Origin of the sequence: Paraburkholderia sp. GAS82, from assembly GCF_050436285.1 — a bacterium.
Classification (GTDB): domain Bacteria; phylum Pseudomonadota; class Gammaproteobacteria; order Burkholderiales; family Burkholderiaceae; genus Paraburkholderia; species Paraburkholderia phenazinium_B.
The window spans coordinates 113,653-170,998 of the sequence record NZ_JBNDLX010000008.1 but is presented as its reverse complement, the minus strand read 5'-3'; the positions used below and the strand labels follow the sequence as shown (position 1 = coordinate 170,998).

General features: G+C 60.8%; 48 protein-coding genes, 1 tRNA gene and 2 pseudogenes (1 of these 51 cut by a window edge). 28 read left to right on the top strand and 23 right to left on the bottom strand.

Annotation, left to right across the window (positions count from 1 at the left end; genetic code table 11):
* Positions 1–107 precede the first annotated feature (107 nt).
* Both P3T17_RS24800 and P3T17_RS24795 read right to left on the bottom strand, forming a co-directional pair.
* A complete protein-coding gene (locus P3T17_RS24800) occupies positions 108–2,150 on the bottom strand; it encodes a phospholipase D-like domain-containing protein (RefSeq protein WP_429409228.1) in 2,043 nt (680 codons plus the stop codon).
* A gap of 33 nt (positions 2,151–2,183) precedes the next feature.
* Positions 2,184–4,925, bottom strand: a complete 2,742-nt coding sequence (locus P3T17_RS24795; protein WP_429409227.1) for a type VI secretion system Vgr family protein — start codon at positions 4,923–4,925, stop codon at positions 2,184–2,186.
* Positions 4,926–5,761: 836 nt separating this feature from the next.
* On the opposite strand from P3T17_RS24795, the gene P3T17_RS24790 reads away from it, so the two are divergent.
* On the top strand, positions 5,762–6,070 hold the full coding sequence (locus P3T17_RS24790; RefSeq protein ID WP_429409226.1) for a hypothetical protein: 309 nt from the start codon (positions 5,762–5,764) through the stop codon (positions 6,068–6,070).
* A gap of 89 nt (positions 6,071–6,159) precedes the next feature.
* On the top strand, positions 6,160–6,285 hold the full coding sequence (locus tag P3T17_RS24785; protein WP_429409225.1) for a hypothetical protein: 126 nt from the start codon (positions 6,160–6,162) through the stop codon (positions 6,283–6,285).
* A 157-nt stretch (positions 6,286–6,442) separates the two neighbouring features.
* Here P3T17_RS24785 and P3T17_RS24780 read toward each other — a convergent pair whose 3' ends face one another.
* The 3 genes from P3T17_RS24780 to hemL form a co-directional block, all read right to left on the bottom strand.
* A complete protein-coding gene (locus tag P3T17_RS24780) occupies positions 6,443–7,069 on the bottom strand; it encodes a riboflavin synthase (protein ID WP_429409224.1) in 627 nt (208 codons plus the stop codon).
* Between the two features lie 16 nt (positions 7,070–7,085).
* The gene (gene ribD, locus P3T17_RS24775) at positions 7,086–8,219 is read right to left on the bottom strand and encodes a bifunctional diaminohydroxyphosphoribosylaminopyrimidine deaminase/5-amino-6-(5-phosphoribosylamino)uracil reductase RibD (protein ID WP_429409223.1); all 1,134 of its coding nucleotides are present in this window, start codon (positions 8,217–8,219) and stop codon (positions 7,086–7,088) included.
* A gap of 69 nt (positions 8,220–8,288) precedes the next feature.
* The gene (hemL, locus tag P3T17_RS24770; protein ID WP_429409222.1) at positions 8,289–9,581 is read right to left on the bottom strand and encodes a glutamate-1-semialdehyde 2,1-aminomutase; all 1,293 of its coding nucleotides are present in this window, start codon (positions 9,579–9,581) and stop codon (positions 8,289–8,291) included.
* A 250-nt stretch (positions 9,582–9,831) separates the two neighbouring features.
* Here hemL and P3T17_RS24765 point away from each other — a divergent pair, with 250 nt between their 5' ends.
* Together P3T17_RS24765 and oxlT are read left to right on the top strand one after the other, a co-directional pair.
* Entirely contained in the window at positions 9,832–10,647 is an 816-nt protein-coding gene (locus P3T17_RS24765; protein WP_429409221.1) for a GntR family transcriptional regulator, read from the top strand.
* Between the two features lie 229 nt (positions 10,648–10,876).
* Entirely contained in the window at positions 10,877–12,163 is a 1,287-nt protein-coding gene (gene oxlT / locus P3T17_RS24760) for an oxalate/formate MFS antiporter (RefSeq protein WP_429409220.1), read from the top strand.
* 74 nt (positions 12,164–12,237) lie between these two features.
* Here oxlT and P3T17_RS24755 read toward each other — a convergent pair whose 3' ends face one another.
* Entirely contained in the window at positions 12,238–12,822 is a 585-nt protein-coding gene (locus P3T17_RS24755) for a hypothetical protein (protein ID WP_429409219.1), read from the bottom strand.
* Between the two features lie 233 nt (positions 12,823–13,055).
* Between P3T17_RS24755 and P3T17_RS24750 the strand changes: the two genes are divergently transcribed.
* The gene (locus tag P3T17_RS24750) at positions 13,056–14,261 is read left to right on the top strand and encodes a Bcr/CflA family multidrug efflux MFS transporter (protein WP_074263615.1); all 1,206 of its coding nucleotides are present in this window, start codon (positions 13,056–13,058) and stop codon (positions 14,259–14,261) included.
* Positions 14,262–14,988: 727 nt separating this feature from the next.
* On the opposite strand, the gene P3T17_RS24745 is transcribed toward P3T17_RS24750, so the two are convergent.
* The 3 genes from P3T17_RS24745 to zwf (P3T17_RS24735) form a co-directional block, all read right to left on the bottom strand.
* On the bottom strand, positions 14,989–16,905 hold the full coding sequence (locus P3T17_RS24745) for a bifunctional transcriptional regulator/glucokinase (protein WP_429409218.1): 1,917 nt from the start codon (positions 16,903–16,905) through the stop codon (positions 14,989–14,991).
* A complete protein-coding gene (gene pgl, locus P3T17_RS24740; RefSeq protein WP_074263617.1) occupies positions 16,883–17,587 on the bottom strand; it encodes a 6-phosphogluconolactonase in 705 nt (234 codons plus the stop codon). The genes P3T17_RS24745 and pgl overlap by 23 nt, the downstream gene beginning before the upstream one ends.
* 185 nt (positions 17,588–17,772) lie before the next feature.
* Complete coding sequence (gene zwf / locus P3T17_RS24735; RefSeq protein WP_074263618.1) at positions 17,773–19,233, bottom strand: glucose-6-phosphate dehydrogenase; 1,461 nt, start codon at positions 19,231–19,233, stop codon at positions 17,773–17,775.
* Positions 19,234–19,740: 507 nt separating this feature from the next.
* Between zwf (P3T17_RS24735) and P3T17_RS24730 the strand changes: the two genes are divergently transcribed.
* From P3T17_RS24730 to P3T17_RS24715, 4 genes are all read left to right on the top strand, one after another.
* Positions 19,741–20,988, top strand: a complete 1,248-nt coding sequence (locus P3T17_RS24730; protein ID WP_074263619.1) for an ABC transporter substrate-binding protein — start codon at positions 19,741–19,743, stop codon at positions 20,986–20,988.
* Positions 20,989–21,147: 159 nt separating this feature from the next.
* Positions 21,148–22,089, top strand: a complete 942-nt coding sequence (locus P3T17_RS24725; protein ID WP_429409217.1) for a carbohydrate ABC transporter permease — start codon at positions 21,148–21,150, stop codon at positions 22,087–22,089.
* A complete protein-coding gene (locus tag P3T17_RS24720; protein WP_143787468.1) occupies positions 22,079–22,936 on the top strand; it encodes a carbohydrate ABC transporter permease in 858 nt (285 codons plus the stop codon). Before P3T17_RS24725 ends, P3T17_RS24720 begins: the two co-directional genes overlap by 11 nt.
* Before the next feature lie 116 nt (positions 22,937–23,052).
* A complete protein-coding gene (locus P3T17_RS24715) occupies positions 23,053–24,171 on the top strand; it encodes an ABC transporter ATP-binding protein (RefSeq protein WP_074263622.1) in 1,119 nt (372 codons plus the stop codon).
* Between the two features lie 208 nt (positions 24,172–24,379).
* Here the strand turns inward: P3T17_RS24715 and P3T17_RS24710 are convergent, their stop codons facing one another.
* From P3T17_RS24710 to P3T17_RS24700, 3 genes and pseudogenes are all read right to left on the bottom strand, one after another.
* Positions 24,380–24,640, bottom strand: a complete 261-nt coding sequence (locus P3T17_RS24710) for a hypothetical protein (protein ID WP_429409216.1) — start codon at positions 24,638–24,640, stop codon at positions 24,380–24,382.
* Between the two features lie 278 nt (positions 24,641–24,918).
* Positions 24,919–26,895 carry a bifunctional transcriptional regulator/glucokinase gene (locus P3T17_RS24705; RefSeq protein ID WP_429409215.1) on the bottom strand — a complete coding sequence of 659 codons (1,977 nt, stop codon included), beginning with the start codon at positions 26,893–26,895 and terminating at the stop codon, positions 24,919–24,921.
* Positions 26,873–27,112: pseudogene (locus P3T17_RS24700) on the bottom strand (6-phosphogluconolactonase); the annotation flags it as partial. The pseudogene P3T17_RS24700 and the gene P3T17_RS24705, both read right to left, overlap by 23 nt.
* Positions 27,113–27,156: 44 nt before the next feature.
* Between P3T17_RS24700 and P3T17_RS24695 the strand changes: the two are divergent.
* The 3 genes and pseudogenes from P3T17_RS24695 to P3T17_RS24685 all read left to right on the top strand — a co-directional run.
* Positions 27,157–27,552, top strand: a pseudogene (locus P3T17_RS24695) (IS3 family transposase); the annotation flags it as partial.
* Between the two features lie 1,032 nt (positions 27,553–28,584).
* On the top strand, positions 28,585–29,700 hold the full coding sequence (locus P3T17_RS24690; protein ID WP_074263626.1) for a porin: 1,116 nt from the start codon (positions 28,585–28,587) through the stop codon (positions 29,698–29,700).
* Positions 29,701–29,764: 64 nt separating this feature from the next.
* Complete coding sequence (locus P3T17_RS24685) at positions 29,765–30,115, top strand: BON domain-containing protein (RefSeq protein WP_074263627.1); 351 nt, start codon at positions 29,765–29,767, stop codon at positions 30,113–30,115.
* Between the two features lie 83 nt (positions 30,116–30,198).
* Here the strand turns inward: P3T17_RS24685 and zwf (P3T17_RS24680) are convergent, their stop codons facing one another.
* On the bottom strand, positions 30,199–31,662 hold the full coding sequence (zwf, locus tag P3T17_RS24680) for a glucose-6-phosphate dehydrogenase (RefSeq protein WP_217272799.1): 1,464 nt from the start codon (positions 31,660–31,662) through the stop codon (positions 30,199–30,201).
* A gap of 399 nt (positions 31,663–32,061) precedes the next feature.
* Here zwf (P3T17_RS24680) and P3T17_RS24675 point away from each other — a divergent pair, with 399 nt between their 5' ends.
* Genes P3T17_RS24675 through P3T17_RS24655 form a run of 5 tightly spaced genes read left to right on the top strand, consistent with a single transcriptional unit; the run spans position 32,062 to position 35,916 of the window.
* Entirely contained in the window at positions 32,062–32,895 is an 834-nt protein-coding gene (locus P3T17_RS24675; RefSeq protein ID WP_074263629.1) for a transporter substrate-binding domain-containing protein, read from the top strand.
* A gap of 51 nt (positions 32,896–32,946) precedes the next feature.
* Positions 32,947–33,663, top strand: coding sequence for an amino acid ABC transporter permease (locus tag P3T17_RS24670; protein ID WP_429409214.1), 717 nt, complete (start codon positions 32,947–32,949; stop codon positions 33,661–33,663).
* Positions 33,664–33,685: 22 nt separating this feature from the next.
* Positions 33,686–34,336 (top strand): amino acid ABC transporter permease, encoded by a 651-nt coding sequence (locus P3T17_RS24665; protein WP_074263631.1) that lies wholly within the window; start codon positions 33,686–33,688, stop codon positions 34,334–34,336.
* Positions 34,333–35,103, top strand: coding sequence for an amino acid ABC transporter ATP-binding protein (locus tag P3T17_RS24660; RefSeq protein WP_429409213.1), 771 nt, complete (start codon positions 34,333–34,335; stop codon positions 35,101–35,103). Before P3T17_RS24665 ends, P3T17_RS24660 begins: the two co-directional genes overlap by 4 nt.
* A 51-nt stretch (positions 35,104–35,154) precedes the next feature.
* Entirely contained in the window at positions 35,155–35,916 is a 762-nt protein-coding gene (locus P3T17_RS24655) for an IclR family transcriptional regulator (protein WP_429286925.1), read from the top strand.
* Between the two features lie 32 nt (positions 35,917–35,948).
* On the opposite strand, the gene P3T17_RS24650 is transcribed toward P3T17_RS24655, so the two are convergent.
* From P3T17_RS24650 to trxB, 3 genes are all read right to left on the bottom strand, one after another.
* Complete coding sequence (locus P3T17_RS24650; RefSeq protein WP_074263633.1) at positions 35,949–36,569, bottom strand: trimeric intracellular cation channel family protein; 621 nt, start codon at positions 36,567–36,569, stop codon at positions 35,949–35,951.
* Between the two features lie 13 nt (positions 36,570–36,582).
* Positions 36,583–37,341 (bottom strand): Smr/MutS family protein, encoded by a 759-nt coding sequence (locus P3T17_RS24645; RefSeq protein ID WP_429409212.1) that lies wholly within the window; start codon positions 37,339–37,341, stop codon positions 36,583–36,585.
* A 254-nt stretch (positions 37,342–37,595) separates the two neighbouring features.
* Entirely contained in the window at positions 37,596–38,597 is a 1,002-nt protein-coding gene (gene trxB / locus P3T17_RS24640; RefSeq protein WP_074263634.1) for a thioredoxin-disulfide reductase, read from the bottom strand.
* A gap of 327 nt (positions 38,598–38,924) precedes the next feature.
* On the opposite strand from trxB, the gene P3T17_RS24635 reads away from it, so the two are divergent.
* Together P3T17_RS24635 and lolA are read left to right on the top strand one after the other, a co-directional pair.
* Positions 38,925–41,240 (top strand): DNA translocase FtsK, encoded by a 2,316-nt coding sequence (locus P3T17_RS24635; protein WP_429409211.1) that lies wholly within the window; start codon positions 38,925–38,927, stop codon positions 41,238–41,240.
* 142 nt (positions 41,241–41,382) lie between these two features.
* Positions 41,383–42,099 carry an outer membrane lipoprotein chaperone LolA gene (gene lolA / locus P3T17_RS24630; RefSeq protein WP_429409210.1) on the top strand — a complete coding sequence of 239 codons (717 nt, stop codon included), beginning with the start codon at positions 41,383–41,385 and terminating at the stop codon, positions 42,097–42,099.
* A gap of 124 nt (positions 42,100–42,223) precedes the next feature.
* Here the strand turns inward: lolA and P3T17_RS24625 are convergent, their stop codons facing one another.
* From P3T17_RS24625 to cytX, 3 genes are all read right to left on the bottom strand, one after another.
* Positions 42,224–42,748 carry a helix-turn-helix transcriptional regulator gene (locus P3T17_RS24625; RefSeq protein WP_429409209.1) on the bottom strand — a complete coding sequence of 175 codons (525 nt, stop codon included), beginning with the start codon at positions 42,746–42,748 and terminating at the stop codon, positions 42,224–42,226.
* Between the two features lie 3 nt (positions 42,749–42,751).
* Positions 42,752–43,045: a hypothetical protein gene (locus P3T17_RS24620; protein WP_074265949.1), complete on the bottom strand. Its 294-nt coding sequence runs from the start codon at positions 43,043–43,045 to the stop codon at positions 42,752–42,754.
* A gap of 317 nt (positions 43,046–43,362) precedes the next feature.
* Positions 43,363–44,679, bottom strand: coding sequence for a putative hydroxymethylpyrimidine transporter CytX (gene cytX / locus P3T17_RS24615; RefSeq protein WP_429409208.1), 1,317 nt, complete (start codon positions 44,677–44,679; stop codon positions 43,363–43,365).
* Positions 44,680–44,887: 208 nt separating this feature from the next.
* Here cytX and P3T17_RS24610 point away from each other — a divergent pair, with 208 nt between their 5' ends.
* The 4 genes from P3T17_RS24610 (at position 44,888) to P3T17_RS24595 (ending at position 48,216) form a co-directional block, all read left to right on the top strand.
* A complete protein-coding gene (locus P3T17_RS24610) occupies positions 44,888–46,201 on the top strand; it encodes a replication-associated recombination protein A (protein WP_074263639.1) in 1,314 nt (437 codons plus the stop codon).
* Positions 46,202–46,276: 75 nt separating this feature from the next.
* Positions 46,277–47,572, top strand: coding sequence for a serine--tRNA ligase (serS, locus tag P3T17_RS24605; protein WP_429409207.1), 1,296 nt, complete (start codon positions 46,277–46,279; stop codon positions 47,570–47,572).
* A 155-nt stretch (positions 47,573–47,727) separates the two neighbouring features.
* Positions 47,728–47,817, top strand: a tRNA-Ser gene (locus tag P3T17_RS24600).
* Between the two features lie 180 nt (positions 47,818–47,997).
* Positions 47,998–48,216 (top strand): hypothetical protein, encoded by a 219-nt coding sequence (locus P3T17_RS24595; protein WP_074263641.1) that lies wholly within the window; start codon positions 47,998–48,000, stop codon positions 48,214–48,216.
* 5 nt (positions 48,217–48,221) lie between these two features.
* On the opposite strand, the gene P3T17_RS24590 is transcribed toward P3T17_RS24595, so the two are convergent.
* A complete protein-coding gene (locus tag P3T17_RS24590; RefSeq protein WP_429409206.1) occupies positions 48,222–49,115 on the bottom strand; it encodes a hypothetical protein in 894 nt (297 codons plus the stop codon).
* 293 nt (positions 49,116–49,408) lie between these two features.
* Here P3T17_RS24590 and P3T17_RS24585 point away from each other — a divergent pair, with 293 nt between their 5' ends.
* Genes P3T17_RS24585 through P3T17_RS24570 form a run of 4 tightly spaced genes read left to right on the top strand, consistent with a single transcriptional unit; the run spans position 49,409 to position 53,289 of the window.
* Positions 49,409–50,707: an NAD(P)/FAD-dependent oxidoreductase gene (locus P3T17_RS24585; RefSeq protein ID WP_429409205.1), complete on the top strand. Its 1,299-nt coding sequence runs from the start codon at positions 49,409–49,411 to the stop codon at positions 50,705–50,707.
* Positions 50,704–51,567, top strand: coding sequence for a DUF1365 domain-containing protein (locus P3T17_RS24580; protein WP_429409204.1), 864 nt, complete (start codon positions 50,704–50,706; stop codon positions 51,565–51,567). Before P3T17_RS24585 ends, P3T17_RS24580 begins: the two co-directional genes overlap by 4 nt.
* Positions 51,564–52,775 carry a class I SAM-dependent methyltransferase gene (locus P3T17_RS24575; RefSeq protein ID WP_429409203.1) on the top strand — a complete coding sequence of 404 codons (1,212 nt, stop codon included), beginning with the start codon at positions 51,564–51,566 and terminating at the stop codon, positions 52,773–52,775. The genes P3T17_RS24580 and P3T17_RS24575 overlap by 4 nt, the downstream gene beginning before the upstream one ends.
* A gap of 1 nt (position 52,776) precedes the next feature.
* A complete protein-coding gene (locus P3T17_RS24570; RefSeq protein ID WP_429409202.1) occupies positions 52,777–53,289 on the top strand; it encodes a chalcone isomerase family protein in 513 nt (170 codons plus the stop codon).
* A 33-nt stretch (positions 53,290–53,322) separates the two neighbouring features.
* Here the strand turns inward: P3T17_RS24570 and P3T17_RS24565 are convergent, their stop codons facing one another.
* The 3 genes from P3T17_RS24565 to P3T17_RS24555 all read right to left on the bottom strand — a co-directional run bounded on the left by P3T17_RS24565 (position 53,323) and on the right by P3T17_RS24555 (position 56,913).
* The gene (locus P3T17_RS24565; protein ID WP_429409201.1) at positions 53,323–54,360 is read right to left on the bottom strand and encodes an alpha/beta hydrolase; all 1,038 of its coding nucleotides are present in this window, start codon (positions 54,358–54,360) and stop codon (positions 53,323–53,325) included.
* Positions 54,361–54,478: 118 nt separating this feature from the next.
* Positions 54,479–55,783, bottom strand: a complete 1,305-nt coding sequence (locus tag P3T17_RS24560) for an Nramp family divalent metal transporter (protein ID WP_429409200.1) — start codon at positions 55,781–55,783, stop codon at positions 54,479–54,481.
* A gap of 137 nt (positions 55,784–55,920) precedes the next feature.
* On the bottom strand, positions 55,921–56,913 hold the full coding sequence (locus tag P3T17_RS24555) for a ferritin-like domain-containing protein (RefSeq protein WP_074263647.1): 993 nt from the start codon (positions 56,911–56,913) through the stop codon (positions 55,921–55,923).
* A 428-nt stretch (positions 56,914–57,341) separates the two neighbouring features.
* On the opposite strand from P3T17_RS24555, the gene map reads away from it, so the two are divergent.
* Positions 57,342–57,346, top strand: the start of a protein-coding gene (gene map / locus P3T17_RS24550) for a type I methionyl aminopeptidase (protein WP_429409199.1). 781 nt of this gene lie beyond the right edge of the window; the window shows 5 of its 786 coding nt (coding positions 1–5); its start codon is at positions 57,342–57,344; its stop codon lies off the right edge, out of view.

Sequence of the window (57,346 nt, the reverse complement as noted above, 5' to 3'; positions counted from 1 at the left end):
GGCAATTGTTATCTTGTTATCTATAGAAGTCAGGGTGCTTGCATGGGCCGAGCTTCCCAGTAATAGCACGGCAACAGCGGCTATACGCAACGCATTGAATAGTACTTTCATGCAAGATCCGGTGAGGCGGCTGTATCGCTGGAAGATGGCACAGAGATCGAGCCGAGCAGTGTCGTAGTGGAGCGGTAATCTTCGAAAGGGAGCAGGAAACCTTTCATTGGAGCACCGTTCTGCCGTTGGTCGTCGTTACTTGCCATCAGGTCGTTCCACCGCCTGAACATGGCCGGCAATTCTTTTGGATCTCCGCTTCCCGGAATGTCCGTCGACATGAGCGTGAACACACGCTGGCGTAGATCGGCGGCGTAGAGTTGCCCGGTTGCTGCGATATTGATTTCACTGTCGATAGACATGCTGCGTTCATTCAGGTTAGCACTACCCACGGTAATGAATGCGTCGTCGATGATCATCAGCTTGGAGTGGATGTAGATCTCACGATAGGCCATCTTGCCGCCCGAATCGGGTCCGCTCGTGCGTAACCGCGCAACGCTGACTTCGAGCCCGAGCGTTCGGTCGAGGTCCTGCGCGCTAGGACGATCGATTACCTGGCCGCCGTTGACCCCTGGGTGAGAGTCTGGATAAGGTTGGCTGAGTTTGCCCTGATCCGCGAGATGTGCCTGGTCGGGCATGGCAGAGCCCTCCCCGAGTTCGGTCAGCGTATCGTACGTCCGTGGCACCATCTCCTTGCGCTCCGGATGCGGAATCACGATGAACAGGTGAAGTTTCGGGATTTCGGTGACTGGCTTACCAGACTTTTTGGTCCAGTCGGCGCAGAACTGCTGACGTGTCTGCTTCAGATGCCTTGCCCACTCCGGGTAAAAGAAGTACTGATTCTCGATGTATATGTAGTTGCGGGCACAGGCTGATGCCTGCAAATACACCTCCTTTATAGACTTTTCCTGCTCGTGGGCCTGCGTACGCACAATCTGAACAAGGTGAGCCGGATTTCCCGCGGCAGTTTGAATCTTCGCTGGCGGTTTCGGTGGGGTCGGATATGCAAGGCCGCCGCCAAGTGCTACAGACCATCCGTTCTCGAAGTTGTAATGCAATTGCGCGAGTGCAGGACCAACCACCCGACATGCGTAGTCCTGATAGGGACGGCCATGCAGATAGTGCTCGTGACCCAATCCCTCTTTCGGCTGCGGCTTCGACAGCTTTTGCTTCATGTCATCATAAAGGCGGCTTGGCAAACTCGCATTGCTTGGTGGTTGCTGCGTATCAGTCTCGCGATCCAGTTCAGCATTGATCTGATCGGGCGATAAGGTTTCACGCATGGGGTCGTCAACCGCATGAGCCGTCCGGTCCCAATAGTCCGTCACGGAATTTAGCCCCATGACATAACCGACCGCTGCGCTGCCATCGTCCCAGTCGTAGTCGATAAGGATTGGCTTCTGGTGATGGGTCGCGTACGCTTCCATCCCGCTGCGCTCATCGACGGCACTGAAGGTACTGGTGACGGGCTTGTCTTCTTCCGCAGGTGCAACCGACAGCAACTGCGTTGCGTCGGCTTCCGATACCTCACGTAATACGACGCGAAGTCGGGGATTTTTTCCGGCATCACTTTTTCCGCCCGGCAGATTTTCGGCCCACCAGTCCACACACCATTGATGGCGCGCGGGGTTGTTGTACGGATCCTTCTGCGTGAAGTGCTCGACAACCGGACTACCCACGCTACTCCAGCCTTTGTCGACGTCCGAGTAGCCGGGCATATTGTTCTGCAAGGCCGAGCCTCTAGGCGTGGACCAGATCAGCAACCGCACCGTGACCGGGTTCTCCTTGCGCGTTGTGATTTCCTTGAGTAGCTCGCCGTAACGGATACCGCGAGGCCAGGTGTCGCCCGAACGCTCAATTTCCATGCCGGGATCGAAGCCCCAGCAGACGATATCCACCGTCGCCTTCGCTCTTCTCAGGTCTTTCGCAATCGACTTGAATCCATCCTCACCGCAGATCATGAAGTTCAGGGTGTTACCCCGCGAAATCGGGATTTTGTCTCTCTTTTCAAGAAGCCACTGTAGCGAACCCGTGGCCATCCGGGTCTGCTCATCGATCGCCACCTTCGCTGCCTTGTGAGTCTTGAGAGGGAAGTCTGCCACGGTTGCATCCTCATTCAATAGCGGTCGGCGCGCTCAAACTTGCCGCTCGCCCCGGTTTGTGATCTGGTCAACGTGATCGGGATCTGTTTCGAGCGCGTCCTTTACGTTCAGGTCGTACTCCGAGCCGTTGCTCAGTTTGGCCGTGTAGGCTGGTGTACCGGGCTGATGATCCTTCACGACAATCCGGCCGAACTCATCCGTCACACCCTCATCAATCTTCGCGCCGCCCTTGTATAGATCGTACGGCTCACTGGCAAGTTGATTCCCCTCACCCGGTAATGCGCCTAACGCGAAATGTAGCTGCTCCTTCTCTGGCGGCAACGCCGAAATGGCTGGCGTGCTGACATTGTCCGGCCCCGTGAACGCACGACTTACCGAATGCACCACGAAGCCACCCGAGGTGCCGCTCTGGATCTGCCCGGAGGTCCAGCGGGTGTAGCTCCCGCCGCCGTTGATTTCCACTTCCTGCTGCGCACTGATGGTGACCTTGGTCGCTGTCACCGTGACGTTGAGCTTCGCGAGAAGATTGATGTTGTCCTTCAGCGCCTTGAGATCAATATCGCCGCTGGCCGCGATGAGCCGCATGCCTGCCTGATAGGCGAACAAGCGCAGCGCGTTGCGCGCACTGGCGAAGAAACCGCCTCCCGTGCTCACCGACACATGCTCGCCTGTCGTGATCGCAGTACTCTTGTCGCTGCTGAGGTGAATCTGCGCGGGCGTGCTGATCGCCACGCCGGCAGGGCTTGCCAGTACGAGTTGCGGTTGCGAAAGCTGCTTGAGCGTGCCGCCTCCCTTGATCGCCGCCGCCTGTGCCTTCAGCGATGTGGCAACACTCTTCTGTTCGCCATCCTGCGCACCTGCGGTTTGCGCACTCTGCGCGATACTGCTGGCCGTATCCTGCGCACCGGCCAGCTGCAGGTTAACCTCATCCACGCTGAATGCGTCACCTGTTGCGCCCGCGCGGGGATGCGTGGTCAGCAGCAGACCCTGCGCACCGCGTACCGCAGCATGCCCATCGGTGCGCAACTCAACGCCTTCGCCACGCTTGTCACCGCGGCCGGCAGGTTCCGTCACGCGTGTGAGGTAACCCATGTGCAGACCACTCTCCAGATGATCGCTGCGTATCTGGGTCTGCACCTGGCCCTGTGTGTCGTCCTTCAGCCAGACGTTGTTCTGCTCGCCACCGATTTCTTTGCTGACGAAACCCGACAGCGCCAGCTGGCCGGGCAGCGTCCATTGCGGAGTGTTGGTGCCGTTTCCCACGCGTCCGGTGATGAGCGGGCGGTCCGGGTCGCCGTCAAGAAACGATACGATTACCTCGTCGCCGGCCCTGGGCAACTGGACGCTGCCAAAGCCGCCGCTCGACCATGCCTGTGCGATGCGCACCCAGCAGGAACTGCTTTGGTCCCGCTGGCCGATCCTATCCCAATGAAACTGGATCTTCACGCGGCCCAGCGGATCCGTATGGACTTCCGCTCCCTGTGGACCAACGACAACTGCGGTCTGCATCTGCATGACCGGCTTGCGATGTTCGAACGGGCTGCGATAGGGAATGTTCTTGCGCTGAGCTTCTATTTCGACAGAGAAGAAACCTTCTGAACCATCTGCGTGTGCTGTGGCTCCGACAGACGCGCTCCCCGTCTGCGCAGTTCTGGCGGCGGCCAGCGTTGCCGAAAGGCTATGGGGAAAATTCGCCTGCGTGGTCGACGTGGGTAGATTGTTCTCGATCAGCCACACCGTCTCGATCACTGCGAATTGCCGTTGATCGGCCGCGTCGCGGCTGTGTTCCGGATGATCGACCAGCTCGAACCAGCGACCCGCATCGATACCGCGTACCGAACCTACGCCAAAGAACCGCTTGGAGATCGATTCCCACTGCTCCATCCGAACCTTCGCAAGGTGGTCGCCGCGCCCCTGTTGCTGGTAGGTGTAGGGTCCGGTGTATTCATACACCTCCAGTTGCTCGGGAAGGTCGCCCTGATTGGGCATCGTTGGCGTCAGTGTGCCTTTGGGATTGTGTACCGATGACGGACTCTTGTAGTCGTAGGTACGCGTGGTCAGCGTCGTGCTTTGCAGAATACGGGTGCCCGCCCACTGCACCAGTGCATCGGCCTCGCTTTGGGTACCGGCCCGATAGAACTGGACCTGTTGAGGCGTCAGGGGATCCAGCGTCTCAAGCCGGTCCGTGATAACGAGCGTGTGTGAATTACCGCCTGCATCCTGTTTCCAGAACCCAAACAGCCCTTCGTTCTCCATCAGCCGGTGGGCAAAATTCCAGTCGTCCTCGTACTGCGTGCAGTAGGAACGTGATGGCAGCGGCTGGGAAAGTGCGAACTGGAAACGGCCTTGTGCCTGCGGATGCGTGTTAAATACGTCGGTCAGTATCTGATCCGCCGACTTGTCCTGCCAGATACGCTGATCGCGACGGAACCTGAGAAAGTACATCCAGGACGCGAAGCTGATCTGGTAACTCGTCAGGCCGCCATTTGCGCCAAGCCGGCGTGCCCCGTGCACATAGCCGTGATGTGGGAGATAGCTCTTGTCGGTTTGTTCGAGCCACAGTGTGACGGGCTGGGCGATCAGCTTCTTGAGCTGGATATCATCCCTGGTCGAGACAAGATCCACCGTAAATTCGAAATCACGCCCGATGCGCGAGCGGCCATACACCCGCTGCGGTAATAGCACGTTGCTGCCGAGGGGCGTGTCAAGTTTGACCAGCCGGTCCTGCTGGATTAAACCGCCCTGGATCGCCCCCGCGATGTCCTGCGCCCCCATTGCTATCCCCTTCCCGCATTATGCGTTTTGGATTATCTCTATTTACACGATATTCTCACGTTCAATTCTACAGGCTATAAAAATGCGCAATGTTAATCAAGTTGAAACAAAAGGTAAGTTCATGTGGCGATTTAGTGGAGATATACACCGTACCGTGATTGCAGATGCATGAGATAAAACTCGCAAAGCAGGATTCACTGATTCCCGAGTAAATTCGGAAATGTCGCTTGCGACACGGCGTATCGCCAGCCTTGCGAACTGTGGCCGGACTAGCCTCTTTAGTCAGTAGTGCCACTTCGCGGTCGCGTATCAGTTTTTAGCCTGTCGTTCTATGGCGATTGCATTAGACTCCGTGCCCCAAAAAGACGGCGATGAGTCGGCTCGTCCAAATTGATGACAATCCCAGTGCGCACCGACAGCGCCCTAAAGATTTACTCCCGGGTGCCGGTATGCAGATCGGCGTGTCCATGTCACCGCGAGTTAGCCGGTACACACTTAAACGCCCGGACGCGATAAGTCGATAAAAGATTGAACAGTATGCAGATCAAGAAGACCAACGCGCTGACCGGCGTGTCATTAGCATCCATCGGGCTGTTGGCCGGGTGCGTCCAGTTCGTGTACGTGAAGGATATAGCTAGCGACAAGCCAGCATATCTCGCGACGCACTTCAGTATCGAATCATTGCCCGCTGGGGTACTCGACAAACTGCCAGCTCCTGGTACGCACACGCTGCCGTTCAAGGTATTGACGATGTCGGGCACATTCTTAGGGCACGTCGGTACGGTCACGATGAAGAGCGATTTCAAAGCCACGCTGATTAACGCGAAGACAGGGATTTGGTCCAGCAGGTCCTCGAAACGTCGGCTAACGATGTACCGAGCGGCGCGACTTTCAGCCTTTCGTACCTCAACATGTACAGCCTGAAACAGGAGACGGCATCGTACTCGCAGACGATGGCCTTCATTCCGTTCATCGTGCATGACAGCGACAATAATCAGTTCGCGTTCGATGCGCCGGAGGAAGATACAACGTACACCACGACATTCAAGATAGGCACGACGGTTCAATTGTCAACTTCCGCAGTACTGTATGGAGTTGTCACTCTGGCCACTATTATCCGGCTTCCGAAGTCAACGCCGCGCTGACCGGCAAGGCGATCGACCTGGAGTGCGAGGACACCAAGGATGGCATCATCCAGAACAAAGCGCGTCGTACGTATCTGACCGAATATGGGATGGGACTCAATCGTTCGCTCGCGACGTCGACCGCGAAATTCGAATGGCCGTATAACGACTTCGAGAAGGACGGCGAGAACGCGAGTACCCGTTTCGGCAAGCCGCCGAGCGATAAACCCATCTGACCGAGACGCCGTTTCTCAAGCGTCAAACAGCTCGCGCTGGGCGCATCGTACTCTTTTGTATGCGCCGCACGCGAGTGTGCGGCAAGGCATGATCGGCACGGCCGACAGCCGGTTCGGGCACCTCGGGGACGCGTTTTTCTGGAGGCGTGACGGATACCTATTTATGGCTGTTCTCTGACGTGCTAAGCATCCGCTCCACATACCTTGCAATCAGATCAATCTCCAGATTAACCTTCGCCCCCTCACGCAGATTCTTAAGCGCAGTCACCTCAACCGTGTGCGGGATCAGGTTAATCGAAAACTCACAACCATCATCGCGATCCTTCACCGCGTTGACCGTCAGGCTCACGCCATTCACAGTAATCGAGCCCTTGTAGGCGAGATAACGCCCAATCTCACGCGGCGCCAGCACACGCAATTCGTGCGACTCGCCAACCGGCGCGAAATGCGTCACCGTCCCAAGTCCATCCACATGACCCGACACGATATGCCCACCCAGCCGGTCATGCGCGCGTAGCGCTTTCTCGAGATTGACCTCACCCGGCTCGCCAAGCCCGGCCGTGCAGTTAAGGCTCTCGCGCGACACATCCACTTCGAACGAATCCGCCGTCTTGGCCACCACGGTCATGCAGGCGCCTTGAATCGTGATGCTGTCGCCAAGCTGGACGTCCTCGAGATCGAGGCCACCTGCGTTGACATTCAGGCGGACGCCTGCGTCCCCGTCACTGCCGAGGGGCTTGACTGATTCGATGCGGCCGACCGCCGCGACGATTCCGGTAAACATCGTGCTTGTTCCTTGTTTAATTCCCAGTAGGGCGGGGCGCGGATGGCGGCGCGAAGCGCGCCAGAATCCGCAGGTCGTCGCCAATCCGGTCGACGGCGTGAAAGTTCAGACGTACACGGTTTTCGAGCGCTAGCGGTGCGATCAGGCTGAACATGCCCATCGAGTCGGTGCCGAGCAGACTCGGCGCCAGATAGACCAGCAACTCGTCGACACAGCCTTCGCGCAACAGCGAGCCGTTCAATTTATAGCCAGCCTCGACGTGCAATTCATTAACCTGGCGTTCGCCGAGCACCTTCAGCATGGCAGGCAGATCCACCTTGCCGGTGGCATTCGCCATTTGAATGATTTCCGCGCCACGATCGCGCAATACGCTAGCGCGCTCGGTGTGACGCTCATCCAGGTTGCCGCAGAAAATCAGCGTCGGTGCGCCGGCCAGAATTTGCGCCGTAGGCGGCACATCGAGCTGGCTGTCGATCAACACACGTTGCGGCTGGCGCGGTGTATCCACGGCTCGCACCGTCATGCGCGGATCGTCTTCCCTCACAGTACCAATGCCCGTGAGGATCGCCGACGCGCGGGCGCGCCACGCATGGCCATCGGCGCGTGCCGCTTCTCCGGTGATCCATTGGCTTTCACCGGATGGCAGTCCGGTGCGGCCGTCGAGCGAGGCGGCGACTTTCAGCCGCACCCATGGCCGGCCGCGCGTCATGCGCGACACGAAGCCGATGTTCAGTTCAGCGGCTTCATTGGCGAGCAGGCCGCAGCGCACCTCGATGCCCGCGTCGCGCAGCATCTTGAGACCGCGCCCCGACACCTGTGGATTCGGATCTTCCATGGCCGCGACCACGCGTTCCACTTGCGCCTCGATCAGCGCGTTGGCGCACGGTGGCGTGCGGCCGAAGTGGCTGCATGGTTCGAGCGTTACGTAGGCCGTAGCGCCGCGCAGATCGTGGCCGCGCGAACGCGCATCCTTCAGCGCCCGCACTTCGGCATGGTCCTGTCCTGCCGGCTGCGTGAAGCCCTCGCCAATCACCTCGCCGTTCTTGACCAGCACGCAGCCGACGCGAGGGTTCGGATCGGTCGTGTACATGCCGCGCTTCGCGAGAGCCAGCGCGCGTTCCATATGGACGAAATCGGTTTGCGAGAACATCGGCGTCCGTTAAGTGCTGTGGCGTGTTCTGTCGTGAGTAGTGGTGACCTGATGCATGCTTCTGGCGCCTCAGACGGTCAGCGCGGCGAAGGCGCCGCGTGCCGCATCGATCGTGGCATCGAGGATCGCGTCGTCATGAGCAATCGATACGAACCCTGCCTCATAAGCCGACGGCGCGAAGTACACGCCCGCGTCGAGCATCTTGTGAAAGAACGCATTGAAGCGCGGTACGTCGCTCTTCGTGACTTCAGCAAAGCTCGCCGGAATCTTGTCCGCGAAGTAGAGGCCGAACATGCCGCCGAGCGAATCCGCCGCGAACGGCACTTTTGCTTCGCGCGCTGCGTTGCTTAGCCCCTGCACGAGACGCGTGGTACGTGCGCTGAGCGTCTCGTAGAAGCCCGGTGCCTGGATCAGTTGCAACGTCTTCAGACCGGCCGCCACGGCGATCGGGTTGCCCGACAGCGTGCCCGCCTGGTAGACACCGCCGAGCGGGGCGAGGTGGGCCATGATGTCGCGGCGACCGCCAAATGCCGCCGCCGGCATGCCGCCGCCGATCACCTTGCCGAGGCACGTGAGGTCCGGCGTAATGCCGTAGATCTGCTGGGCGCCGCCGAGGGCGACGCGGAAGCCGCACATCACTTCGTCGAAGATCAGCACGGAGCCGTAATCGGTGCACAGGCGCCGCAGGGTGTTCAGGAACTCGGGCGTGGCGCGCACGAGGTTCATGTTGCCCGCCACCGGTTCGACGATCACCGAAGCGATCTCGTCGCCGAAAGCCTTGAACGCTTCTTCGAGCGCGGCGACGTTGTTGTATTCGAGGACGGTGGTGTGCTTGGCGATATCCACCGGCACGCCTGCCGAAGTCGGGTTCCCGAACGTCAGCAGGCCCGAGCCGGCTTTGACGAGCAGGCTGTCCGCGTGTCCGTGATAGCAGCCTTCGAACTTGACGATACGGCTGCGGTTCGTGAAGCCGCGGGCGAGACGCAGCGCGCTCATGGTGGCTTCCGTGCCGCTGGACACCATGCGCACCTGTTCGATCGACGGCACCAGCTTGCAGATTTCCTCGGCAATCTCGACTTCGGATTCGGTCGGCGCGCCGAACGAAAAACCGTTGATCAGCACCTTCTGCACGGCATCGAGCACTTCGGGATGGACGTGGCCGAGGATCATCGGGCCCCACGAGCCGATGTAGTCGATATAGCGCTGGCCGTCCGCATCCCAGAAGTAGGCGCCTTGCGCACGCTCGATAAAGCGCGGCGTGCCGCCGACCGAACGGAAAGCGCGTACGGGCGAGTTGACGCCACCCGGGATGGTGAGCTGGGCGCGCTCGAAAAGCGCTTCGTTCCGGGAATTGCTGGACATGGACGTTGGACCTGTCAGAAAGGGATGCACAGAGGCGAGCAGGGTCGACCGGCAGCCAGAGGAGACTCCGGCCCGCATGCTCGTTTCCCTGTTTCGCGGCGGCTGAATGGTTATCTGAAATTGTACCGGAGTCGCGCACAGTCGGCGGGCGGCGGGGCGCAGCGGGTGTTGGGGAGATTGGCCGGGCGTGCGGCGCGGCGAGGCAATGCCGCTTTTGAAGCGCCGATATTTATTGGTATCCTCGTCCATCATGCGCGACACCCTTATTTCCGCAGCGGCCGCGACCGCCGAACCCGAGACCCCGCCCGCTCCTGCATCGGCGGCCACGCCGCCGGGTGCGGGCGCGTCGCGCGCGAACTACGTTTATGCACAACTGCGCGACGACATCTTCGAATTGCGGCTGCTGCCCGGGGACCGTCTGACCGAAGGCGGCATCGCGGAGCGTTTCAACGTCTCGCGTACACCTGCGCGTGAAGCCTTGCAGCGGCTGCAGGGCGACGGTCTGATGCAAGGTTACGTGCGCGGTGGCTGGGAAGTCGTGCCGATCGACTTCAAGCGCTTCGACGATCTGTACGAGATGCGCGAGCTGATCGAAACCTTCGCGATTCGACGCCTTTGTCAGCGCGATGGGCCGCTTTCCGCCGCGTTGAGCGGTCTCCTCGATCAACTTGATGTGATCTGGCAGGCGCCAGCGGGCGAACGTCTCGCTGACGGCCGCGAAGTGGCGGCGCTCGACGAAGCGTTCCATCTGGCGCTGGTGTCGGCAACCGACAACGACGAACTGGCGGCCGCCCTGCAGCGCGTCACGGACCGCATTCGCGTCGTGCGGCGGCTCGATCTCGTGTACGGCAATTGCATCGACGAAACCTACGAGGAGCACGCCGCCATCCTCGCGGCGATCCGTGCGGGCGACACCAACGCGGCGCTCGACTGCATCGCCCGGCACATTCACGGCAGTCAGGCCGAAGTCCGCAAGTTGACCGTGCACCGGCTCCATAGCGTGCGCACCAAGGCGGATCGCGCCGCGGTGACGGGCGCACCGCCGAAGGGCCGCGGCACCATCTAGATTCACCTGGGGCTCACTCGGCGGCAACGCGATGCCCGCAGCCGGCTTTGTTCCTCCGGCTGGAAACCCCCGTCCCATAAGGATCTTCTCTCGATCGGACCGGCTCGGGCATTCAATCGGCATGTTTCTCGCTAATGTCGACGAGCTTGTATACATAGGGCGCCGGCTGTAGTCCAAGCGAATCCGGGGTGATTCGAGCGGCTCGCGCCATTCGAACCGGAGAGCACCAATGAATAGCCGCACGCATGCGTTGAACGGCACGGCCACGCCAATCGCGCCGTCAATCGCACGCACCCGCTGGTTTCAGCTTGCCCTCGGGCTCGTCTGCATGATGACGATCTCGAGCCCGCAGTATGTCTGGACCCTGATGACCAAACCGCTTGCCGCCAAGCTCGGCATCGCGTTGCCGGAGTTGCAGGTCACCTTCTCGATTCTTGTGTTGTTGCAGGCGTTCTTTTCGCCGTTTCAGGGCGCGCTCATCGATCGCTTCGGCCCGCGCCTGCTGATCTCGATCGGCACGCTGCTGGCGGGCGTGAGCTGGGTGCTGGCTTCCTACGCGCACAGCACGCCGATGCTGTATCTCACCTATGGCGGCGTCGGCGGTCTCGGTACCGGCATCGTCTATGTCGGCGTGGTGGGACTGATGGTCCGCTGGTTTCCCGACCGACGCGGTTTCGCGGCCGGCGCGGTGGCGGCCGGCTACGGCATGGGTGCGATTGTGACGACCTTTCCGATCGCGGCATCGCTGGCTTCACGCGGCGTGGAGTCGACGCTGTGGCTGTTCGGGATCGTCTTTGCCGCGGTCGGGTTCATCGCTTCACAGGGATTGCGCGTGCCGCCGGCGGATCTGGGCGCGAGCGTGCCGAGTGCGCTCACGGGGGGCGCTACGCGCGACTTTCGACCGTCTGAGATGCTCAAGCAGCCGCTCTTCTGGTTGATGTTCCTGATGATGACGATGATGGCGACCTCCGGCCTGATGGTCACATCGCAGATGGCGACTTTCGCCGCCGACTTCGGCGTGAGCAAAGTCATGGTGTTCGGGCTGGCGGCGTTGCCTCTGGCGTTGACCATCGACCGTTTCACAAACGGTCTGACGCGGCCGTTGTTCGGATGGGTCTCGGATCGGCTGGGCCGTGAAAACACAATGGGATTCGCCTTCGCGCTGGAGGGCGTGGCCATGACGCTCTGGCTGCTGACGCGCGATAACGCGGTGCTGTTCGTGCTGCTTTCAGGCCTCGTGTTCTTTGGCTGGGGAGAAATCTTCTCGCTGTTCCCGTCAACCTTGACCGATACATTCGGTACCCGTTACGCAACAGCGAACTACGGTTGGCTCTATATCTCGTTCGGCATGGGGTCGATTTTCGGCGGTCCGCTGGCCGCACTGCTGCATCAGCATACGGGTAGCTGGATCCCGGTGTTTGGCTGCGCGATTGCGCTCGACCTCGGCACGGCCGCGCTGGCGATGCTGGTGTTGAAACCGGCACGTGGACGCTTCCTGAAGGTGCTGGCGCGTTAAGCGTTGTGGAGTTGCTAGTGGTGGGGCGTTGGCGAGGCCCCGCAACGCGCCTGTGGACACAGCAGGCAAACGCGTCAGGCTGCAGGTTTGCTTCGACGCGGGCTTTTACGCGTCACGCTGGCGGACTTCACCTTCGCTTCTGCGGCTTGTTTCGCCGCCGCATGAGCCGAGACCTTGCTGGAGTGGGTCGGACCCGCCGGCGCATCGAGCTTCGGCGGTTTGCGCTTGCCTGTCAGCTCGGCCCAGCGTTTCTCTAGCGCGCCTTCGGCGACCGGCTTGATCGAGGTTCCCGATGCCTGCGCATCCCACGTCTGCACGGAGAACGGGTGTACGCGCAAAGCCTCGCGCGTGACGACGACTTCCTGATTCGCGTCGACGAGCCAGTCGTAGACGAAATCAATGCAAAGACGATAGCCACGTTTCGAATGGACATCGGGCACCTCGTACGGAGCGCGCGTGACGTAGCCGGAGCCGAATACCCCGCGCGGTTCCTGACTGACGCGATGAACGAACACGCGATCGCCCGGCAGGATGCTGCGCGCGACGCCACAGCCCCAGACATCAGTTACCGCTTCGCCGGCGGCGACACGTTTGGCGATATCGGGCAGTTCTGGCCAAGGCCATTTCTTGGGGCTCCAGATCAACAGGAAGGCGGTCATAACGGGCTAGAAGCGGGTGCGTTGAAATGGCCGTGACGGGCTCAGGCGGGAGCTTAACCGATTGACGGCATAGCTGCGTTCGTCGTCCGCTGCGCGTGCCGAAGGTCCACTGCACCCAGGCGAGAGGGCGACGCCCCGTTAACCGTCGCGTACAATTACAGCGGTAATACCGCAATCTTTGCTGTTCCCTGCAGTCCGACGCGTGGTTGGCGGGCTGCCTCTTCTGGATTCCCATGTCTCACGTCACCCGACGCCGGCCCGATGGCCGGCTGATCCTGTTGCTCGGCGCGCTCGCCGCGTGCGGGCCGATTTCGATCGACATGTACCTGCCGAGCCTGCCATCAATTGCGCAGGCGTTTCTGGTCAGCACGAGTGCCGCACAGACGACGCTCACGAGTTTCATGCTTGGCTTTTCGGTCGGGATGTTGCTGTACGGACCGCTCTCCGACTCCTACGGACGACGGCCGGTGTTGCTGGGCGGCATCATCATGTATGCGCTCGCGAGCATCGCATGCGGGTTTTCGTTTTCGATTGGATCGCTGGTGACGTTCCGTTTTGTGCAGGCACTTGGCGCGGGTGCGGCATCCGTGCTCTCACGTGCGATTGCGCGCGACGCACACGAACCGGCCGATGCGGCGCGGGTGTTGTCGATGCTATCGATTGTGACTTCTATCGGACCTTTACTGGCGCCGCTGATTGGCGGGCAGTTGCTGTTGCTGGGTGGATGGCGCGTGGTGTTCGTTGCGTTGACTTTGTTTGGCACGGTGTGCGCGGTGACGGCTTACCTGAAGGTTCCGGAGACATGGCCGCCTGAGAAGCGCAAGCACTCGGCGGTGCTGCAATCGTTTGGGGTGTACGGGAAGTTGCTGAGGGATCCGGTGGCATGGGGGCTGATGTTATGCGGCGGGATGGCATTTGCATCGATGTTCGCGTACATCACCGCGACGCCATTTGTGTACATCGAGTATTTCCACGTTTCCGCGCAGCATTATGGGTTTTTGTTTGGGCTCAATATTGTTGGGATCATGTTTGGCAATTTTCTCAACACGCGGTTGATTGGGCGGTTGGGGTCGCTGCCGATCATTTCATTTTCGGCGATCGTCAGTTGTGTGGCTTCGTTGTTTGTTTGTCTGGTTTGCCTGACGGGGTGGGGTGGGTTGTGGTCGATCGTTGCCGGGTTGTTTTTTGTGGTCGGGGTGGTAGGGTTGTTGTCGGCTAATTGCACGACGGATTTGATGCATCGGTATCCTCACAATGCGGGGGCGGCTGCGGCGGTTTTTGGGGCAGTGCAGTTGGCGCTTGGCGCGGCTTCTAGTCTTGCTGTGGGGCTTTGGCAAGGGGTTTCGCCTACGGGTATGGGGGTTACTGTTGGGGTTGCTGGGGTGCTTTGTTTTTGTGGAAGGGGGTTGGTTTTGCGGTGGCATAGGAGTGGGGTTTAGGGGTTTTTTTGCCTGTGCGGCGCTTGTCGGTGTTCTTGCTGCTTTGGCCTTTCCTTGCTTTCTTATTGGTTTGCTTGCGTTGCCCCTGTGCGGGGCGGCACCTACTTTTCTTTGCCGCCGCAAAGAAAAGTAGGCAAAAGAAAGCGGGCTTCCAACCGCTAGCCTGTAGGTGTCCCCCACTGGCATGAAACCAGAGTGGTCCGCGCACGCGTTCCGCCCTCGCGCTGCGTCCCTTAGTGACAAGGCAGTCATCCGTTCCAGCGTCGCGCTGCGCGCCCCGCCGTCGGGCACAACGCCCCAGGAAACTCTGTAGGGATACTAACTATATTAGGCGGCCTTTGTTCGGCAGCTTGAGCCGTTTCTTCATCTCGCTTCCGGGGGCGCCGTAAAGCGCGGCGCTCCAAGCATTCCCGCAACCCCGCTTTCCCTTGCAGACCCATCCGCGACGCACGTAGTGCGGAGTGGGGTGGATGAGCGCTTTGTCACTGAGGGGAGTGGTGCGAGGGACGGTCCCGTGCGCGGACCTCTCCGGCTTCATGCCAGCGGTGGACACCTACCGGCTAGCGGTTGGAAGCCCGCTTTCTTTTGCCTACTTTTCTTTGCGGCGGCAAAGAAAAGTAGGTGCCGCCCCGCACAGGGGCAACGCTAATAGACCACTAACAAAGCAAGGAAAGGCCAAAGCAGCAAGAACACCGACAAGCGCCGCACAGGCAAAAAACCACCCACCTTAGTCCGGCGCCGAAGAAGCCGCCCCATGACTAAGCCAGTCCAGCACAGCAGTCGCATCATCATCAGCCCCGCTACGAGCCTTAGCGACAGCCTCCGCCACATCCTCACTAGGCATGGCACGCCGAATGGCGACACCAACAGCAAGAATATCAATCATCACAAGATGCAAAATCCGCGAAATCATCGACAACTGTGACTCGCGAATCTCGATGTGATCAGTCTCGAGCGCCACCGTCGCACGCTTGGCCAGCGGCGTATTACTAGACGTAATAGCAATCACCTGCGCCCCAGCCTGCATCGCCACATCCAGCACGCGCAGCAACTCCGGCGCACGCCCCGACTTCGACACCGCAACGATCACATCCCCCTTGCCAAGCAGCGCCGCCGACGCTGCCTGCATGTACAGATCGCCATAAGCAATCGTTGGGATGCCAAAGCGGAAGAACTTGTAGTGCGCATCTTGCGCGACAATATTCGAATTGCCGAGACCATAAAACTCGATGCGGCGCGCGCCGTTCAACAGGTCGATCGCCCGCTCGACATGCTCGAAGTTCAAATGCTCACGCAACTGCAAAATCGCAGAGATCGTGTTGTCCAGGACCTTTGCGCCAAAGTCCGTCGCGGTGTCACCCAGGTGCACCTGGCTATGACTCACCGGAATCGTTCCGGTCAACCCCGTCGCCAGCTTCAGCTTGAAATCGGATAAGCCCTGGCAGCCCAGCGAGCGGCAAAAACGGATCACCGTCGGCTGGCTCACGTCAGCCTTGCGCGCAATGTCGACGATCGGATCGTTGATGATCGAACGCGGATGATTCAACGCCAGATCCGCCACGCGGCGCTCTGCCGGCGTCAATGCGTCGCGCATCTGGCGGATGCGCTCGAACACTGCAGATGAACTGCCGCCCGCACGGTTCGACAACTGCTCCGCCAGAATCGCCGAGACGCCCAGGAACGCCGGGTACTCCGCCGTGATCACGTAAGTCGGTACGCTCTGCAGATACGCCTCGAAGCGGCCCTTCGCCTCAAAGCGCTCGCGGAACGACGAACGCTCGAAGAATTCGCCCAGCCGCGGCACCACGCCGCCGCCGATGTAGATGCCGCCCAGCGCACCCAGCGTCACCGCGATGTTGCCGGCGAACGTGCCCAGGATGCCGCAGAACACATCTACCGATTCCGCCGCCAGCGGCTCGCCCTCGAGCGCGCGTTTGACCACCTCGGAGGTGTCGAAGCTGGCAGGCACGCGTTTCTTGTCGCGCGCCGCCAGCGCCCGGTAGATCACCTCGATGCCCGGACCCGCCGACACGCGTTCGAACGATACGTGCGACCACTTTTTGCGTGCGTACTGCAGCACCAGGTCTTCGCGTTCGTCAGCCGGCGCGAAGGTGGCGTGGCCGCCTTCGCTGCCCAGCGCAATCCAGCGGTCATCTGCTGGGATCAGACCGGAGACGCCCAGACCCGTGCCCGCACCCAGCAGTCCGATCACGCTGTTCGGGCGGCGCGCGCCGCCGCCCACCTGCACGCGTTGCGTGTCGGTCAGGCCCGGCAATGCCATCGCCAGCGCCGTGAAATCGTTGACGACCAGCAGTGTGTCGAAGCCCAGCGCGCGGCGCGTGGCTTCGATCGAAAAGGTCCAGTCGTGGTTGGTCATGCTGACCTGGTCGCCGTCGACCGGGTTCGCAATCGCAATCGCCGCGTGGTTCACGCGACCAATCTTCGTATCTTTCAGGTACTTCTTGATGACGTCAGCGACGCCCGGGTAGTCGGCGCAGGGATACACCTGCACCTGGCCAATTTCGCCCGGCCCCGTCTCCAGTGCAAAACGCGCATTGGTGCCGCCGATGTCGGCCAGCAGGCGCGGTCCGTCGGCGTGCTGGCCCGCGCCCGGGACAGCGTTACTTTTCACACCAGTAGACATCGAGTCTCACTCCCTTGTCGTTTGCCAACTGTGAGATGGCATTTTTTTGTGGCGCAGCGGCGGCAGCGTTGAGCACGTCCAGCTTGCGCGGTCCTGCAATCAACAGAAATAGCCGGCCCATCTGCTTTAACGCGGACATGGACCAGCTCACGCGTGCATGCGGCGCAGCGCCCGGATGCACGGCAACAAAATGTTCCTGCGTCGTGATGGCGAAGTCCCACTCGGGCGCATCCGCAAAGATCGACGCTGTGTGACCGTCCTCGCCCATGCCGAGCACGGCGACATCCGGCAGCGTGCGACGCGCGTCGGCGTTCAACGCCGCAACGTGCGCCTCGAGCGATTGACTGGTGTCCACCAGCGGCCAGAATGCGGCAGCTTTCGCGGCATTCTGCAACAACGTCTCGTGCGCAAAACGCGAATTGCTGTCATTGTCCGTTTCGGGAAGCCAGCGGTCGTCGACCAGCGTCACAGCAATGCGCGCCCAGTCGAACGGTTGTGTGGACAGCGTTTGCAGGAACGGACGCGGACTGCTGCCGCCCGACACTGCGAGCGTGACGTGGTTCGGCCCATTACCGGCCGAGGCCGCGCGAGCGGTCAGGGACGCCTGTAACGCGTCGCCCACCGCTTTCGCCAGTGCGTCCGATTGGGCGCGCTGGTCGTCGAAAGTGTGAAGCTCGATCATTTCTCCTCCGTACTGCTTTTTTGTCGGGTCTGCGGAATATGCCGTCACGCTGGACAACTGCTGCCTAAGGGACCGGTTCCTTACGCTGCCGTTGCCGCTGTTACGGCGCCACCCCGTTCAGTCGATCGGTATATCGCATACGGTGCACGCGGCGCGGCTTTTCAGATGCGCTGCGTCACCGCAGATCAGTTTTCTTCTTCGAGCCAGCAGGTGCCGTGCTGCGCCAGCATCGCGCTCGAGGCCGCCGGCCCCCACGTGCCTGCTGCATAGGGCTTGGGCGGCTTGTTAGCGGCTGCCCATTCGTTCAGGATCGGTTCGACCCAGCGCCATGCGGCTTCCTGTTCGTCGCGCCGGACAAACAGCGCGAGCCGGCCGTTGATCACGTCGAGCAACAGACGCTGATAAGCCTCCATCTGTCCTTCGCGGAAGAACTGGTCGAACGCGAGGTCGAGGTGAACGCTGGCGAGGTTCATGCCCTCGCCAGGCTGCTTGGCGAGGCAATACAGACGGATCGTTTCGTTCGGTTGCAGGCGGATCACCAGCCGGTTCGCGCCCGGACGCAGGGCTGTCGGTCCGAGCGCCGAATGCGGCACTGCACGGAAGTTCACCACGATCTCGGCGACGCGATCCGCCAAACGCTTGCCGGTGCGCAGGAAGAAGGGCACGCCGGCCCAGCGCCAGTTTTCGATTTCCACCTTCAGCGCGACGAAGGTCTCGGTGTTGGTGTTCGCCTTGACGCCCGGTTCCGTGGCATACGCCGGCACCGAGGTGCCGCGGATGCCGCCCGCATGATACTGGCCGCGCACTGCGATCTTGCTGATGTCGCGCTGATCGATGGGCTTCAAGGCCCGCAGCACGCGCAGCTTTTCGTCGCGCACCGAGTCCGAATCCATCGAGTGGGGCGGCTCCATGGCCACAATCGAGAGCAACTGCAGCAAATGGTTCTGCACCATGTCGCGCAGTGCGCCGGTATTGTCGTAGAAGTCGCCCCGCGCTTCCACGCCCAGTTCTTCCGCGATTGTGATCTGGATGCTCTCGACCCACTCGCGGCGCCACAGCGGTTCGAAGAGCGCATTGCCGAAGCGCAGCGCGAGCAGGTTCTGCACCGGCTCTTTGCCGAGATAGTGGTCGATGCGGTAGATCTGTTCTTCGGCGAAGATTTCGCCCACTGCGTCGTTGATCGCGTTGGACGACTTCAGGTCGTAACCGAGCGGCTTTTCCAGCACGATGCGCGAATTCGTATTGAGGCCCACCGCGGCGAGCGCACGGCAGATAGGCACGAACAGCGACGGTCCGGTGGCGAGATAGAACACACGGATACCGGGCAACTCGCTCACTGCATCGCGCAGTAGCGCGAAGTCTTCGGCTTTGCCCAGGTCGAGCTTCACATACTGGATGCGTTCGAGGAAGCCAGCCCACGCCGCTTCATCGAGACCGTTCTGCGAGACGTACGGCTTGACGTGTTCGTTGACCCACTCGATATACCCTGCGCGATCTTCGACATGACGCGTCACCCCAACGATCTTGCCGCTTTCCGCCAGCATCCCCGCACGGTGTGCTTCATACAGTGCAGGAAGGATCTTGCGCATCGACAGATCGCCGGTTCCGCCGAAGAGCACGAAGGTGAAACTTGAATCGGTAAACATGAGTCTCCGTCGATGTCCTGAAGGCCGCCCGCAGCGACCGTAGTCCGATAAAATTTTTTTTGACACTGAATTGTAGTTTAACTACAATCCAAATCAAGAGGTAGCGCTAAATCGATGAAAAAAGCGGGCATGGTCAGACGAGATGCGCGTTTCCCGAGTCGGCTGGCGTCCCCTGCATGTTAACGGACATTGCCTTTTCGCATGTGTTGGCTGCCGCGGGGCGGCAAACAGCCATGCGGGTGTCAGGGTTAACGTGTGAGGTGCCTCGAGTCTGCCGCGCGCGACGCGGGCAGGCAAAAATCAAAAGAGGAGACAGTCAGTTGCATCCCGAACCACTCATCTTCTGAGCTTCCAGCGGCCGAACGTCGGCTTGCCGGCACATGCATGCGCATGCGTCTGCCCGAGGCTCGATCGCCGCCCAGTGTTTTGCCTGTTTGAACCAACCACAGCGCCCTGGAGAGTCAGGGGCCATTCGTTTTTTGTTCAGGTGTCTGGAGGAGATAAGCAATGAAATTTCGCGCGATCATGGGCGCTTTGTGCGCCGCAGGTCTGATGTGTGGTGTATCCGCAGCGCAAGCTGCCGAGTCGATCGAAGTGCTGCACTGGTGGACGTCAGGCGGCGAATCGAAAGCCGTCGGCGTGCTGAAAGACGACATGCAGAAGCAGGGCTACACCTGGAAGGACTTCGCGGTTGCGGGCGGCGCAGGTGCGGCGGCCATGACGGCACTGAAGACGCAGGTGATCTCGGGCAACGCGCCGAGCGCTGCGCAGATCAAGGGTCCGCTGATCCAGGAATGGGCGGAGCAGGGCGTGCTGGTGCCGATCGACTCGGTCGCGGGTGACTGGAAGAAGAACCTGCCGCCGCAGATCGACAAGATCATGCACGCAGACGGTCACTACGTGGCAGCGCCGTTCTCGGTGCACCGCGTGAACTGGATCTGGATCAACAAGGCTGCACTCGACAAGGTCGGCGCCAAGCCGCCTACCACGTGGCCGGAATTCTTCGCCCTCGCTGACAAGCTGAAGGCCGCCGGCATCCAGCCGGTTGCTGCCGGCGGTCAACCGTGGCAAGACCTGACGCTGTGGGAAGACGTCGTGCTGTCGCAAGGCGCTGACTTCTACAAGAAGGCGATTGTCGACCTCGACCAGAAGACCCTGACGTCGCAGCAGATGGTCGGCGTGTTCGACACGGTCCGCAAGATCGAGTCGTACATGGACACGGGCCGCACGGGCCGTGACTGGAACCTCGCAACGGCCATGGTCATCAACGGCAAGGCCGGCATGCAGTTCATGGGCGACTGGGCGAAGGGCGAGTTCGCGAACGCGAACAAGCAGCCGGGTACGGACTATATCTGCGCACCGGTGCCGGGCACGTCGAAGGGCTACACGTTTAACGTCGACTCGTTCGTGTTCTTCGCACAGAAGGGCGCGAAGGATGCAACCGCTGGTCAGCTGGCACTCGCCAAGACGATCATGAGCCCGGAATTCCAGGAGCAGTTCAGCCTGTACAAGGGTTCGATTCCGGTCCGTCTGGGCGTGAACATGGACAAGTTCGACGCTTGCGGCAAGCAGTCGTACGCGGATGAACAAACGGCGATCAAGGCCGGCGGTTATGTTCCGTCGCTCGCGCACGGTATGGCTCAGCCGGATGCAACGGCTGGCGCGATCACCGACGTCGTGACGAAGTTCATGAACTCGGACCAGGATTCGAAGAGCGCAGTTGAAGCGCTCGCGAAGGCTGCGAAGACGAAGTAAGCAACGTAGCGGGGCGCCCGGTTGCGACTCCACGCGCAACCGGGCGTTCGCTTCAGGCATCACCGGGCATGAAGATGTACCCAGAGTCACAGCCTATGCCAGCCCAGTGTCGCGCGCTCGCCGCGCTGCTCCCGGCGGCACAGTTTCAGGAGTCGAGTAGTGACTGCTTCTCTTAGCGGAAACGGAAAGGCCACGGCCACCGCGACCCGCCGCACGTCGCCAATGGCGGCGCTCGCCGACCGCTGGATTCCGAAGCTGGTGCTTTCTCCCAGCATCGTGATCAGTCTGGTCTTCGTTTACGGCTTCATTTTTATTACCGGCTATCTGTCGCTGTCGAATTCGCGATTGATGCCGCGCTACGAATTCGTCGGCCTCGACCGTTATCGCGAGCTGTTCGATAACGACGTCTGGTGGACTTCGGCCGCTAACCTCGGCTGGTTCGGCATTCCGTTCATTGCGATCTGCGTTGCGCTCGGGCTGTTCCTTGCGATCCTGCTGGATCAGCGCATCCGTAACGAAGGTGCATTGCGCGCCGTGTTCCTGTATCCGATGGCGCTGTCGTTCATCGTGACCGGCACGGCATGGCAATGGATTCTCAACCCCAATCTCGGCATGCAAAAGGTGTTTCACGACTGGGGTTGGACGAGCTTCCAGTTCGACTGGCTCGACAATCCGGACCGCGCGATTTTCTGTATCGTGATCGCGGCCGTCTGGCAGTCCACCGGCTTCGTGATGGCGCTGTTCCTCGCCGGCCTGCGCGGCGTGGATGCGGAAATTTTCAAGGCGGCACAGGTGGATGGCGCGACGCTGCCCACCATCTACCGCAAGATCGTGATTCCGAGCATGCGCCCGGTGTTTTTCTCGGTGCTGCTGATTCTCTGCCACATCACGATCAAGACCTTTGACCTCGTCGTCGCGTTGACGGCGGGTGGCCCGGGTACCTCGTCGTCGCTGCCGGCGATGTTCATGTACACGTTTTCGTTTAACCGCGGGCAACTGGGCGTCGGCGCTGCATCGTCGATGATGATGCTCGCGACCGTCGTGGCCGTGCTCGTGCCGCTGATGTATATGGAATCGAGGAGCACGCGTAATGCAGCCTAAGATGACGATCAGCCGTGCCGTCATTTATGCGGCGCTGATTCTGTTTGCGTTGTACTTCCTGTTTCCGCTTTACGTGATGCTGTCCACGTCGTTCAAGGACATCGATCAGTTGCGCACCGGCAACCTGCTGACGCCGCCGTCGCATCCGACTTTCGCGCCGTGGATCAAGGCGTGGAGCCAGGCATGTACCGGTGTGCGTTGCGACGGTATGGAACCGTTCTTCATGAACTCGGTGCGCATGGTGATTCCGGCCGTGCTGATTTCGTCGATCATCGGTGCCTTCAACGGTTACGTGCTGACGCACTGGCGCTTCCGTGGCGCGGACATCCTGTTCACGATGCTGCTGGTGGGCTGCTTCATTCCGTTCCAGGCCATCCTGTTGCCGATGGCGCGTTTCGAAGGCTTCATGGGCCTGTCGAACACGGTGGGCGGACTGGTGCTGGTGCACGTGGTGTACGGGATTGCGTTCACGACGATGTTCTTCCGCAACTTCTACGTCAGCATTCCGGCGGAACTCGTGAAAGCGGCGCGTATCGACGGGGCAGGCTTCTTCCTGATCTTCTCGAAGATTCTGCTGCCGGTTTCGTTGCCGATTTTCATGGTCTGCCTGATCTGGCAATTCACGCAGATCTGGAATGACTTCCTGTTCGGTATCGTGTTCTCGGGTGTCGATTCGATGCCGATCACGGTGGCGCTGAACAATCTCGTCAATACGTCGACCGGTGTGAAGGAATACAACGTCGACATGGCAGGCGCCATTATTGCCGCACTGCCTACGTTGCTCGTCTACATCATCGCCGGCCGATACTTCGTGCGTGGCCTGACGGCAGGCGCAGTGAAGGGCTAACCCAAAACGATTGCCGCAGCGCGCTCCCTGGCGGCTGCGGTGCGAACCGGCATCCGGCCTGCGCCGCCTGAGTGTGACGCAGCTGAAGCTGTACCAGAGACAAGAGGATTCACAGCATGGCAAGTCTTTCCATCCGTGACGTGTACAAGACCTACCCGAATGGGGTGCCGGTCCTGAAGGGTGTCAACATCGACATCGAAGATGGCCAGTTCCTGATCCTGGTGGGCGGCTCGGGCTGCGGTAAGTCGACGCTGCTCAACATGATCGCCGGTCTCGAGACCGTGACGAAGGGCGATATTCAGATCGACGGCAAGACGGTGAACAACCTGTCGCCGAAGGATCGCGACATCGCGATGGTGTTTCAGTCGTATGCACTGTATCCGTCGATGACGGTGCGTGAAAATATTTCGTTCGGCCTGGGTATCCGCAAGGTGCCCAAGACGGAGCAGGCGCAGATTGTCGATCGGGTTTCCAGCATGCTGCAGATTCAGCATTTGCTGGACCGGAAGCCGGGGCAACTCTCCGGTGGTCAGCGGCAGCGTGTGGCGATGGGACGTGCGCTGGCGCGCGACCCGGTGATGTTCCTGTTCGATGAGCCGCTGTCCAATCTGGATGCCAAGCTGCGGATTGAGATGCGCTCGGAAATCAAGCTGCTGCATCAGCGTCTTGGGACGACCATCGTTTATGTGACGCACGATCAGATCGAAGCTATGACGCTCGGCGATCGGATCGCGGTCATGAAAGACGGGGTGGTGCAGCAGTTTGGCGCGCCGCAGGACATCTACGATTCGCCTTCTAACCTCTTCGTAGCCGGGTTTATTGGCGCGCCGCCGATGAACTTCATCCAGGGCAAGCTGGTTGAGCAAGGATCGGGCGTGGGCGTTGAGATTGATACCGGCATCAAGCGTAGCGTGCTGAATTTGCCGTTCACGTCGGCCAAGGTTAAGGCGCAGGTCGGCAAGGAAGTTATCCTGGGTCTGCGGCCTGAGCGGATTACGGATGCTCGCAGTGCGCATAATGTCGAAGATGCGCAGTTGCAGCCGATCGAGGTCAAGGTCGATGTGATCGAGCCTACCGGACCCGATACTTTGGTGTTTGCTCAGGTCAACGGTAAGCGCGTGGTGAGCCGCGTGCATCCGGCTTCGAATCCGCAACCGCTTAGCAACATGACGCTGCTGTTTGATGTTTCCAAGGCAGTGCTGTTTGATCCGGCTAATGAAGAGCGGATTGCTTAAGGGTTTTTCGCGGTAGGTTTAGCGAAGAAAACAAAGGCCCCATGCGTCGGAAGACGTATGGGGCCTTTTTGCGACTGCTGCGAGTGTCCGCTTTCGAAAGATGCGATCGACGCTGGGCCACTCACATGAGGCGGTCGGGATTCTCCACAGCAATCACACGCCGCAGCCGGATTTGGCCAACGGTGCAACGCAGGGACTCCGCTTGCGATCAGTGAGCTTCGCCAGCGGACGACGGTGCGCCCGATTGCGATCCCGTGCTGTCGCTGCCGCCGTAAGCCGCGTTTGCATTGCGCTGGGCGGCTTGACGTTCAGCCCGTTGAGCCCAGGCTTTTTGTACCTGCTGACCTTGCGGCGTAGCGCCCCAGTCGTAACCAACCGGGCCGGCAGGGCCGGTGCCACCCGCGAAAGCAGGGGCGGCGATGGCGGTCGAAGCCGCGATCAGGGCAGCGGCGATAAGTTTGGTGTTCATGAGATACCTCCAATAGATTTTCGGCGTTCGGGAGAAGCTGCGGAAGGAACCAGAACTTCGCGTCGCAGCACAGTCGAACGGAGTGTATACCCGTACTATTGGAATTTTATGTTGATAACCTGAATTTACTATTCTTCGAGGGACAACAATCTTGGGAGCGTTCCCGGACGGGCGTTTCAATGGGGCGCAATCGGCCCTTCGCAGGCCGCACCAGTGTATGCCGTAAAGTGAAAGAGTCTTGATCAGATCTTCATGGGGTTCGCCCAGCGCTCCCTAATTCACGCCCGTTCCAGCCGCACGTCTGGCTTCACGCCATTCTGCAGGACCGATTTCCTGCGGGAATCCTTGGCGCAAACAGCCGCTCCATGACTGAGCCAATCGAGCGCTGCAATGGCATCATCATCCGCGCTACCGCGCACCTTGGAGAACGTCTCGGCCATATCCTCGCCAGGTACAGCGCGCCGGATAGCCACCCCAACCGCAAGAATATCAATCATCACGAGATGCAAGATTCGCGAAACCATGGAGAGCTGCGACTCACGAACCTCAATATGATCCTTCTCCAGCGCCACGGTAGCGCGCCTGGCCAACGGCGTATTGCTTGACGTAATGGCAATTACCTGCGCTCCGGCCTGCATCGCGGCCTCCAGCACTCGTAGCAACTCCGGCTCACGCCCTGACTTCGACACGGCAACAATCACGTCGTCCTTCCCAAGCAGCGCCGCGGACGCCGCCTGCATGTACGGATCGCCATAAGCAATCGTAGGAATGCCAAACCGGAAGAACTTGTAGTGCGCATCCTGCGCGATGATGTTCGAATTGCCGAGCCCGTAGAACTCGATCCGGCGCGCACCGCTCAACAGTTCGATTGCCCGCTCGACATGCTCGAAGTTCAAATGCTCACGCAACTGCAGAATCGATGAGATCGTGTTGTCCAGTACCTTCGCGCCAAAGTCCGTCACGGTGTCGCCCAGATGCACCTGGCTGTGACTCACAGGAATCGTTGCGGTCACTCCGGTCGCCAGCTTCAGCTTGAAATCGGACAATCTCGGCCAGCCCAGCGAGCGGCAGAAACGGATTACCGTCGACGGGCCCACGTCGGCCTTGCGTGCGATGTCGACGATCGGGTCGTTGATGATCGAACGCGGATGATTCAACGCCAGATCCGCCACGCGCCGCTCTGCGGACGTCAACGCGTCCCGCATCTGGCGGATGCGTTCGAACACCGCCGTCGAGTTTCCGCCCGGGCGATTCGACAACTGTTCCGCCAGAATCGCCGAGACTCCGAGGAACGCCGAATACTCAGCGGTGATCACGTAAGTCGGCACGTCCTGCAGATACGCCTCGAAGCGGCCCTTCGCCTCGAAGCGCTCACGGAACGACGAACGCGCAAAGAATTTGCCCAGCCGCGGCACCACGCCGCCGCCAATGTAGATGCCGCCCAGCGCGCCCAGCGTCACCGCCATGTTGCCGGCGAACGTACCGAGGATGCCGCAGAACACATCAACCGATTCCGCCGCCAGCGGTTCGCCCTCGAGCGCAAGTTTGACCACGTTGGCGGTGTCGAAGTTGGCAGGCACGCCTTTCTGGTCGCGTGCTGCCAGCGCCCTGTAAATGACCTCGATGCCGGGCCCCGCCGACACGCGCTCAAACGACACATGTGACCACTGCATGCGCGCATATTGCAGCACCAGATCTTCGCGCTCATCAACCGGTGCGAAGGTGGTGTGGCCGCCTTCACTGCCGAGTGCAATCCAGCGGTCGGCAGTGGGAATCAGGCCACAGACACCGAGATCCGTGCCGGGGGTCAGCAGTCCGATCACGCTGTTCGGGCGGCGTGCGCCGCCGCCCACCTGCACGCGTTGCGTGTCGGTCAGGCCTGGCAATGCCATCGCCAGCGCCGCGAAGTCGTTGACCACCAGCATTGTGTCGAAGCCCAGATCGCGCCGTGTCGCTTCAATCGAAAAGGTCCACTCGTGATTGGTCATGCTGACATGGTCGCCGTCGACGGGATTCGCAATCGCGATCGCCGCGTGGCTTACGCGGCCAATCCTCAAGTCTTTGAGGTATTTCCTGATGACTTCGGCGACGCCCGGGTAGTCGGCGCAGGGGTAGATCCGCACCTGACAAATCTCTCCCGGCCCCGTCTCCAGCGCAAAGCGCGCGTTGGTGCCGCCGATGTCGGCTAGCAGCCTCGGTCCGTCAGCGTGCTGGCCCGCACCCGAGGCAGCATTACTTCTCACACCAGTAGACATCGAGTCTCACTCCGTTGTCGTTTGCCAGCATTGAGATGGCATTTTTTTATGGCGCAGCGGCGGCGGTTTTCAGCACGCCGAGCTTGCGCGGTCCCGCAATCAACAGAAATAGACGACCCATTTGCCTCAGCGCGGACATCGACTGCCTTACACGCGCATGCGGCATTGACCCGGGACGCGCAACTACGAAACTGAACCGCTCGAGTTTGGTGGAGGCTTGGACTCCTCAGCAAATGGGGCAATGAAAAAGTCGAGCAAATCGTTCTGGATGTGCCTGAACCGGCGCGGCACGCTCGCCGGGCGGGCAATGATGGAGCGCTGATCTATCGCTCCGACAGCGGTTCCTGGTACATCGACATTAGCTACAGCGAACGGCCGGCCCACGCAGGCATCGAGCTGTCGATCGACAGCCGGGAAGGCGGCTACGACAACACGCTGACTGAAACGATCAACGGCCTGTAGAAGGCGGAACTGATTCATCGTCGTGCGCCGTGAAAAACACGTGAGTTTGCTGGACTGGCGATGCCGGGATAGTTGGCCTTGCTCGACCACCCTCGGCTGATGGAGCCGCTCGGCTATATCTCGTCTGCAGAAGCTGAAGCAAACACTACTGACCTGCAACTCGGCATTCTTTCTGCTGGACCGATATCGACTTAAACCTATCAGCCTCCACCATTACCGGGCGTGGTTAAACTGAAATTCTGTATTTCAATTTGCGCATGTGGGTGTTGCTTTTGCCCTGTTCATGAACGAACGGCACACAAAGATGAGGTGTGATTTGAGGTTCGTATAACGCGCGTCAATGGGCATGCTACAGCAAATTGATCGCTGCCTATATTGCCTGTCTGTTGCACGGTTTTACTTGTTCGTTCGTAACCGCCCCTCGCGATGTGAATTTTTGCAGAAAATGTTCAATATCATGATATTGAACAAAAGACTTTTATCTATAATGATAACAATCGAAAGCGTCGTGTTTTGCGAACTACGTCCGCCTTTCTTCGAAAAGGCACAACTCCTTTGCGCATCAGGCCTCCAGCCCGATTGGCTTCCCGCGGGACACGCCGAGTCTTATTAAATGGCCACCCGAAAGGTGTTTCGCGGCATAGCGAAGGCCTGATACGAAGATTGGTAGGGCGAAGCATTACTTATATTACCTGTTTGTTACGTTATTTTACTGAGCTGTGCATTATTGCCATTGTCTGAATAAATTTCCCATCGAAATTTCATTATCTGCATTAATCTCTTGTTGAGTGAGCGTTACTCTCATCGATTTTGAGTGTCAATAGTGACAATCCTTGTCATTAGCCCCTGAGAACTTTAATTCCCTTGTTATATGAGGTTCTGGCACTTTTCGACGATCCGCTTACACGGATCAATATGGCAATTTCGCCACACCAGTCTGGCCGACTTCGATTTTTTTATCCGACTCTCAGGTATTCTTGACAAATCAGTAGGCAAAGTACGAAAAGAAAGTAATTTGAAAGTAGTTTGACTACGCCGCGCAGGGGGAGACCGGTCGACGCAAGATCCACGTGACGCAAAGATGGCCCCCAAGGCTATGGTCAGGACAACACACCAGGATCGTCTGACTGTCTCCCTCGTATGAGATGTCTGTTCGGCGCCTCCGGTGCCCGAGCACCATTAGTAGTACTTCCTGTTTTTTCTTTTTGATAAGGTATGGAGGAGACGATGAAAAAAGCTTTACTCGCCGCTGCGTTGATGTCGGCTGGCGTCATTGCCCACGCTCAAAGCAGCGTGACGCTGTTCGGCCGCCTGGATGCGGGCGTTGAATACATGAGCGGCATACCTAGTGCGACTGGCACGGGTTCCACGTCTCGCGTCAAACTGGAAAGCGGTGACTGGGGTACCAGCCTCTGGGGTATGAAGGGCGTGGAAGACCTGGGTGGCGGCTTGTCGGCGGTGTTCCACCTGGAAGGCTCTTTCAGCACAGCGACGGGCGCGCTCGGCGGCCCTAACAACCTCTTCAATCGTTATGCATTGGTTGGGATCCAGGACAACCAGGTCGGTACCCTGACCTTGGGTCGCGAGTTGACCCTCGATGGCGAGGACCTGTGGGCATATGACCCGTTCGCCCAGTCGTCGTGGTCGTCGGCATCGCTTGTACGTGGCCGCAACTGGCAGGCTTCGAGCAACAACATCAATTTTGACTCGCAAACCTTCGGCGGCTTCGCTGCGCGCGTCCAGTACTCACTGGGTAACACAACGAACTTTAACGATGGCGCTACGGGCAACGGCGGTCAACTGAACAATGAAGGCCGTTCAGATGCTGTGGAGCTCAAGTACAACAACAGTCTTCTCCAGCTTCGCGCCGTGTATGACGAAGTTCGCAATGTGAACGGCGGCCTTGGCGACACAACCAACGGCGTGTGGGGCTCTTCGCGCGAATATATGGCTGGCGGCAACGTGATCCTGGGACCATTCACGCTGAACGCGATGTATGACGGCCTGCGTAGCTCGGGGGTGAGCGGTGCCCCGACTGGCATTCCGACGACAGCAAACCAGGAATACGGCGGTGTGACATGGCATGCTACGCCGGCCGCACAGCTGATTGCAGCCGTGTACCACGTCAATGCGAACAACGGCGCGGGCAATGCCACGATGTACACCATCGGCGGTTCGTACAACCTCTCGAAGCGCACTTTGCTTGACGTCCAGGTGGCTACCGTGCGTAACAGCAACAATGCTGACTTCAGCCTTGAAGCCAACCTCCCGGGCAATTCGGATAACCCGCTCCCAGGTCACAGCCAGAGCGGCGTGTACGCCGGTATTGAACACTCATTCTGATCGACCCGTGTCAATATAAGACCCGAGAGGAATCACGACGAATCATGATAAAAGGAGAAGCTAAATGAAAGCATTCCAGGTGATCAAGGCCATCAGCGGCGCGCTCATCGTAATGGCCTCGCTCAACGCCTATGCGCAAAGCAGCGATGCGACGGCGGCGCCCGCCATGTCAGCTGCCCCGAGCGCCAAGGCGACCAGGGCTTCCAACCGGGCTCTGCAACGCAAGGTGCTTAAGGCACTGGCCAAGGCGAAGGGCTTGACCGCTGAAAACATCACGGTCCGTGCACGCGGCGGTGTCGTGACGTTAGAAGGTCGGGTGTCCGATCAAGGGCAAAGCGACATTGCTACGCAAACCGCTCAAGGCGTAGCGGGCGTGACGTCGGTGACCAACGCACTGCAGGTCCGCGAACAGTAAGCCTGCCTGAAACCGGGCACAACCCTGCATGCCAGAGGGTTGTGCCCGTTTCAATTCGGACGTGTGCAAAGACTGCGTTCGCTTCAACTCCCCAACTTGTTCGGATCCCGCCAGGCCCGTTCGAACGGTAGTCGCCACGCCCGCGGCGCGACGAGCTGATGAATAGCGTTCGGCCCCCACGACCCCGGTGAATAGAACCGGACAGGCGGTGGAGATTCCAGCAACGCGGTCGACACTTGCCACAAGCGCTCGATGCCCTCAGCGGTTGTGAACAGCGTACGGTCGCCTCGCATGGCATCAAGAATCAGCCGCTCGTACGCCTCAAGCACGTCGCCAATCATCCCCGTGTCACGCATGGCAAACTGCAGGCTCAGCTTGTCCAGCCGCATCCCGGGGCCTGGCCGCTTGCCATAGAACGACAGCGACATCTTCGACGCATCCGCTAGGTCGAACGTCAAATGATCCGGTCCCTGGGAACCGACACCGGACCCAGCGGGAAACATGCTCTTGGGCGGTTCGCGAAATGCGATGGAAATGATTCGTTGTCCTTCAGCAAGCCGCTTCCCGGTGCGGAGATAGAACGGCACACCGGCCCAACGCCAATTGTCGATAGAGCACTTCAACGCAATGAATGTCTCCGTCTCCGACTCAGGACTAACACCTTCCTCGGCCCGATACCCGGTGTATTGCCCTCGCACGACATCGGAGGGTTGAATCGGCAACATACTGCGAAACACCTTGTTCTTTTCCTCACTGATCGGCGCTGGTTCGAGCGAGGTCGGAGGCTCCATCGCCATGAACGCGAGAATCTGGAACAGATGCGTGACCACCATGTCGCGAAACGCCCCGGTCTGCTCATAGAACCCTGCGCGCTTGCCGAGCCCGAGCGTCTCCGGCACATCGATCTGCACGTGGTCGATAAAGTTGCGATTCCAGATAGGTTCGAATAGCCCATTCGCGAAGCGGAATGCGAGAATGTTTTGCGCCGGCTCTTTCCCGAGGAAGTGGTCGATGCGGAAGATCTGCTCTTCTTCGAACACTTCGTGCAGCCTGGCATTCAACGACACCGAGCTTGCCAGATCGGTCCCAAACGGCTTTTCCATAATGATCCGGGAACGCTCGACCAGTCCCGCGTCCTTGAGCATCCCCACTGCCGACAAGGCCGCGTTTGGCGGCACGCTCAGATAGTGCAGCCGCTGGCATTGAGCTTCGAGGCTTTGTTCGGCTCGTTCAACCGCGACCTTGAGCGCCTCGGCACCTGCGGCCAGCGACAGATAGTCGAGATGCGCGGAAAAGGTCTCCCATTCCGCCTCGACGATCGGGCGACTGGAAAACTCTTCGAGCGCTTCCCGTGCAATACGGCGAAAGTCATCCAGCGTGATGTCATCGAGCGCGACCGCAATCACCCGGCAGCCGGGAATGAAGCCCGCACTCGCCAGGTGGAACAAACCGGGCAAGAGCTTGCGTCGCGCCAGATCGCCGGTGGCGCCGAAGAGGACGACTACTTGGGGAAACCGCGGACCCACTCCTGGGGAGATCTTCGCCATCGTGCTGATCCTTGTTGGTTAGCGACGTCAAACGAAAGGGCGATGCGCCAGGGCGAAGCCCCGCTGGATTTCAGCAAGCAATTCTACGCGGCGAAAACTTCAAAGAGCCGCCCGAGTACAGGCGGATACGCCAAAAACGCGCGAGGCTTTCGCGCTTCAGGCATTCAGTGGCCGCGAGGCGCAGTGAAGTCAGGCTGGCGTATACCCCATTGCAACGATTTTTTTCCCGTGAAACACTTCTGTCCATCTGCTGTGTCGGACTGTTATCCGATATACCAGACAAATGAATTTTGGCGTGACGTTGTCTTTGAGCTCCTCGATTGGAGCGCGCCGCGAAGGCTAGGCTGATCGCCGTTTCCGTCCATGCGTGGACTTCTCACTTCAGATCGGGATTGAAAAATGAGAATCGTCAGGGAAAGCGCAAGAGTCGCGTGTTTGCTCGCAGTGGCCGGTCTGATGGTATTCGCCGGCTGCACAAAAATCGCCCAGTCAGATCAGGGCGGCGCGGCCGATTCGGCGCTCAAGCAGGTTCTGCAGCGCGGCACCTTGCGCGTAGGCGACTGCTTGACCTTTGCACCATTCGGCTTCTACAACAAGGATGGCCAGCCCGACGGTTACGACGTTGACCTCGCGAAAGAACTGGCCAAGCAGATGGGCGTCAAGCTCGAAGTCGTGAATACGACGAGTGCCAATCGCATTCCGAATCTGCAAACGAGCAAGGTCGACGTGGTGTTCTGCAACTTCACCCGCAACCTCGAGCGAGCCAAGGAAATCTCCTTTACGAATCCGTACGTGGTGGCGAGCGAAGCGCTGCTGGTGAAGAAAAGCAGCGGCATCAAGTCCATTGCCGATATGTCGAATCGCACGATTGCCACCGTCAAAGGCTCGACGAACGGTGATGAAGTGCGCTCGTTGAACATGCAGGTCAAGATTCAGGAGTTCGACAGCTCGGAGGCCGCGATCCTGGCGGTCAAGCAAGGCCAGGCCGACGCCATGATCGAGGACAACAACTTCCTCGCGTATCAGGCAACGCTCGATCCGGATCTGACCGTGACCAACGAAGCATTGGTGCCGCTCGAATACAACGCGTTCGGCGTCAAGCAGGGAGATCAGGTCTGGCTCGATTATCTGAACCTGTTCCTGTTCAACACCAACGCCTCCAAGCTGAACGCGCAGCTTTACAAGAAGTGGTTCGGCACAGATCCGCGCTTCCCGCTGAATCCGCAGTATTGAATCCGCGCGTGCTCCACGTCGGCTCAACGTCGTCTCAAGGACGGAGGAACCATGAGCTATGAATGGCTGACCCTTGCGGGTTACTGGAACGATTTTGTTCGAGCGGCGTGGTTGACGCTTCAGATCACGCTGCTGGCCTTCATCCTCGCGATGCTGCTCGGCTTGCTGACCGCGCTGGCGAGCGCGTCGCGTGTCGGACTGTTGCGCGCCATCGCAAGTGTCTATATCGAAGCGATCCGCAATACGCCAGTACTGCTACAGATATTCATCGTGTTCTTTGGGTTGCCATCGCTCGGGGTTACGCTGAATGCCTATACGGCGGGCGTTATTGCGTTGGGCGTGAACGTCGGCGCATACCTCGCCGAGGTGTTTCGTGCGGGCATTCAGTCGGTGCCGCGCGGTCAACTGGAAGCTGCGTCGATTCTCGGCTTGGGGCGCTCGCAGATCTTTGTAGAAGTGATTTTGCCGCAGGCCGCGCGTGCCGTTTTTCCGGCGATCGTCAATAACCTGATTCAACTGCTGCTCGGCACGTCGCTTCTGTCGGCGATTGCGTTGCCGGAATTGAGCGGGACGGCGACGGTGATCAACGCACGCACGCTGCTCTATCTCCAGACCTTCACGATCACGTTGATCGCCTATCTGGTGTTGAGCAGCGTGCTGTCGTGGATCGCAGGCCAGGTCGGCACGCGTGTTTTCCATCCTCCGCTGGTCATGACGAAACGCTCGCGTCGCCCATTCTTTATGGCGCGACAAAGCGATCGCACGTGAGCGCGCAACCAGGAGACCGGACATGTCAAGCGAATTGCTAACCACGAGCCTCGCGATCCTGATTCAGGGGCTGGTGGCAACACTGCTGCTATCTGTGGCGTCGATTATTGGCGGAACGCTGATTGGACTGCTCGCAGCCGTACTGCGGTCATTCGGACCGTGGGGGACGCCGCGCATTGCCAGGCTCTATACCGAACTGTTTCGCGGTACACCTGTGCTGATCACGCTGATGTTTATCTATTTCGGCGTGTCGTATTTCGGCTATGCGATCGATGTCTTTGCAGCAGGCGTGGTGGGCCTGAGCGTCTATCAAGGTGCCTACATTGCCGAGATATTCCGCTCCGGCATCGAAGCCGTGCCCAAAGGACAGTGGGAAGTCTCGCAGATCCTCGGGCTCAGCAAGACGCAGGCGTTCTTTTCGGTGGTTCTGCCGCAGACCGGAAAGATCGTGATGCCGCCGCTCATTGGTCAGTATCTATCGCTTATCAAGGACACGTCGATCGTCAGCATGATCGGCATGTCGGAGTTGATGCATGCGGGTCAGGCTATTGTCGATCGGGTTGGCAAACCGGTTGAAATCTATGGACTCGTTGCCGTGCTTTATTTCGTTGTGTGCTTCCCACTGTCGCAGTGGGTGCGCCACCATGATCGAAGAAGGAGCCTGTTGTCATGACCGCTACTACCTCTACCACCGCTTCTGCTGCGTCCAGGCCGATCATCAATCTGACTGGCGTCAGCAAGTCCTTTGGTGCCACGCAGGTGCTCAAGGAGATCAACCTGGATGTGCGGCCGGGTGAGGTGCTCGTGCTGATCGGCGCATCAGGGTCCGGAAAGAGCACGGTGCTGCGCATCATGAGTGGTCTGGAAACGGCCGACGCCGGCGAAGTCTGGGTCAACGAAGTGCCGCTGCACGACGCGCGTCGCGCCAAGGAAATCCGCGGGCACGTGGGTATGGTGTTTCAGCAATTCAACCTGTTTCCCCACAAGACTGCGCTCGGCAACGTTACGCTTGCGCTGATCAAGGCGCGCAAGATGAGCCAGACGGATGCGCGCAAACGCGCGATCGATGCCCTCGATCGTGTGGGCCTCGCCGATCGCGCCGATCACTATCCGAGCCAGCTCTCCGGCGGCCAGCAGCAGCGGGTGGCGATTGCCCGGGCGCTGGCGGTCGAGCCGGGCATCATGTTCTTCGACGAAGCCACTTCCGCACTCGACCCGGAACTGGTCGGCGAGGTGACGGAGGTCATGCGCGGCTTGGCGCGCGACGGCATGACGATGGTCGTCGTCACGCACGAGATGGGTTTTGCGCGCAAAACCGCCGATCGCGTCGTGTTCATGGACAAAGGCGTGATAGCGGAGCAGGGCGCGCCTGAGGATATCTTCGTGAACCCGCAGAATGATCGCACCCGGCAGTTCCTGCATCGCGTGCTCGACCATTGACCATTCACCGTGCGCTAAACTGCGAACCCTATCGCCGACGGAGTTGAAGGAATGTCAGCACCAGAGTCATCGAGAGCGCGAGGCGTTGACCGCGTCGTCGGTATTCTCAAGCAACTGCATATCGCGCGCCGTCCGATGACGATGCGCGAACTGATCGAGGCGACTGGCGCGCCGCGCTCGAGCATTTACGAACTGGTCACGATTCTGACGGAAGCGGGGTGGCTCGAGATAGCGGCCGACGGTAGCGTATTTTTCGGTCGCGAGATGCATTACTACGGCGCCGACTACGCGGTGCATAACGATCTGATCAGCCGTGCTCATCAGACGATCCTCGCGCTCGTCAGGAACCACGACGAGACCGCGCAGTTGTGCATGCTCGAGGGCAACAAGTACACCGTGGTGCTGTCGGAGAATAGCTCGCGGCCGTTCAACATCAGCTCGGACATCGGCGTGAAAGTGCCGATTCCGTGGACCGCGACGGGCCGGCTGCTGCTCGGACATCTGCGTCCGGACGAGATTCGCGCGCTGATTCCGGACGAGGACTTTGTCCTCGACAACGGCAGCCGGGTTGAATTCGGGGATTTCCTGCGGGACGTCGAAAAGGCCGCCGAACAGGGCTACTGTTGTACCGAAGGACTGTCGCACACCTTTCGATACTGCATGGCGGCGCCGATACGCGACCGGACCGGTCTGCCGGTCGCTGCGCTTTGCTTCATGACGAGCCGCGATACGGCGCCGGAAAAACGCACCACGATGCTGGAAGATCTGATCCGATCGTCGAAAGCGCTTTCGCAGCCTTATGTTCGTATGTAGATGCGAGTGAAGTTACTCTCGCATGACCTGGCTCAGTGCGGCAACCGGACGTTGAACTTAAACGTGGCGAGTCTCGTGAGCAGGATGAACGCGGTGGCGATCAGTACGCTGTAGACCGTATCGAAGTTGAAGTAATCGAGCAGTAGATACAGCCAGCATCCAAGAAACGCGCAGGTCGCATAGGGTCTTGAATCGCGCAGAATCAGCGGCACTTCGTTGCAGACCACGTCGCGGATCACGCCACCGAACACGCCCGTCAGGACACCCAGCATCACCGATGTGAACCAGGGCATCTGCGCATCGAGCGCCAACGATGTGCCGGAGATGCTAAAAAGGCCAAGCCCGATTGCATCCGCCACCAGTAGCACGCGCTCGGACAGCAGCTTCGACGTCATCTTCAACAACGTCGGCGCGAACAGCGACATCACGAAGATCGCTATCACGTACGGCTGATGCTCGACCCAGTAGAACGGCCTGCGCTCCAGCAGCACATCGCGTACGGTCCCGCCACCAAATGCCGTTGCCATCGCCACAAGAAATGTTCCGACGGCATCGAGCCGCCGCGTCCGTGCCTCAATAAAACCGGAGATGGCATAGGCGAAAATCGCCAGCGCCTCCATGATGCCAAGCGCGAGGGTCAGCCTCGGATGCATTGATGAAGCCCTGTCACGGTTTGGAGTGAGCGGCCTGCGCGCCCGGTTGCAGCAGCACGAGCACTGCGCCAGCGCCGCCGTCATGCGCCCTTGCCTGGCAGAACGCGATGACTTCTTCCTTTTGCACCAGCCACGCCCGCACTTTGCCCTTCAACACCGGTTCCTTGCCGATAGACCCAAGCCCCTTCCCATGAATCACGCGCAGGCAACGCAGTCCGCGTTTGACCGACTCACGAATAAACTCAGCCAGCGCCTCACGTGCCTCGTCGCGACGCATTCCATGCAGATCCAGTTGGGCTTGCACGATCCACGCCCCGCGCCTTAGTTTGCGTACGACCTCCTGACTCACTCCAGGTCGGCAATAGGAAAGCGTCTCATCGGTCTCGAGCAAGACCTCAGGATCGAACTCATCCGAAATCGCTTCGTGCAGCACGGCCTCTTCATCCAGCTTTGTCTGCACCGGCATAGGCGATGGAGGCGTGCGTGTCGGTGGCACCCTTGCAGGCACCACCAAGGGTGCCACGGCGCCCACTTCCCGCCGGAACAGATCGGCATCCGCCGACGCCTCCCGCTGAGCTTGCGCCGCCGCCGCGCGCTCGCGTTCACGCCGCTCGGCATCGCCTTTCAGCGCGGCACGCAAGGCGCCCAAACCGGCAAGCCCAGCCGCCGGCTCGATCACCGGTTTGGACGGCGCAACTGGCGCAGGCGTCGGCTCAACAGCGGCCGCGCGTGGGCGTTTAGGTTCGCTAGGGTGGGGCAGATTCTTTGCCATAACGGTGACACGGTGGAAAGTCGATCGTCGCGTGAGGCCATCGCGCGTCTCGCAGTGCATCTGATGCTCGAAGCAACCGACCGCACGGCCGCGACACGGCGCAAAAGCAAAAGGGCCGCCAGCTTGCCAGCCGCGGCCCTTCGTATGCTGCCAGCGATATCCGGTAAGCGTTCAGGCCCGAGGCCTGCTGCCATTTTACCTTTGCCGCTTCATCAAGCCGGCGTGCTTGCCCGGCTTGATCGCCATCGCCCCGATTAACGCTCTGCTTCGGCGCTCATTGCGTGCTCGCCGGCCATTTCATCAATGGTCTCGAGGTAACGCTGGGCGTCCAGTGCAGCCATACAACCCGTACCGGCGCTGGTAATCGCCTGGCGGTACACGTGGTCCTGCACGTCGCCGGCGGCAAACACGCCCGGCACGCTGGTGCCCGTCGCGTTGCCCGACAATCCGCCATTGGTGATGATGTAGCCGTTCTTCATCTCCAGTTGACCTTCGAAGATATCGGTATTCGGCTTGTGACCGATCGCGACAAACAGGCCTTGCAGCGCGAGATCCGTCGCTTCACCGGTCTTTGTATCCTTGATGCGCAGACCGGTCACGCCCGACTGATCGCCAGTCACTTCGTCCAGCACGTGGTTCCATTTGATGTCGACGAGGCCTTCCTTCTGCTTGGCCAGCAGACGGTCGATCAGGATCGGCTCGGCGCGAAACTTGTCGCGGCGATGGATCACCGTCACCTTTTTAGCGATGCCGGAGAGGTAGAGGGCTTCCTCGACCGCGGTATTGCCGCCGCCGATCACCGCTACATGTTGCTGTTTGTAGAAGAAGCCGTCGCAGGTCGCGCAGGCCGACACGCCCTTGCCCATGAACGCCTCTTCCGACGGCAGGCCAAGGTACTGCGCCGACGCGCCGGTCGCGATGATCAGCGAGTCACAGGTGTATTCAGCCGAGTCGCCAATCAGGCGGATCGGCTTCTCGTCGAGCTTCGCCGTGTGGATGTGGTCGAAGATGATCTCGGTGTTGAAGCGCTCGGCGTGCTCCAGGAAACGCGTCATCAGTTCCGGGCCCTGCACGCCGTTTGCGTCTGCGGGCCAGTTTTCGACGTCCGTCGTGGTCATCAGTTGGCCCCCTTGGGCCAGACCCGTGACGAGGACCGGATTCAGGTTCGCGCGCGCCGCGTAGACGGCGGCCGTGTAGCCTGCGGGGCCGGAACCGAGAATCAGGACTTTGGCGTGTTTCGTGGTGGATGCGGGCATGATCGGAATCCGTTAAAAGCGCCCGGCTCGCCCATGCGAGGCCGCGCGACTACAGCTGAACGTGAGCTGAAACTGTAGATGGGTATCAGACCAGCATTATAAAGGGCGGGCCGCAGGGCTGCTTCATGAAGCTTCCTGATCGTTCCGATAGCCTGTTGCGGCAGTTTTGGCCCGAAAACCACGCTGCCCAGCAGCAGTTACCGTCATTTACAGCCTTGTGCGCGACACTACGTTTACAATAGCCCGGATCGAACGACCCGGCGGCCACGACCGGGCACCCAGCACCGCCTGGGGGCGCGCATGTTGGCCGCACCCGCAACAGGATCAATGGCAAAAGCTCCTTATTCCGCGAGCGCGCAGGCATTGCCCCACCGCATGTCGCGCCTCTTCACCGAAATCCGCTGGATCCTGCAGGTCGCGCTTGGCGTTTTCCTGCTGATGGCGCTCGTCAGCTACAGCCGGCACGACCCGAGCTGGACGCATGCTGCCCAGGTCGACCGTATAGCCAACTGGGCCGGCCGGGTCGGCGCCTGGACCTCCGATATTCTTCTCCTGCTGTTCGGCCTGTCCGCCTACTGGTGGGTGCTGCTGCTCGGCCGCAGCATCTCGGCCAACTACCGGCGCATCACCCGTCACGAAGAACTCAACGAGGACAAGCCACGTGATGCGAGCTGGCTCGCCGAGGTATTCGCCTTCGTTCTGGTCCTGCTCGCTAGCGACGGCATCGAAGCGCTGCGCATGTGGTCCCTCAAGGTGCAGTTGCCGCGCGCGCCGGGCGGCGTGATCGGTGAGGCGGTGGCTCGGGGCGTTTCGCACGCGCTCGGCTTCACGGGCGGCACGCTGGCGCTGATCGTGGCGCTGGCCATCGGTTTATCGCTGTACTTTCGTTTTTCGTGGCTTTCCGTGGCTGAACGGGTCGGCGAATCGATCATCTCTGCCGTCACGTTTGCCCGTCTGCGCCGCGAGGCTGGCCGCGACCGCAAGCTGGGCGAGGCCGCCGCCGTGAAGCGTGAGGGCAAGGTGGAGCAGGGTCGCGTGCGCATCGAAGAGCACGAGCCGGTCATGATCGTGCCGCCGGTGGTCACGCCGGCCAAGTCCGAGCGCGTCGAGAAAGAACGTCAGGTGCCGCTGTTTACCGATCTGCCAGGCGACTCGACACTGCCGCCCATCTCGCTGCTCGACCCCGCGCCGGCCGCACAGGAAACCATTTCGCCCGATACGCTCGAGTTCACCTCGCGTCTGATCGAGAAGAAGCTGAAGGATTTCGGCGTCGAAGTGAGTGTGGTGGCGGCTTATCCAGGCCCGGTTGTTACGCGCTACGAAATCGAGCCGGCCACGGGTGTGAAGGGCAGCCAGATCGTCAATCTGGCGAAGGACCTGGCGCGGTCGCTGTCGCTGGTGTCGATCCGTGTGGTCGAAACGATTCCCGGCAAGAATTTCATGGCGCTGGAGTTGCCGAACCAGCGCCGTCAGACTGTGAGCCTCTCCGAGATTCTCGGCTCCGCTGTGTACGCAGACGCTGCTTCGCCTCTCACCATGGGCCTCGGCAAGGACATCGGCGGCAAGCCGGTGTGCGCCGACCTTGCCAAGATGCCGCACTTGCTGGTGGCCGGCACAACCGGTTCGGGCAAGTCCGTCGGCATCAACGCGATGATCCTCTCGCTGCTCTACAAGGCGAGCGCCGAGCAGGTCCGGATGATCCTGATCGACCCGAAGATGCTGGAAATGAGCGTCTACGAAGGCATTCCGCATCTGCTGTGTCCGGTGGTTACGGACATGCGTCAGGCCGGTCATGCGCTGAACTGGGCCGTTGCGGAAATGGAGCGCCGCTACAAGCTGATGAGCAAGCTTGGCGTGCGTAATCTCGCCGGCTACAACAACAAGATCGACGAAGCGGCCAAGCGCGAAGAAAAGCTGCCGAATCCGTTCAGTCTGACGCCGGACGAGCCCGAACCGCTCACGCGCTTGCCGAATATCGTGGTCGTGATCGACGAACTGGCCGACCTGATGATGGTGGTCGGCAAGAAGGTCGAGGAACTGATCGCGCGGATCGCGCAGAAGGCGCGGGCGGCCGGCATCCACCTGATTCTGGCGACGCAGCGGCCTTCGGTCGACGTCATCACCGGCCTGATCAAGGCCAACGTGCCGACGCGGATGGCCTTCCAGGTGTCGTCGAAGATCGACTCCCGTACGATTCTCGATCAGCAGGGTGCCGAATCGCTGCTCGGCATGGGCGACATGCTCTACCTCCCGCCCGGCAGCGGCCTGCCGGTGCGCGTGCACGGCGCGTTTGTGTCCGATGAGGAAGTGCACCGCGTCGTCGAGAAACTCCGGGAACAGGGCGAGCCGAACTATATCGAGGGCATTCTCGAAGGTGGAGTGACCAGCGACGGCGACGAAGGATCTGCAGGCGCCGAGGGAACTGGCGCGGGCGGCGGCGAGTCGGACCCTCTGTACGATCAGGCGGTGGAAGTCGTTATCAAGAATCGCCGTGCGTCGATTTCGCTGGTGCAGCGGCATTTGCGTATCGGCTACAACCGCGCAGCGCGCCTGCTCGAGCAGATGGAGCAATCCGGGCTCGTGTCCGCGATGTCGTCGAACGGCAATCGCGAGATTCTCACCCCGGCGCGCGAAGCCGAGTAGGCGGCCTCACTCGCGTGGTCCGCTTAGGTGAACATCTTAGGTGAACATTCAAGCGGCCCACGCCCCAACATAGACGGCCGGCGACGCTGACCTTGCGCGTCGCCACCCCGTCCCCGGTCCGATTCAATTCACGGAGAATGATATGCAGCAATACGCTGGGCACCGCGCCCACCCTGACCGTCTCGGACATCTGGTTCGAACGCTCGTGCGCGGGATTGGCCGCGTCGCGATCGGTGCGTCGCTGCTGGTCGCGCAACACGCATTCGCGAGCGGAACCGAGCAGTTGAAGGCGTTTGTTTCACAGGTGCATTCGGCGCGCGGCGATTTCGTGCAGCAGGAAGTGCGCGCGCCGAGCAAGGCACAAAGCGCGAGCGACGCTGTGCAGGTCATGCCGAAAAACAGCACGTCCAGCGGCACGTTTGTGTTCGCGCGACCAGGCAAGTTCATCTGGTCGTACGAGAAACCCTATCAACAGATTCTGCAGGCAGACGGCGACAAGCTCTACGTATACGACAAGGATCTGAATCAGGTTACGGTGCGCCCGCTTGGGGGTGCCTTGGGCGCTAGCCCTGCCGCGATCCTGTTCGGCAGCAACGACCTGGACAAGAATTTCACGCTGCGCGACGCGGGTGTGAAGGCTGGGATCGATTGGCTCGAGCTGATTCCGAAGGCCAAAGACACGCAGTTTCAAAGCGTGGGTATCGGTTTTCGCGACGGCAATCTGCAAGCCATGGAGTTACACGACGTGTTCGGCAACGTAACCTTGCTGACCTTCTCGAACATCCAGAAAAATCCGCCGCTGCCCGCGGATGCGTTCAGGTTCACCGTGCCGAAGGGCGCGGACGTGATCAACGGCTAAGCGTGTATCGCAGCTGTTGGTCGGGTATTGCCCGGGGCCGCGCAGGTTTGCGCGGCCTTTTTATTGGGTATCTGCCATTTGGCGCGGGATATCGGCCTGTCAAACACTTAGGATGGCCGAGGCCTTACGCAACCAGATCCTCGAGCTGTCGATTGACCAGAGGCTCGAGTTCTCGCGCTTCTTTCGCGAGGTTGACCTGCTTGGCTGACTTCGCCACTTCGAGCACGTCCGGCTTGATGTCATAACCTCCTCGCGTGTTCAACCACGCGAGAACGTCCCACAAATGCCAGACCGATGGATTGCCCTCGTGGACCGGGATGGGGAAATCGGCGGCATGGCTCAGCATGAGTTTGCGCATGTTCTGGCGCGAGACACCCGCTACGTCGGCCACGTCCGTCAGGCCGACGAAGTCCGGCGCGGCTTCGACAAGGCGGGCCGACGGCACGGCGCGCTTCACGTCCGCGAGCGCGCTCATCAGCGCGCCAAGCGCACTGGTACCCTCGCGAGCGAAGACAAGGGCGATGCGCCCCGGCTGCCCGACACCGATCGTTGCATCATCGCATCCTGCTTCCGCCAGACGTTCCACGATCTCGTCGTGGTCGCTGTCGTCTGCTGCGAGCTGGTATTTCAAGGTGAAGTCGTATTCCATCTGTTACTCCTGCTTTTCGGCGTTCTTGTTCGTGCTTTGAGGCACGCGCTTTTGCCGGTGTGTCGTGCAATTGTCGACTACCCTTTTGAGAAGCCGAGCGTGATTCCCTGGATTCTTAGGCGTACTCCAGACACTGGTGATGCAGAACTCTCCGCACCGGCATTCCGAGTCGTTGTACGGACAGTACATTTTTCCCCAGGCGTGCCCTTTGCCACCGCTGCTGATGCGCCAGCCGGATGCTTCGGCATAGGCCAGTGCGTCTTCAACTTCCTTCTTCGCGTGTGTCCCTCGAATCATCAATAGCCTCATCATAAGTTCGTTGAATTTGGTTGTCAAGTGACAACCAAATGGATGTAGGCATGCTCGAGATATGTCGGCGATTCGTTTTCGGAAGTGTTAAGTGGTGAGGAAATCTATCTCGAAAATATGCATGCCAGATAGTAACTACATCATCCAGGCGTGGATTTCGCAATAGAAATACCCCTCCGCCGGAAGCCATAGGACGAATGTAAAAGTCGAGGGAGAGGTTGCGAGTGGAGGCACAGACGGAGGGCGGGGAAGACGCGAAAACGGCCCGCCTTGCACGGGCCGTCGAATCGTCGAATGGCTTCTGCTTACGCGTATTCCGTTTTACGTGTCGACACCATGACGAAATAGCAGAGGGCGCCGATTGCCAGTGCAGGCAAGGTCGCGCCGAGATTTGGCAGCCATTGATTGATGGCCTGATACGCGGCGATCCCGATTGCCCACGAGATGAAGGCGCTCAGATGCCAGCCACCCGAGAAACCGTAACGTCCCTGCAGATCGGCGAGCGCGGCGGCCTCGATCCGGCGTTTGCGCACGATGAAGTGGTCCACCAGCACCACACCGAACAGCGGTGCAAACACCGAGCCGATCAGCAGCAGGAAGTTTTGATACTTCGCCATCGGCACGAGCAGTGCGATCGCCGTGCAGAGCGCACCGAACGCCGCGGACAGCAGCGGCACCGTTGCGCGCGTCCAGAACGTGCCGGTCGAGACGGCGGCCGAGTGGATATCGGCGAATGCGTTGTCGACTTCATCAATCAGGATTAGCAGCAACGCGAAGCCGCCGCCCGCTTGCGCGAGCGCACCGGTCAGCAGCGCGTCGCCGCCACCCGCAGCGAGCCCATAGATCGCCCCGAGCGCATAGAACCAGATGTTGGCGATGCCGTAGCCGAGCAGCGTGCCGCGGAACGACTCGCCGGCGCGGCGGCCAAAGCGCGTGTAATCGGCGATCAGCGGCAGCCACGACAGCGGCATCGCGACGACCAGATCGATCGCGCCGCCGAACGACATATCGCCGGTGCCCGGACGGCGCATCAGCGCGGCCAGATCGTGCCTGGCAAGCAGATTCCACGAGAGCCAGACTGCGCCTGCCAGCAACAGCCAGATCCCCCAGGTCCGCAAAAAACGCCGCACAAACGACAGCGGGCCGCTGATCGCGAGCAGCGTCGCAAGCAGGCCGAAGACGATCGTCCAGACGAGCGGTATCGATAGACCGAACGCCTGCTTGGCGAGGGCGTCGGCGGAGTCGCGCATCACGATCACTTCGAATGAGCCCCAGCCGACCAGTTGCACGGCATTGAGCACCGCGGGCACGGAGGCGCCGCGTACGCCGAGCGTCGGACGCAGCGAGGACATGGCCGCGAGGCCCGTATCCGTGCCGATCACGCCGGCAAGCGCCAGCAGCACGACACCGATCACGCTGCCGATGCCGATGGCCGCCAGCGCACACGGTAGCGACAGCCCCGGCACCAGCAGCGCGCCCGCCTGCGCGACCAGCAGGCCGATGCCGAGCGAGAACCACAACGCGAACGCATCGCCGGTGCGGAACGCGCGACGCGCGTCGGGCACCGGCGTGAGCGGTGCGTAGGTGGAACCGGCGTCGCCGGCGAGTGGATCTTGTGCCATCAGGTGATATCCCTGTCGTTGTCTATGTTTGGTCGTGAATTTTGTGCTTGCACACGCTTCAGGCTCGTCGCGGCGCACTGACTGTCATAATGCAGGACCGTGCCGCAGATCGCGCGCCGGCTGTTTCGCTGGCCGGGCGCGTGTCGTGCTGGGTTTGCGTCATGTTGCCGAACCAAGCCCGGAAAGCCGAGATTATCCACAAAACGCCATGTTTGAAGAAACCCGTGCCAACGTCCCGCTCGCTGAGCGTCTGCGCCCCCGCAATATCGATGAGGTGATCGGCCAGAAACATCTGCTCGGTCCGAACAAGCCGTTGCGGGTCGCTTTCGAGTCGGGCGAGGCCCATTCGATGATCCTCTGGGGGCCGCCCGGCGTCGGCAAGACCACGCTCGCGCGGCTGATGGCCGACGCATTTCACGCTGAGTTCATCGCGCTGTCGGCGGTGCTCTCGGGCGTCAAGGATATCCGCGAAGCTGTCGAGACCGCGCAAGTGCATCGCGCACATGGACACCAGACGCTGGTGTTCGTCGACGAAGTGCATCGCTTCAACAAGAGCCAGCAGGATGCGTTCCTTCCGCACGTCGAGTCGGGGCTGTTCGTATTCGTGGGAGCGACCACCGAGAATCCGTCATTCGAGGTGAACAGCGCGTTGCTGTCGCGGGCGGCGGTCTATGTGTTGAAGAGTCTCGACGACGACGAGCAGCGTGAGCTGCTCGATCGCGCGCAGAAGGAACTCGGCGGGCTAACGTTCACGGACGAAGCCCGCGATGCGCTGGTCGGCTCGGCCGACGGCGATGGCCGCAAGCTGCTTAACAACCTCGAAATCGTCGCGCGGGCCGCGGCGCAGCAGAAGACTACGGAGATCGACGGTGCGTTGCTCGGCAGCGCGCTCGCTGAGAACCTGCGCCGCTTCGACAAGGGCGGCGACGCCTTCTACGATCAGATCAGCGCGCTGCATAAGTCCGTGCGCGGCAGCAATCCTGACGGTGCGCTGTACTGGTTCTGCCGGATGCTCGATGGTGGCGCCGACGCACGCTACCTCGCGCGGCGCATCGTGCGCATGGCGTGGGAAGACATCGGCCTCGCCGATCCGCGCGCCGCCCGTATCGCGCTCGACGCCGCCGAAACCTATGAACGCCTCGGCACACCCGAAGGCGAACTCGCGCTGGCCCAGGCGCTCATCTATCTGGCGGTGGCACCCAAATCGAACGCCGGTTACATGGCATATAACGAGGCACGGCGTTTTGTCAGCAAGGACCAGTCGCGCGGCGTGCCGGTGCATCTGCGCAACGCGCCGACCAAGTTGATGAAGGAACTCGGCTACGGCCACGAATACCGTTACGCTCACGACGAACCCGACGCATACGCGGCCGGAGAGACCTATCTGCCCGACGGCATGCGTGAGCCGCATTGGTACGAACCGACGCCGCGCGGTCTCGAAGGCAAGATCGGTGAGAAGCTGGCGCGTCTGTCCGAACTCGATGCGCAATGGCGCAGCGAGAACAAGCCGAAAAAGAACTGAACCGCCGATCCGTCGGCAGCCCGCGCCGGTGCGCTAAAATCCCAGACTCATACAACGAACTTCCGCTCCCACCCCATGCTTGACATCCAGTTGCTGCGCAAAGACCTCGACGGCGTGGCGAAACGCCTCGCCGACCGTGGCTATACCCTCGACGTGGCGGCTTTCACCGCACTCGAAGCGGAACGCCGCGCCGTGCAAACCCGTACCGAAGAGCTGCAGGCTCGCCGCAACAGCCTGTCGAAGCAGATTGGCGGGATGAAAGGGCGGGGCGAGGACACCTCGGCGGTGATGGCGGAAGTGGGCGGCATTGGCGACGAAATGAAGGCGTCGGCGCTGCAACTCGAAGACATCCAGAAACGTGTGTCCGACCTGATGCTCGGCATGCCGAACCTGGCGCACGAAAGCGTCCCGGTGGGCAAGGACGAGGCCGACAACGTCGAAGTGCGCCGCTGGGGCGCGCCGCGTCAGTTCGACTTCGAGGTGAAGGACCACGTGGATGTCGGCACGCCGCTCGGTCTCGATGCCGAGACGGGTGCGAAGCTCTCCGGCGCGCGTTTTACGATGCTGCGCGGACAGATTGCGCGTCTGCATCGCGGACTCGCGCAGTTCATGATCGACACGCATACGCTGCACCACGGCTATACCGAAATCTATACGCCGTACATCGTCAATCCGGAGATTCTGTACGGCACGAGCCAGTTGCCGAAATTCGCCGACGACATGTTCCGCGTCGAGAAGGGCGGTGCCGAAAATACGGTGACGCAATATCTAATTTCGACTTCGGAAATTTCGCTGACCAACACGGTGCGCGAGAGCATTGTCGAAGCGGACGCGCTGCCGATCAAACTGACGGCACATTCACCATGCTTCCGCTCGGAAGCGGGTTCGTACGGCCGCGATACGCGCGGAATGATTCGTCAGCATCAGTTCGACAAGGTTGAGATGGTGCAGATCGTGGCGCCGGAAACGTCGTATGACGCGCTCGAACAAATGGTCGGCCATGCAGAGACGATTCTGCAGAAGCTCGAGTTGCCGTATCGCGTGATTACGCTGTGCACCGGCGACATGGGTTTTTCTGCAACGAAGACCTATGACCTCGAAGTCTGGTTGCCGGCGCAGAACACGTATCGCGAAATCTCGAGCTGCTCGAATACCGAGACGTTCCAGGCGCGCCGCATGCAGGCGCGTTATCGCAATGCGCAGGGCAAGCCTGAACTGGTGCATACGCTGAACGGTTCGGGGCTCGCCGTGGGCCGGACATTGGTCGCCGTGCTGGAGAACTTCCAGAACGCCGATGGTTCGGTAACGGTGCCGACGGCGCTGCGTCCGTACGTCGGCGGCATGGAGCGGCTGGAAGTTTCGGCTGCCTGAAACTGGGCCGAAGGTTTTCCAGGCCATAGCTTCACAGATTCTGTGAAAAGGGGCTTGGAAACCTGTTTCAAGTGTTCTATAATCTTCGCTTCGCCAAGCAACGACCCGCTTGGTTTAGGTGGTGGAGCGTAGTTTAGCAAGCCGTCGCCGATGCCGGAGAGGTGGCAGAGTGGTCGAATGTACCTGACTCGAAATCAGGCGTACGGTTTCCCGTACCGTGGGTTCGAATCCCACCCTCTCCGCCAAAATTCAAAAGAGCCCTGCAGAAGAAATTCCGCAGGGCTTTTTGTTTGTGCGGCTGATTTGCGATTCGTTTGCAACGGTTTGCAAGCCGATACGTAGCGCGCCCACGACCTGCTCATCGTCTGCCCACCGGAGTAAAATTGGAGCGTGATTGACCCGCAACAAAACCCTCTGGTCCTGCGATGAAAACACCCCCCACCGATCAGCGTTCGCGTAAACGTCCGTCAAACCGGACGCTGACTATCCTGACCTGGCTGGTCGCCATCGCAACGCTGGGCGCAGGGGTCGGCTGGCTCGTCTACAGCTACTTCGTCGATATGGAAGTGCCTTACTTCGCGATTCCGCTTGTGCTGTGCGTACCGGTAATCGTGGCTGTCGCATTCCGGAATATCTGGGACTAGCACGCCTAGCCGCCACCATCCAAACCTAGCGCCTCTACCGCTTGCAGCGACCCGAACATGGCCGCCGCGTCGTGCCCAACCCCAGGCACTTCGATCAACCTCCATCCGAACGCCCAGCCATTGCGTCTGGCGACTTCCTCTGCAGCGTGAAACGCATGTGTCCCACGGTCGTAGCGGTTGTCCCCTTGCGCCCGCGCGTGCTTGCCTTGTGCGAGCCAGCGTTGATGGACGTCGTCTTGCCCGAGCAATACGGTCAGCGGCTCAGCCAGATATGCGCGTAGCGCTTTCTCTTCCACTTCATCCGTGCCAAGTCCGTCAAAGCCAAACGGTATTGCAGTTTTCGTATCGGGCAGTACCCAGGTAGACGGGTTGGCAACGACCACACGCGCTGCCGGCACGGGCGCGTAGGCGGCGACCCGGTCTACGAACTGCGCGCCAGCGGAATGCCCAAGCAGGATATAAGGCAATTCAGTTTGTCCCGCTGCGTCCCGTGCCCAGCGCACAAGTTCCGGTATCAGGTCGACGGTGCGACGCCCGGCTGCGGACGTAGCTGAGGCACCGGAAGCACCAGAAGCAATAGACGCAGACGTCATCCCACCATACTGATACTCGTCACGCGGAAACCGCTTCCGATCGAACTGCGGCGCCACCACGATCGCACAGACGCGGTCCGCGAGCGGCCGGGCGTGATCGCGGTACGGACCGCCGTCGCGTCCGACGCCATGAAACACCAGCAGCAAAAACCGTGGCTGGCAGCCGCTTGGCCGGTAAGTAAATACCGGCAAATCGACGCCATCTACCGAAGCAATCTGTTGCGCATTGCCTGGCCCAATTGGTTCGGCAGGCACGTGTGCCGCGCCAGCGGAAAACACAAGCGCGCCGAGTAACGGCAGCGCCATCCGCCAACCGTTTACGCGTCCCGATTGACCGCTTTCATTTCCACGTCTGCGCACGTTTTCCGCCCACGCCGGTTTACCTGTCAGCGGCCAATTATGCCGGTCCGCGTCTAACTCACGCAGCTTCCCAGCTTTTCCCCACGTCCCGCCCAGGCGCGACGCTTCCCGAACCCCACCCCCATTTTCACGACGCCTCTGCATCCGATTCCACACCTGCTGCGTATTTCGATCATGGGTGCGCAAATCCAACCAAATCCCACTTTTACGGGCGCCCGTTTCAAGCTGGAGACCTGCCAATGAGTCACCCCGTTTTGAACCCACAGCCACACGGTCAACGGATCGCGGTCGTCGGCGCCGGCATTTCGGGCTTGGCGAGCGCCTACCTGCTGTCGAAGCACAATCAGGTGACGCTCTTCGAAGCCGGTTCGTACCCCGGCGGCCACACGAACACGGTCGACGTGAAGCTCGAAGGCCATGTCCATCCCGTCGACACCGGCTTTCTGGTCTTCAACGATCGCACTTACCCGAATCTGATTGCCCTGTTCGCCGAACTGGGCGTGCAAGCGCATCCGAGCGAGATGACGTTCTCGGTCTCGCTCGATGAAGGCCGTCTCGAGTGGGCGGGCACGAATCTCAACACTGTGTTTGCGCAGCGCCGCAACATGTTCTCGCCGACCTTCATCGGCATGCTGCGCGACATCATGCGCTTTAACGGCAGTGCTGAGCGCAATCTCGATGTCGCGGCGCAGACCGGCGCCTCGATGGGCGATCTCCTCGCGGCCGGCGGCTACGGCGGCGCGTTTCAGCAGCACTACCTGTTGCCGATGGCCGCCGCAATCTGGTCGAGCGCCACCGCGGACGTGCTGAGCTTTCCCGCCACCACGTTCCTGCGCTTTTGCCTGAATCATGCGCTGCTGCAGGTCAATCGCCGTCCGCAATGGAAGACGGTGATGGGCGGTGGCCGCGAATACGTCCGGCGGATCGTCGGCAAACTCGACGACGTGCGTATCGGCACCCCCGTGCGTGGCGTGCGACGCGATGCTCAAGGGGTCGACGTGTTGACCGATACCGGTCCGCAACGCTTCGACGCAGTGGTGCTGGCCACGCATGCACCCGACACGCTCCGCATGCTCGACGACGCCGACGAAGCCGAACGCAGCGTACTGCGCGCCGTGCGCTATCAACCGAACGTTGCCGTGCTGCATACCGACACGAACCTGTTGCCGCGCTGCCGCCGCGTCTGGTCGGCGTGGAACTATCTGGGCGGCCGGCATCTGGACGGTTCACGCCCGGTCTGCGTCAGCTATCTGGTGAACCAGTTGCAACCGCTGCCGTTCGACGCACCGCTAGTCGTCACGTTGAATCCGGTGGTCGAACCGGCGCCGGGCACCGAGTTGCGCCGCTTCGTCTACGACCATCCGCTATTCGATCTGGCCGCGATCGACGCGCAGCATCGCTTGCCGTCATTACAAGGCCGTCGTCGCACCTGGTTCGCGGGTGCATGGACCGGTTACGGCTTCCACGAGGATGGCCTGAAATCAGCCCTGCGCGTCGCGGCCGATTTCGGCGCTTCGCCGGCATGGGCCAAGCTATGAACAGCAGCGCGCCATACGAGCATCGCGAAAGCGCCGCTCGGCTTCTGGTCGGCCGCGTGATGCACGAGCGGTTGCGACCGCGTCATCATCGTTTCACGTATCCGGTGTTCTACGTGCGCTGCAATCTCGCGCGCCTCGCCACGCTCGATAGCTGGTGGTTCGGCATCAACCGCTGGGGTCCGCTCAGCCTGTTCGCGCGCGACCACGGTCCTTGCGACGGCACTGATCTCGACACATGGATGCGCGCGCAACTAGCCGAGGCCGGTGTGCCGGCCGATGGCGAGATCTGGCTGCAGGCTTTTCCGCGCGTGTTCGGCTATGCGTTCAATCCGGTTAGTTTCTGGTTTTGCCACGACTGTGACGGGGCACTGCGCGCGCTGCTCGCAGAAGTGCGCAACACGTTCGGTGCGCGCCACAGCTATCTGCTTACTGCGGACGGCGGTGGCCCGATCGATGCATCCACTAAGTTGACTTGCTGCAAAGCGCTGCACGTCTCGCCGTTTTGCCGGGTCGAGGGCAGCTACCGCTTCCAGGTCCGCGAGTCGCATCACGCGTCATCCGTGGTCATTGATTATCACGATGCCGACGGCTTGCTGATCCGTACTTTGCTCGCCGGCCGTTTGCAGCCGTTGACGCGCAGCGCAGCGCTGCGCGCGCTCGCGCACCAGCCGTTACTCACGCTCGGCGTGGTCGCGCGCATTCACTGGCAGGCGCTGCGGCTCTTACTCAAGAAGGTGCCGTTTTACGGCAAACATCCTGCGCCGGGCCGCACCGCCAGCGTTGCCACTCACGTTCTTGCAGCCGGTCTCGAAACCGGAGCCCCACACCATTCTTCGTCGATTGAGGAGACTCAGCCATGACGCTTTCAAGGACCCTGAGCGGAAGCGAATCCGCCCCCGCGTCGGGCCGGTTGTTTTTGTCGTTGCTCGAGCGGATTCGCGTCGGGCACCTGGTACTCATCACGCCCGATGGTCAACCGCGTGTGTTCGGCGATCCGCATGCGTCGCCCGGTGCGCGGCTCGAACTGCGCGACTGGCGGGCGTGCGGTGCGATCCTGCGCAAAGGCGACATCGGTTTTGCCGATGCATGGCGCGCATTCTGGGTCGATACACCGGATTTGTCCGCACTCCTGCGCCTCGCGATCCGCAATGAACGCGCCTTGCAGCGCACCGTCTATGGCGGCTGGCTCGCGCAGGTCTGGTACGGTCTGCGGCATCGCCTGCGCCGCAATACGCGCTCAGGCAGCCGTCGTAACATCCACGCGCACTACGACATTGGCAATGCCTTCTACGAGCGCTGGCTGGATCCGAGTTTCACGTACTCGAGTGCCGTATTCGACGGACGCTTCGACACGTCGCTCGAAGATGCGCAGCACGCCAAATATCAACGCATCATCGATACGCTTGGCTTGCGGGCCGGCATGCGCATCCTCGAAATCGGCTGCGGCTGGGGCGGCTTTGCGATGCATGCGGCGCGTCAGGGCATTCATGTGCACGGCGTGACGATCTCGGCGGCGCAACTCGAATTCGCCCAACGGCGTGTGCAAGAAGAGGGTCTCAGCGACCATGTCACTCTGGAGTTACGCGACTATCGCATGCTGACCGCCCAGTACGACGGCATCGTCTCGATCGAGATGTTCGAAGCAGTAGGCGAGCGCTTCTGGCCGACGTACTTCCGCATCCTGCGCGAACGCCTTCTGCCCGGCGCGCGAGCGTTGGTGCAGACCATCACAATCGACGATTCGCACTTCGCCGCGTATCGTGCCACCAGCGACTTCATCCGCGAATACATTTTCCCGGGTGGCATGCTGCCGAGTCCGGAGCGTTTTATCGCGGTAGCGAAGCGCTCGGGGCTCGTGGCTAGCGTGTCGTTGGCTTTCGGCCGCGACTATGCCGAGACGTTGCGGCGCTGGCGCAGTGCCTTCGAGTATCAACTCGAGGCGATCCGCGCGCAGGGCTTCGACGAGACCTTCGTGCGGACGTGGCGTCTATATCTCGCGTATTGCGAGGCAGGCTTCGATGAAGGCCGTACGGACGTGATGCAGTTCGTGGTTGCGTCGGATCGTTGAGATGCGCTCGCTCGTCGCTTTAGTGCTGCTGTTGTGGGCCGCTTCGGCGAGCGCCGACTGGCGCAGCGACGTGCAGTCTGCGCGGCTTGTCGGCGAGGGCGATTTCCGCGTATTCGGCTTCAGTCTGTATCGCGCGCAATTGTGGAGCGAACGCGTGCCGGTGGACTATGACGAGCGCTTTGCGCTGCATATCGTCTATACGCGCAGTATCAAGGGCAAGCGGCTTGCCGACACGGGTATCGACGAAATCAAACGTCAGGCGGAGGCGCCGATTCCACCGGAGACGCTCGATCAATGGCGCGAAGATATGCTGCGCGCGTTCGTCGACGTGGAGCCTGGCGATGAGTTGAGCGCAGTGTTTCTGCCGGGCAAGGGCGTGCGCTTTTACGCAGGGGAGCGCGAGACCGGCGAGTTCGATGATCCCACGTTTGCGCGCGCGTTCTTTGGCATCTGGCTTGATCCGTCCACACGTGCGCCTTCGCTGCGCAAGCATTTGCTTGGCGACCTGCAATAACGCGCGGGCATCTACGTAGAAGCGCGTCGGGCTTTACTCCGCGTGACCCGACGACGAAGAACTTCCCGAGGCCACCGCTGGCGCACGCGCAGAGGAAGCGGCTCGCACGGTGTCCGCATGAACAGGATGCAGTGAATTCAGTGGATACACATTGCCTCCATATACCGTGGCCTGCGTTGAGTCGTTGCCGCGTTGCGCCGCCTGCCCGCTTTCGGCATCGATGAACCGGCTGGAATCGGCCAGCACAGGCGCAAAAAACCGCAACGGCGCGGCAAGCGCAGCAACTAGCAGCGCATGTCCAACTACAGGGTAGTGCTTCACCTCGACGGTATCGCCGGCCGCTCGTAACTTCGCAGCAAGACGGTCTGTGTTGCCGGGGTCGACGGTGGTGTCGCGCTTGCCGGCGGCGAGGAACATCGGCGGCTCGTCGCCGCTCACGAAGTTGATGGGTTGGCTGGCGGCCCGCAGCGGTGCCGGAAAGACGTTCTTCAGTACCGGATCGGTGAGCGGCAAGAAATCATAGGGTCCCGCGAGGCCGATTACACCGCTCAGGTCGCGCTTGCTCATCTGCTGCGCGGCCAGATAGTGGCCGTCCGTCGCCAACAGTACGGCAATGTGCGCTCCCGCGGAGTGTCCCATCAGGAAGATGCGCGACGGATCGCCGCCGAACTCAGCGGCATGGTCGCGCGCCCAGCGTACTGCCGCGGCTGCGTCCTCTACAAAACCTGGGAACCGGACCTCCGGCCAGGTTCGATAGTCAGGCAGGACGGCGACGAAGCCGCGCGAAGCGAGCGCCTCGCCGACGAACAGATAGTCGCCGCGCTCGCCGTTCTGCCAACTGCCGCCATAGAAGAACACGACCACAGGCCGGCCGTGCGGGGACGCTGCCGCTGTCGCTTCGAACGGCTCGTAGACATCGAGTTTCTGGCGCGCGTCGCTGCCGTAAGGGATGGCCGTGCTGGCGCGGAACGTTTGGCGCGGCACCGCGGCATTGAGCATGGCGGTTCCACTGCAGCCGCCGAGCGCGGTGAACGCGAGCGCGGCGGTCAAGGTAAGCAGGCGTCGAGGCATAGGAGGGGGTCATAGTCCGAAGGGCGGGTTTCGTACTATCTACGCACGGCAGCCGTCGGCGGATGCAAGCCGGCTCGCGCGCGGCGTTTTCCTTTGCCCGGGGCGTGGGCGATATCGGCTAGAGCGAAACTCCCGCTGCCTGAGCCAGCAGCACGCCGTTCAAAGCCAGCACGGCGACCGTGCCGACCACGGCGGCAACATTCGTCAGCCGGCTGTTCCTGTAGATGCCCATCAGATCGCGACGCGAAGTGAACCACAGCAGTGCGATCATCGGCACCGGCAGCGCAACGCTCAATACCACCTGGCTTAACACCAGCGCCCTGGTCGCGTCGACACCCCAGGCCACCACTGCAAAGGCCGGCACCATGGTGACGAGGCGGCGCACGCCAACTGGAATACGAAAGCCGACAAACCCCTGCATGATCATCTGGCCGGCCATCGTGCCGACTACCGAGCTCGAAATTCCGGAGGCGATCAGGGCAGCGAGAAACAGGCCCGCCGCCGCTCCTCCTAGCAGGGGCGTCAGTGTATGCCAGGCGGTCTCGATGCTGGCGATGTCCGAGTGGCCCTGATGAAACGCACTTGACGCCATAATGACCATCGCCATGTTGATCAGACCCGCAACGCCGAGAGCAAGCACGACCTCGATATTGGAAAACTTCAGCAGCCTGGAGCGTTCGAGCTCGTTGCGCGGCGTCACACGATTCTGCGTGAGGCCCGAGTGCAAAAACAGAACGTGCGGCATCACGGTCGCGCCGATAATGCCGACTGAAATGGTCAGCGCGTTGCTATCGGGGATGCTCGGCTTGAAGGTATGCAGGAATACTGACGGCCAGTGCACCGGTGCGATCAGCAATTCGGCCAGATACGACAGGCCGATGACGCCGACCAGTGCGGCGATGACCAGTTCGAGCGGGCGAAAGCCCTTGCGTTCGAATTGCAGCAGCCCAAAGGTGACCGCGCCGGTGACCAGCATGCTGGCCATCATCGGCAGATGCAGCAGCAGTGAAACCCCGATAGCGCCGCCGACGAATTCCGCAAGATCGGTCGCCATCGCGGCGATCTCGCTCAAACCCCACATACCGTAGACATAACGGCGCGGCAGCGACTCGCGGCACAACTCGGCGAGATTGCGACCGGTGACGAGGCCAAGTTTGGCGGACATCGCCTGGAACAGCATGGCGACGATATTCGCCACGGCCACCACCCAAAGCAGCGAATAACCGTAGCCCGCGCCTGCCTGAATGTTGGTCGCGAAGTTGCCCGGGTCCATGTAGGCAATGGATGCAACCACGGCCGGCCCGACAAACGACAACATCACACGCGGGCCGCGGCGGCGTCCGGCGAGAGCTTCGCTAATACGGAAACAAGTCTGCTCGGTCAGCGTCTGCGGCACGACCGCTGGACTCATGGCTTCGTTCATGACATCTCCTGTGTGTCGTCAACCCGGGTCAAGCGGTTATGGATGGAACTCCGGCCAACGGGGATCACGAACGCCGTCGAGGCGGCCCGTTGCCGGTATCTCGGGTGATGTGAGCAGCAGCTTTTCAGCCGCCGATGTCAGCCGCTCATGTTGAGCGAGCCATTCACGCCGTTCGGGAAGAATCCGCCTTTCACTGCCGCCGTACTGGTCAGGTACACGATGTTCAGCACATCTGAATAGGTGCGTCCGAACGCGAGGCCGTTGCTGTCGAGCGGAACGATGTTGGACGTACCTGCGGTAGCGCCGGTGATGCCCTGATCGTCGTTGCCGACCTGATCGAGACTGTCGCGCGCTGCGGAGATGGCATTGGCTGCGGTGATCAGGCTCGCCGTATCGAGCCCTTTCGCGTATAGCGTCGTGCGCACGAGGCCCGCGTGATAAGCCTCCGCTGCGAGGATGCCGGCCGCGGCGCTCAGGAAGGTCTTGCTCGCGAGCAACGGTGCCGCGCCTTTATAGGCCGTCACGCCGACGTCCTCGAAGATGAACGCGCCGAGCAGAAAGTTGTTGTCGCTCGCATAGGGGTCGAACGCGACGCCCGCCGCGACGAGACCTGCCGCGCGCGCTGCTACCGAGAACGCACCGTTAGGGTTGGTGCCGCTCACGTCGATGGACGGCATGGCCACCGCCGACGAACCCAGCGCGGTGCGCAGGAACGCCACGTGTTCGCGTTCGTCGTTGGCGATCTCGTTTGCGTAGGCCTGCACGACAGGATCCTGGAACGGCACTTGCGCACCCGCGATGACGGTGCCTTGCGTGCCGACGCCGCTGAGCATGCTGGCTGGAAGTCCGCTACCCGTTGTCGCATAGGTATAGAACTGTGCTTCGAGGTACTCGAGATTGAGCGCGAAGTTGAGAATCTCTTCGTCGGTCGGCGCGGTGGACTGAGCCATCGACGAGACGCCGGATCCACCGCCGCAAGCGCTGATCAGCGTGCCACCCACGAGGCCAAGACTCAGGCCGCCTGCATTGCGGAAAAATTGTCTGCGTTGTGTGCGTCGCTGCACCCGGCGCTCGAATGTATCGATTAGTTGTGCTGAATTACTCTGGCTGCTTTCTGACTTTTCGGACATGACCGTGCTCCTCAGATAGACCTCAGGAAAGCCACGCCATTTGCGACGCAAACGCGTACACAACAGGACAACTGACGCGATGCACATGCGCAAATCGCGGACATGAAGACGCATCGCTGCTCTCGGACGAAGCTTTAGCGACGACTGAGAAAAGGCGAGTCCTCAACGAACTTTACGAGTCGAGTCCGTCCATGGATGCAGCGCGCGCAAAAGATATTTGCGTGCGTTCGCAGCATTCCTTGCGAAAGCGCGGGGGCGGCTTGCGCTAGCCCCTGCCGCCATCCTCTGTACAATTCCCCTGATCGATGACCGGATCGGGTTGCCCGCGCGAGTGCTACGCGGCGCCGCGCACCCAGCCGGTTTGCCTTCTTCACACGAACGCAGGCAACTGCTTTGCCGCCGCGCGTTCACGAACCTGCCCCGACTTCATGGC

Coding starts and splice junctions, on each gene's coding strand:
- P3T17_RS24795 (WP_429409227.1), bottom strand. CDS start 4,925: ATGGGGGCGCAGGACATCGCGGGGGCGATCCAGGGCGGTTTAATCCAG.
- P3T17_RS24785 (WP_429409225.1), top strand. CDS start 6,160: ATGGGACTCAATCGTTCGCTCGCGACGTCGACCGCGAAATTCGAATGG.
- P3T17_RS24780 (WP_429409224.1), bottom strand. CDS start 7,069: ATGTTTACCGGAATCGTCGCGGCGGTCGGCCGCATCGAATCAGTCAAG.
- ribD (WP_429409223.1), bottom strand. CDS start 8,219: ATGTTCTCGCAAACCGATTTCGTCCATATGGAACGCGCGCTGGCTCTC.
- hemL (WP_429409222.1), bottom strand. CDS start 9,581: ATGTCCAGCAATTCCCGGAACGAAGCGCTTTTCGAGCGCGCCCAGCTC.
- P3T17_RS24765 (WP_429409221.1), top strand. CDS start 9,832: ATGCGCGACACCCTTATTTCCGCAGCGGCCGCGACCGCCGAACCCGAG.
- oxlT (WP_429409220.1), top strand. CDS start 10,877: ATGAATAGCCGCACGCATGCGTTGAACGGCACGGCCACGCCAATCGCG.
- P3T17_RS24755 (WP_429409219.1), bottom strand. CDS start 12,822: ATGACCGCCTTCCTGTTGATCTGGAGCCCCAAGAAATGGCCTTGGCCA.
- P3T17_RS24750 (WP_074263615.1), top strand. CDS start 13,056: ATGTCTCACGTCACCCGACGCCGGCCCGATGGCCGGCTGATCCTGTTG.
- P3T17_RS24745 (WP_429409218.1), bottom strand. CDS start 16,905: ATGTCTACTGGTGTGAAAAGTAACGCTGTCCCGGGCGCGGGCCAGCAC.
- pgl (WP_074263617.1), bottom strand. CDS start 17,587: ATGATCGAGCTTCACACTTTCGACGACCAGCGCGCCCAATCGGACGCA.
- zwf (WP_074263618.1), bottom strand. CDS start 19,233: ATGTTTACCGATTCAAGTTTCACCTTCGTGCTCTTCGGCGGAACCGGC.
- P3T17_RS24730 (WP_074263619.1), top strand. CDS start 19,741: ATGAAATTTCGCGCGATCATGGGCGCTTTGTGCGCCGCAGGTCTGATG.
- P3T17_RS24720 (WP_143787468.1), top strand. CDS start 22,079: ATGCAGCCTAAGATGACGATCAGCCGTGCCGTCATTTATGCGGCGCTG.
- P3T17_RS24715 (WP_074263622.1), top strand. CDS start 23,053: ATGGCAAGTCTTTCCATCCGTGACGTGTACAAGACCTACCCGAATGGG.
- P3T17_RS24710 (WP_429409216.1), bottom strand. CDS start 24,640: ATGAACACCAAACTTATCGCCGCTGCCCTGATCGCGGCTTCGACCGCC.
- P3T17_RS24705 (WP_429409215.1), bottom strand. CDS start 26,895: ATGTCTACTGGTGTGAGAAGTAATGCTGCCTCGGGTGCGGGCCAGCAC.
- P3T17_RS24690 (WP_074263626.1), top strand. CDS start 28,585: ATGAAAAAAGCTTTACTCGCCGCTGCGTTGATGTCGGCTGGCGTCATT.
- P3T17_RS24685 (WP_074263627.1), top strand. CDS start 29,765: ATGAAAGCATTCCAGGTGATCAAGGCCATCAGCGGCGCGCTCATCGTA.
- zwf (WP_217272799.1), bottom strand. CDS start 31,662: ATGGCGAAGATCTCCCCAGGAGTGGGTCCGCGGTTTCCCCAAGTAGTC.
- P3T17_RS24675 (WP_074263629.1), top strand. CDS start 32,062: ATGAGAATCGTCAGGGAAAGCGCAAGAGTCGCGTGTTTGCTCGCAGTG.
- P3T17_RS24670 (WP_429409214.1), top strand. CDS start 32,947: ATGAGCTATGAATGGCTGACCCTTGCGGGTTACTGGAACGATTTTGTT.
- P3T17_RS24665 (WP_074263631.1), top strand. CDS start 33,686: ATGTCAAGCGAATTGCTAACCACGAGCCTCGCGATCCTGATTCAGGGG.
- P3T17_RS24660 (WP_429409213.1), top strand. CDS start 34,333: ATGACCGCTACTACCTCTACCACCGCTTCTGCTGCGTCCAGGCCGATC.
- P3T17_RS24655 (WP_429286925.1), top strand. CDS start 35,155: ATGTCAGCACCAGAGTCATCGAGAGCGCGAGGCGTTGACCGCGTCGTC.
- P3T17_RS24650 (WP_074263633.1), bottom strand. CDS start 36,569: ATGCATCCGAGGCTGACCCTCGCGCTTGGCATCATGGAGGCGCTGGCG.
- P3T17_RS24645 (WP_429409212.1), bottom strand. CDS start 37,341: ATGGCAAAGAATCTGCCCCACCCTAGCGAACCTAAACGCCCACGCGCG.
- trxB (WP_074263634.1), bottom strand. CDS start 38,597: ATGCCCGCATCCACCACGAAACACGCCAAAGTCCTGATTCTCGGTTCC.
- P3T17_RS24635 (WP_429409211.1), top strand. CDS start 38,925: ATGGCAAAAGCTCCTTATTCCGCGAGCGCGCAGGCATTGCCCCACCGC.
- lolA (WP_429409210.1), top strand. CDS start 41,383: ATGCAGCAATACGCTGGGCACCGCGCCCACCCTGACCGTCTCGGACAT.
- P3T17_RS24625 (WP_429409209.1), bottom strand. CDS start 42,748: ATGGAATACGACTTCACCTTGAAATACCAGCTCGCAGCAGACGACAGC.
- P3T17_RS24620 (WP_074265949.1), bottom strand. CDS start 43,045: ATGATTCGAGGGACACACGCGAAGAAGGAAGTTGAAGACGCACTGGCC.
- cytX (WP_429409208.1), bottom strand. CDS start 44,679: ATGGCACAAGATCCACTCGCCGGCGACGCCGGTTCCACCTACGCACCG.
- P3T17_RS24610 (WP_074263639.1), top strand. CDS start 44,888: ATGTTTGAAGAAACCCGTGCCAACGTCCCGCTCGCTGAGCGTCTGCGC.
- serS (WP_429409207.1), top strand. CDS start 46,277: ATGCTTGACATCCAGTTGCTGCGCAAAGACCTCGACGGCGTGGCGAAA.
- P3T17_RS24595 (WP_074263641.1), top strand. CDS start 47,998: ATGAAAACACCCCCCACCGATCAGCGTTCGCGTAAACGTCCGTCAAAC.
- P3T17_RS24590 (WP_429409206.1), bottom strand. CDS start 49,115: ATGGCGCTGCCGTTACTCGGCGCGCTTGTGTTTTCCGCTGGCGCGGCA.
- P3T17_RS24585 (WP_429409205.1), top strand. CDS start 49,409: ATGAGTCACCCCGTTTTGAACCCACAGCCACACGGTCAACGGATCGCG.
- P3T17_RS24580 (WP_429409204.1), top strand. CDS start 50,704: ATGAACAGCAGCGCGCCATACGAGCATCGCGAAAGCGCCGCTCGGCTT.
- P3T17_RS24575 (WP_429409203.1), top strand. CDS start 51,564: ATGACGCTTTCAAGGACCCTGAGCGGAAGCGAATCCGCCCCCGCGTCG.
- P3T17_RS24570 (WP_429409202.1), top strand. CDS start 52,777: ATGCGCTCGCTCGTCGCTTTAGTGCTGCTGTTGTGGGCCGCTTCGGCG.
- P3T17_RS24565 (WP_429409201.1), bottom strand. CDS start 54,360: ATGCCTCGACGCCTGCTTACCTTGACCGCCGCGCTCGCGTTCACCGCG.
- P3T17_RS24560 (WP_429409200.1), bottom strand. CDS start 55,783: ATGAACGAAGCCATGAGTCCAGCGGTCGTGCCGCAGACGCTGACCGAG.
- P3T17_RS24555 (WP_074263647.1), bottom strand. CDS start 56,913: ATGTCCGAAAAGTCAGAAAGCAGCCAGAGTAATTCAGCACAACTAATC.